Annotated in this window: 50 protein-coding genes and 1 riboswitch (2 of these 51 only partly in view); of the genes, 15 read left to right on the top strand and 35 right to left on the bottom strand. The window is 70.7% G+C overall.

The genetic code is table 11. The annotated features are described in order from the left end of the window. The 3 genes from K3769_RS30110 to K3769_RS30100 all read right to left on the bottom strand — a co-directional run. Positions 1 to 84 carry the 5' portion of a ribbon-helix-helix protein, CopG family gene (locus tag K3769_RS30110; RefSeq protein ID WP_267029398.1) on the bottom strand. 111 nt of this gene lie to the left of the window's left edge, so only the first 84 of its 195 coding nucleotides appear in the window; its start codon is at positions 82 to 84; its stop codon lies beyond the left edge, outside the window. A gap of 281 nt (positions 85 to 365) precedes the next feature. Continuing rightward, entirely contained in the window at positions 366 to 1706 is a 1341-nt protein-coding gene (locus K3769_RS30105) for a class I SAM-dependent RNA methyltransferase (protein WP_267029397.1), read from the bottom strand. 188 nt (positions 1707 to 1894) lie between these two features. Beyond that, a complete protein-coding gene (locus K3769_RS30100; RefSeq protein WP_267029396.1) occupies positions 1895 to 3991 on the bottom strand; it encodes an APC family permease in 2097 nt (698 codons plus the stop codon). A 500-nt stretch (positions 3992 to 4491) separates the two neighbouring features. On the opposite strand from K3769_RS30100, the gene K3769_RS30095 reads away from it, so the two are divergent. Further along, complete coding sequence (locus K3769_RS30095; protein WP_267029395.1) at positions 4492 to 5163, top strand: potassium channel family protein; 672 nt, start codon at positions 4492 to 4494, stop codon at positions 5161 to 5163. Beyond that, positions 5163 to 5840 (top strand): potassium channel family protein, encoded by a 678-nt coding sequence (locus K3769_RS30090; protein ID WP_267029394.1) that lies wholly within the window; start codon positions 5163 to 5165, stop codon positions 5838 to 5840. The genes K3769_RS30095 and K3769_RS30090 overlap by 1 nt, the downstream gene beginning before the upstream one ends. Positions 5841 to 5991: 151 nt before the next feature. Here K3769_RS30090 and K3769_RS30085 read toward each other — a convergent pair whose 3' ends face one another. The 10 genes from K3769_RS30085 to K3769_RS30040 form a co-directional block, all read right to left on the bottom strand. Next, on the bottom strand, positions 5992 to 6738 hold the full coding sequence (locus tag K3769_RS30085; RefSeq protein ID WP_267029393.1) for a DUF3159 domain-containing protein: 747 nt from the start codon (positions 6736 to 6738) through the stop codon (positions 5992 to 5994). Positions 6739 to 6741: 3 nt separating this feature from the next. Beyond that, a complete protein-coding gene (locus K3769_RS30080) occupies positions 6742 to 7140 on the bottom strand; it encodes an OB-fold nucleic acid binding domain-containing protein (RefSeq protein WP_107021532.1) in 399 nt (132 codons plus the stop codon). 46 nt (positions 7141 to 7186) lie between these two features. Further along, entirely contained in the window at positions 7187 to 7870 is a 684-nt protein-coding gene (locus tag K3769_RS30075) for a response regulator (RefSeq protein ID WP_107021531.1), read from the bottom strand. After that, a complete protein-coding gene (locus K3769_RS30070) occupies positions 7867 to 10521 on the bottom strand; it encodes a DUF4118 domain-containing protein (RefSeq protein ID WP_267029392.1) in 2655 nt (884 codons plus the stop codon). The genes K3769_RS30075 and K3769_RS30070 overlap by 4 nt, the downstream gene beginning before the upstream one ends. A gap of 203 nt (positions 10522 to 10724) precedes the next feature. Beyond that, complete coding sequence (locus tag K3769_RS30065) at positions 10725 to 11435, bottom strand: ABC transporter ATP-binding protein (protein ID WP_267029391.1); 711 nt, start codon at positions 11433 to 11435, stop codon at positions 10725 to 10727. 68 nt (positions 11436 to 11503) lie between these two features. Beyond that, positions 11504 to 12739 (bottom strand): alginate lyase family protein, encoded by a 1236-nt coding sequence (locus K3769_RS30060; protein ID WP_267029390.1) that lies wholly within the window; start codon positions 12737 to 12739, stop codon positions 11504 to 11506. 202 nt (positions 12740 to 12941) lie between these two features. Next, positions 12942 to 13832: a peptidoglycan-binding domain-containing protein gene (locus K3769_RS30055; protein WP_267029389.1), complete on the bottom strand. Its 891-nt coding sequence runs from the start codon at positions 13830 to 13832 to the stop codon at positions 12942 to 12944. A gap of 277 nt (positions 13833 to 14109) precedes the next feature. After that, positions 14110 to 14871 (bottom strand): DUF3710 domain-containing protein, encoded by a 762-nt coding sequence (locus tag K3769_RS30050; RefSeq protein ID WP_149515224.1) that lies wholly within the window; start codon positions 14869 to 14871, stop codon positions 14110 to 14112. 1 nt (position 14872) lies between these two features. Further along, a complete protein-coding gene (gene dut, locus K3769_RS30045) occupies positions 14873 to 15394 on the bottom strand; it encodes a dUTP diphosphatase (protein WP_267029388.1) in 522 nt (173 codons plus the stop codon). Further along, positions 15391 to 15975 carry a PaaI family thioesterase gene (locus K3769_RS30040; protein ID WP_267029387.1) on the bottom strand — a complete coding sequence of 195 codons (585 nt, stop codon included), beginning with the start codon at positions 15973 to 15975 and terminating at the stop codon, positions 15391 to 15393. Before K3769_RS30040 ends, dut begins: the two co-directional genes overlap by 4 nt. Positions 15976 to 16033: 58 nt before the next feature. Here K3769_RS30040 and K3769_RS30035 point away from each other — a divergent pair, with 58 nt between their 5' ends. Further along, positions 16034 to 16495 carry a DUF3093 domain-containing protein gene (locus K3769_RS30035; protein ID WP_267029386.1) on the top strand — a complete coding sequence of 154 codons (462 nt, stop codon included), beginning with the start codon at positions 16034 to 16036 and terminating at the stop codon, positions 16493 to 16495. A gap of 163 nt (positions 16496 to 16658) precedes the next feature. Here K3769_RS30035 and K3769_RS30030 read toward each other — a convergent pair whose 3' ends face one another. From K3769_RS30030 to K3769_RS30015, 4 genes are all read right to left on the bottom strand, one after another. Beyond that, the gene (locus K3769_RS30030) at positions 16659 to 17555 is read right to left on the bottom strand and encodes a hypothetical protein (RefSeq protein ID WP_267029385.1); all 897 of its coding nucleotides are present in this window, start codon (positions 17553 to 17555) and stop codon (positions 16659 to 16661) included. 13 nt (positions 17556 to 17568) lie between these two features. Further along, a complete protein-coding gene (locus K3769_RS30025; protein ID WP_005481602.1) occupies positions 17569 to 17865 on the bottom strand; it encodes a DUF4193 domain-containing protein in 297 nt (98 codons plus the stop codon). A 391-nt stretch (positions 17866 to 18256) separates the two neighbouring features. Then, positions 18257 to 19498 carry a sensor histidine kinase gene (locus K3769_RS30020; RefSeq protein WP_267029384.1) on the bottom strand — a complete coding sequence of 414 codons (1242 nt, stop codon included), beginning with the start codon at positions 19496 to 19498 and terminating at the stop codon, positions 18257 to 18259. 7 nt (positions 19499 to 19505) lie between these two features. Beyond that, on the bottom strand, positions 19506 to 20159 hold the full coding sequence (locus tag K3769_RS30015) for a response regulator transcription factor (RefSeq protein ID WP_006380516.1): 654 nt from the start codon (positions 20157 to 20159) through the stop codon (positions 19506 to 19508). A 428-nt stretch (positions 20160 to 20587) separates the two neighbouring features. Here K3769_RS30015 and K3769_RS30010 point away from each other — a divergent pair, with 428 nt between their 5' ends. Then, positions 20588 to 20761: a hypothetical protein gene (locus K3769_RS30010; protein ID WP_169801958.1), complete on the top strand. Its 174-nt coding sequence runs from the start codon at positions 20588 to 20590 to the stop codon at positions 20759 to 20761. Between the two features lie 79 nt (positions 20762 to 20840). Here the strand turns inward: K3769_RS30010 and K3769_RS30005 are convergent, their stop codons facing one another. Together K3769_RS30005 and K3769_RS30000 are read right to left on the bottom strand one after the other, a co-directional pair. Continuing rightward, the gene (locus tag K3769_RS30005) at positions 20841 to 21665 is read right to left on the bottom strand and encodes an inositol monophosphatase family protein (RefSeq protein WP_267029383.1); all 825 of its coding nucleotides are present in this window, start codon (positions 21663 to 21665) and stop codon (positions 20841 to 20843) included. Then, the gene (locus tag K3769_RS30000) at positions 21662 to 22789 is read right to left on the bottom strand and encodes a ferrochelatase (protein WP_267029382.1); all 1128 of its coding nucleotides are present in this window, start codon (positions 22787 to 22789) and stop codon (positions 21662 to 21664) included. Before K3769_RS30000 ends, K3769_RS30005 begins: the two co-directional genes overlap by 4 nt. 162 nt (positions 22790 to 22951) lie before the next feature. Here K3769_RS30000 and K3769_RS29995 point away from each other — a divergent pair, with 162 nt between their 5' ends. From K3769_RS29995 to sepH, 3 genes are all read left to right on the top strand, one after another. After that, positions 22952 to 24190: an MFS transporter gene (locus K3769_RS29995; RefSeq protein ID WP_267029381.1), complete on the top strand. Its 1239-nt coding sequence runs from the start codon at positions 22952 to 22954 to the stop codon at positions 24188 to 24190. Further along, positions 24150 to 25469: a D-arabinono-1,4-lactone oxidase gene (locus tag K3769_RS29990; protein WP_267029380.1), complete on the top strand. Its 1320-nt coding sequence runs from the start codon at positions 24150 to 24152 to the stop codon at positions 25467 to 25469. The genes K3769_RS29995 and K3769_RS29990 overlap by 41 nt, the downstream gene beginning before the upstream one ends. Before the next feature lie 471 nt (positions 25470 to 25940). Further along, a complete protein-coding gene (gene sepH, locus K3769_RS29985; RefSeq protein ID WP_267029379.1) occupies positions 25941 to 27026 on the top strand; it encodes a septation protein SepH in 1086 nt (361 codons plus the stop codon). Between the two features lie 109 nt (positions 27027 to 27135). On the opposite strand, the gene K3769_RS29980 is transcribed toward sepH, so the two are convergent. Continuing rightward, a complete protein-coding gene (locus tag K3769_RS29980) occupies positions 27136 to 27963 on the bottom strand; it encodes a sulfurtransferase (RefSeq protein WP_267029378.1) in 828 nt (275 codons plus the stop codon). Positions 27964 to 28275: 312 nt separating this feature from the next. On the opposite strand from K3769_RS29980, the gene K3769_RS29975 reads away from it, so the two are divergent. Further along, entirely contained in the window at positions 28276 to 29070 is a 795-nt protein-coding gene (locus tag K3769_RS29975) for a VOC family protein (RefSeq protein ID WP_267029377.1), read from the top strand. A gap of 9 nt (positions 29071 to 29079) precedes the next feature. On the opposite strand, the gene K3769_RS29970 is transcribed toward K3769_RS29975, so the two are convergent. From K3769_RS29970 to K3769_RS29955, 4 genes are all read right to left on the bottom strand, one after another. Then, positions 29080 to 29736 (bottom strand): thymidine kinase, encoded by a 657-nt coding sequence (locus tag K3769_RS29970; protein WP_267029376.1) that lies wholly within the window; start codon positions 29734 to 29736, stop codon positions 29080 to 29082. 80 nt (positions 29737 to 29816) lie between these two features. Further along, positions 29817 to 31004 (bottom strand): alkaline phosphatase family protein, encoded by a 1188-nt coding sequence (locus tag K3769_RS29965; protein ID WP_267029375.1) that lies wholly within the window; start codon positions 31002 to 31004, stop codon positions 29817 to 29819. After that, complete coding sequence (locus tag K3769_RS29960; RefSeq protein ID WP_267029374.1) at positions 31004 to 31591, bottom strand: DUF5998 family protein; 588 nt, start codon at positions 31589 to 31591, stop codon at positions 31004 to 31006. Before K3769_RS29960 ends, K3769_RS29965 begins: the two co-directional genes overlap by 1 nt. 41 nt (positions 31592 to 31632) lie before the next feature. After that, positions 31633 to 34599: a bifunctional acetate--CoA ligase family protein/GNAT family N-acetyltransferase gene (locus tag K3769_RS29955; protein WP_267029373.1), complete on the bottom strand. Its 2967-nt coding sequence runs from the start codon at positions 34597 to 34599 to the stop codon at positions 31633 to 31635. 173 nt (positions 34600 to 34772) lie between these two features. Here K3769_RS29955 and K3769_RS29950 point away from each other — a divergent pair, with 173 nt between their 5' ends. Continuing rightward, the gene (locus K3769_RS29950) at positions 34773 to 35054 is read left to right on the top strand and encodes an HPr family phosphocarrier protein (protein ID WP_107021509.1); all 282 of its coding nucleotides are present in this window, start codon (positions 34773 to 34775) and stop codon (positions 35052 to 35054) included. Between the two features lie 339 nt (positions 35055 to 35393). Here K3769_RS29950 and K3769_RS29945 read toward each other — a convergent pair whose 3' ends face one another. The 4 genes from K3769_RS29945 to K3769_RS29930 all read right to left on the bottom strand — a co-directional run bounded on the left by K3769_RS29945 (position 35394) and on the right by K3769_RS29930 (position 40354). Next, positions 35394 to 36086 (bottom strand): GntR family transcriptional regulator, encoded by a 693-nt coding sequence (locus K3769_RS29945; RefSeq protein WP_267029372.1) that lies wholly within the window; start codon positions 36084 to 36086, stop codon positions 35394 to 35396. Between the two features lie 254 nt (positions 36087 to 36340). Beyond that, positions 36341 to 37114 carry a M23 family metallopeptidase gene (locus K3769_RS29940; RefSeq protein WP_267029371.1) on the bottom strand — a complete coding sequence of 258 codons (774 nt, stop codon included), beginning with the start codon at positions 37112 to 37114 and terminating at the stop codon, positions 36341 to 36343. 13 nt (positions 37115 to 37127) lie between these two features. Further along, a riboswitch (cyclic di-AMP (ydaO/yuaA leader) is annotated at positions 37128 to 37282 on the bottom strand. A 298-nt stretch (positions 37283 to 37580) separates the two neighbouring features. Beyond that, positions 37581 to 38969 (bottom strand): M16 family metallopeptidase, encoded by a 1389-nt coding sequence (locus K3769_RS29935; RefSeq protein WP_267029370.1) that lies wholly within the window; start codon positions 38967 to 38969, stop codon positions 37581 to 37583. Continuing rightward, entirely contained in the window at positions 38966 to 40354 is a 1389-nt protein-coding gene (locus K3769_RS29930; protein ID WP_267029369.1) for a M16 family metallopeptidase, read from the bottom strand. Before K3769_RS29930 ends, K3769_RS29935 begins: the two co-directional genes overlap by 4 nt. A gap of 669 nt (positions 40355 to 41023) precedes the next feature. Between K3769_RS29930 and K3769_RS29925 the strand changes: the two genes are divergently transcribed. After that, positions 41024 to 43474 (top strand): DNA gyrase/topoisomerase IV subunit A, encoded by a 2451-nt coding sequence (locus tag K3769_RS29925; RefSeq protein WP_267029368.1) that lies wholly within the window; start codon positions 41024 to 41026, stop codon positions 43472 to 43474. Here the strand turns inward: K3769_RS29925 and K3769_RS29920 are convergent. Both K3769_RS29920 and K3769_RS29915 read right to left on the bottom strand, forming a co-directional pair. Then, the gene (locus tag K3769_RS29920; protein WP_267029367.1) at positions 43471 to 44637 is read right to left on the bottom strand and encodes a CobW family GTP-binding protein; all 1167 of its coding nucleotides are present in this window, start codon (positions 44635 to 44637) and stop codon (positions 43471 to 43473) included. The two genes, K3769_RS29925 and K3769_RS29920, sit on opposite strands and share 4 nt — an antisense overlap. A gap of 220 nt (positions 44638 to 44857) precedes the next feature. Beyond that, complete coding sequence (locus K3769_RS29915; RefSeq protein WP_267029366.1) at positions 44858 to 46039, bottom strand: citrate synthase; 1182 nt, start codon at positions 46037 to 46039, stop codon at positions 44858 to 44860. Between the two features lie 97 nt (positions 46040 to 46136). Between K3769_RS29915 and K3769_RS29910 the strand changes: the two genes are divergently transcribed. The 4 genes from K3769_RS29910 (at position 46137) to K3769_RS29895 (ending at position 50928) form a co-directional block, all read left to right on the top strand. Continuing rightward, positions 46137 to 47402, top strand: a complete 1266-nt coding sequence (locus K3769_RS29910) for a citrate synthase (RefSeq protein WP_267029365.1) — start codon at positions 46137 to 46139, stop codon at positions 47400 to 47402. Positions 47403 to 47454: 52 nt separating this feature from the next. Next, complete coding sequence (locus K3769_RS29905; protein ID WP_267029364.1) at positions 47455 to 48414, top strand: ferredoxin family protein; 960 nt, start codon at positions 47455 to 47457, stop codon at positions 48412 to 48414. Between the two features lie 151 nt (positions 48415 to 48565). Further along, positions 48566 to 50251 carry an ATP-binding protein gene (locus tag K3769_RS29900; RefSeq protein ID WP_267029363.1) on the top strand — a complete coding sequence of 562 codons (1686 nt, stop codon included), beginning with the start codon at positions 48566 to 48568 and terminating at the stop codon, positions 50249 to 50251. After that, on the top strand, positions 50248 to 50928 hold the full coding sequence (locus K3769_RS29895) for a response regulator (RefSeq protein WP_267029362.1): 681 nt from the start codon (positions 50248 to 50250) through the stop codon (positions 50926 to 50928). Before K3769_RS29900 ends, K3769_RS29895 begins: the two co-directional genes overlap by 4 nt. Positions 50929 to 50964: 36 nt before the next feature. Here K3769_RS29895 and K3769_RS29890 read toward each other — a convergent pair whose 3' ends face one another. From K3769_RS29890 to K3769_RS29880, 3 genes are all read right to left on the bottom strand, one after another. Further along, on the bottom strand, positions 50965 to 52557 hold the full coding sequence (locus K3769_RS29890; RefSeq protein ID WP_267029361.1) for a monocarboxylic acid transporter: 1593 nt from the start codon (positions 52555 to 52557) through the stop codon (positions 50965 to 50967). Beyond that, on the bottom strand, positions 52554 to 53042 hold the full coding sequence (locus K3769_RS29885; protein ID WP_267029360.1) for a DUF485 domain-containing protein: 489 nt from the start codon (positions 53040 to 53042) through the stop codon (positions 52554 to 52556). The genes K3769_RS29890 and K3769_RS29885 overlap by 4 nt, the downstream gene beginning before the upstream one ends. Positions 53043 to 53287: 245 nt before the next feature. Next, complete coding sequence (locus tag K3769_RS29880; protein WP_267029359.1) at positions 53288 to 55411, bottom strand: DNA gyrase/topoisomerase IV subunit B; 2124 nt, start codon at positions 55409 to 55411, stop codon at positions 53288 to 53290. A 441-nt stretch (positions 55412 to 55852) separates the two neighbouring features. Between K3769_RS29880 and K3769_RS29875 the strand changes: the two genes are divergently transcribed. Beyond that, positions 55853 to 56083, top strand: a complete 231-nt coding sequence (locus tag K3769_RS29875) for a DUF7455 domain-containing protein (protein WP_267029358.1) — start codon at positions 55853 to 55855, stop codon at positions 56081 to 56083. Positions 56084 to 56243: 160 nt separating this feature from the next. Here K3769_RS29875 and K3769_RS29870 read toward each other — a convergent pair whose 3' ends face one another. Both K3769_RS29870 and K3769_RS29865 read right to left on the bottom strand, forming a co-directional pair. Beyond that, complete coding sequence (locus K3769_RS29870) at positions 56244 to 57059, bottom strand: S1 family peptidase (protein WP_267029357.1); 816 nt, start codon at positions 57057 to 57059, stop codon at positions 56244 to 56246. Positions 57060 to 57193: 134 nt separating this feature from the next. Next, positions 57194 to 57671: the 3' portion of an RNA polymerase sigma factor gene (locus K3769_RS29865; RefSeq protein WP_267029356.1), read on the bottom strand. 1061 nt of this gene lie beyond the right edge of the window; 478 of the gene's 1539 nt are visible here — the last part of the coding sequence; the start codon falls outside the window, past its right edge; its stop codon occupies positions 57194 to 57196.

The following is a 57671-nucleotide window of genomic DNA, read 5'->3' as shown; positions in this document are numbered from 1 at the left end:
TTCCTGCTTACTGCGGCCCTCCCGGCGAGCTCGCTCGGTGAGCTTCGCGTCAAGGTCGTCGGGGAGTCGGAGTGTCATCGCCATACGACCATGATACCAGGGCGGTATCAATGGCGCTCTCGACTCCGCGAACGCGGAACCAAGCGGTCGCTGGCACCGCTCACGCGAAGGCTCGGTAGAGACGCCATTACGAGCGTCGTCCGAGCGTCAAGAATCCCCGAAGAGACATCTGAAGCGTCGCCCTGATGCAGCGCATTCCTCACGAACTCGCAGGTCAGATAGCTCTCAAGGGTCGACCCGCCCGATTGAACCGCTGCACGGAGGGAAACGGGTCGAGCAACCCACTAGAGCAACAAAACCGCAGGTCAGGCGCCCTTCGCCACCGGCTCCAGGATCGCCACGCACTCCACATGATGCGTCATCGGGAACAGGTCGAACGCCCGTAGCGTCCGTACCCGGTACCCGCCCTCCTTGAAGTACGCCAGGTCGCGGGCCAGCGCCGCCGGGTCGCAGGCGACGTAGGCGATCTTGCGGGCACCCAGGGACGTCAGGTGCTGGACCGTCTTCTTGCCGGCACCCGAGCGCGGCGGGTCCAGGACGATGAGGTTGACCTCGGTGATACCCGTGCGCGGCAGGACCGCCTCGACCTTGCCCTGTTCGATGCGGACGCGGTCGAACGCGGCGAGGTTGTGCCGGGCGTCCTCCACCGCGCGCTTGCCGGACTCGATGCCGAGCACCGCGCCCTTGTCGCCGATGCGGTCGGCGAGGGCGCCCGCGAAGAGGCCGACGCCGCAGTACAGGTCGAGCGCCATGTCGCCCTTGCGCGGCAGCAGGCCCTGCATGACGGCCTTGACCAGGGTGTCGGCCGCCTGCGGGTGGACCTGCCAGAAGCCGCCGCTGCCGACCCGGTGCGTACGGCCGTCGGCGCGCTCGCGGACGAAGGCGCGGCCGTGCACCCGGTGGATGCCTCCGTCGTGCTCGTCGACGCGCATGACGGATGCGGGCTTGTCGAGTTCGACGAGGGGCAGCCGGGCGCCGGGCTTCGGTTCGAGGATGACCATGCGGTCCTGCGAACCCGTCGCGGCGATCGCGTCGACGGACTCCATGCCGGACCAGTCGTGCTTCTCGATGCCCAGCTCGGAGACCCCGGGCGCGGCGATCATGCAGTGCTCGATCGGCTCGACCTCGTGCGAACGGTGGCGGCGCAGACCGGCGTTGCCGTCCTCGTCGACCGCGTACTGCACGCGCGTACGCCACGCGGGCACCTCGCCGACAGGCAGCTTGTCACCCTCGGCCGGCATGACGGTGCCGTCCCAGCCCGCCTCCTCCGGAGTGAGTCCCGCGAGCCGCTGGAGCTGCTCGGCGACGACCTCGCCCTTCAGCCGCCGCTGCGCACCCGGCTTGGCGTGCTGCCAGTCGCAGCCGCCGCAGCGCCCGGGACCGGCGTAGGGGCAGGGGGCTGCCACCCGGTCCTTGGAGGCCTCCCGGATCTCGACCGCGTCCGCGCGCAGGAACCGCGAGTCCTCCTCGCCGTCCGTCACCCGCGCGAGCACCCGCTCACCGGGCAGCGCGTGCCGTACGAAGAGGACCTGGCCGGCGTCGGTGCGGGCGACACAGTGCCCGCCGTGCGCGACGGGGCCGACCTCGACCTCGTACTCCTGCCCCACGAGCGACCCCGCCGGCGTTTTCTTCGGTTCTGCCTGCATGGCGGGGTGACTCCAGATGCGAATGGGGACGGACCGCCGGAACTGACGGCCGGAACTGACGGCCGGATCTGCCGGGGCAGCCGGACAACAGCCCACCAGTCTACGTGGACGCCACCCGACCGCTCACCACGGCCGCTCCCCATGAGCGCCCCCGCCCGCCGCCCGCGGCTCACCGCCGACAGGCGCCCTCAGCGTTTGGGCCCCGACGGCCCCGATGGCCCTGACGGCCCTGACGGCCGCGACGGTCCCGACGGCTCCTTCGGCCGCTGCTCGGCCGGCCCCCGCCGCACCGAACCCGGAGCGGTCCACTCCGAGCGCCTGCGGGCCCGCTTCTTGGCCACCTCGGAGGACTCCAGCTGATAGGGCACGGACGTCACCATCACACCCGGTGTGAACAGCAGCCGGCCCTTGAGCCGCAGCGCGCTCTGGTTGTGCAGCAGATGCTCGTACCAGTGGCCGACGACGTACTCCGGGATGATCACCGACACCACGTCGCGCGGGGACTCGCGGCGCAGCCCCTTCACGTACTCGATGACCGGCCGGGTGATCTCGCGGTACGGCGAGTCGAGGATCTTCAGCGGCACGGTGAAGCCGCGCCGTTCCCACTCGTCCCGCAGGGCCTTCGTCTCGGCCGGGTCGACGTTGACGCTCAGGGCCTCCAACGAGTCGGAGCGCATCAGTTTGGCGTAGGCGAGGGCGCGCAGCGTCGGCCGGTGGATCTTGGAGATGAGGACCACGGAGTGGACGCGGGAGGGGCGCACGCTGTCGTCGGACGGCCCCTCGGGCGCGGCGATCTCCTCGGCCACCCGGTCGTAGTGCTTCCGGATCGCGGACATCGTCGCGTAGAAGATGACCATGCCGAGCAGGGCGACCCAGGCGCCGTGCGTGAACTTGGTGCCGAGGACGACGACCAGGACCAGGCCGGTGAAGAAGGCGCCGAACGCGTTGATGGCCCGGGAGCGGACCATGTGGCGGCGCTTGGCCTGGTCCTTCTCGGTGGCCAGGTGGCGGTTCCAGTGCCGGACCATGCCCGTCTGGCTCAGCGTGAAGGACACGAACACACCGACGATGTACAGCTGGATGAGGCGGGTCGAGTCGGCGCCGTAGATCCAGATCAGCAGGATGGCCGCACCGGCCAGCAGCACGATGCCGTTCGAGAAGGCGAGCCGGTCGCCGCGGGTGTGCAGCTGGCGCGGCAGGTAGCGGTCCTGGGCGAGAATCGAGCCGAGCAGCGGGAAGCCGTTGTACGCGGTGTTCGCGGCCAGGAAGAGCACGAGCGCGGTGGCCGCGGCGAGCACGATGAACAGGAAGCTGCCGCTGCCGAACACCGCCTCGGCGACCTGGGAGATCACCGGGTTCTGCACGTAGTCGGAGCCGACCGCGACCCCGTTCTCCAGCAGGTCGTGCGCCGGGCGCTCGGCCATGCGGACGTTGGTCGCCATGGCGAGGGCGATGATGCCGCAGAACATGGTGACGGCCAGCAGTCCCATCGCGGCGAGGGTGCTTGCCGCGTTCTTGGACTTGGGCTTGCGGAACGCCGGGACGCCGTTGCTGATCGCCTCGACGCCGGTGAGCGCCGCGCAGCCGGAGGAGAAGGCGCGCAGCAGCAGGAAGACGAGGGCGAAGCCCGCGAGCCCCTGGTGCTCGGCCTTGATCGTGAAGTCGGCGGTCGGCGCCTTCATGGTGTCGCCGAGGACGATCCCGCGGAACGCCCCCCACGCGATCATCAGGAAGACCCCGGTCACGAACACGTACGTCGGGATCGCGAAGAGCTTCCCCGACTCCTTGACCCCGCGCAGGTTCATCAGGGTGAGCAGCACGATCACGGCGATGGCGCAGAAGACCTTGTGCTCGACGACGAACGGGATCGCCGAGCCGAGGTTCTCGATGCCGGAGGCGATCGACACGGCGACGGTGAGTACGTAGTCCACGAGCAGCGCGCTGGCGACGGTGAGGCCGGCCTTGGGCCCGAGGTTGGTGTTGGCCACCTCGTAGTCGCCGCCGCCGCTGGGGTAGGCGTGCACGTTCTGCCGGTAGGAGGCCACGACGGTGAACATCAGCACGACGACCGCGACGGCGATCCACGGGCTGAAGTGATAGGCCGACACGCCCGCGATGGACAGGACGAGCAGCACTTCTCCCGGCGCGTACGCCACGGAGGAGAGCGGGTCGGAAGCGAAAACGGGGAGTGCGATGCGCTTCGGCAGGAGGGTTTCCCCGAGCCTGTCACTGCGCAGTGCGCGCCCGATCAGGATCCGTTTGGGCACGTCGGTCAGTTTGGACACGGTGAGGATCGTAAGCGCTCGAACACGGCCTCGCCCACCCTCCCCCGCCCACCGGAACGCCGCATCGGCGGGATGTGTGACCGGGATCTGCTCTACGAGTGAAATCAGGTGTGCGCCCGCTTATGTAATCCCTGGCCAGGACAATCTCCGTGGCTATATGAAAAAAGCCAAAACTTTGCTCTCCTTTGCCAATTCATGGAGGTTCCATGTTCGCCACCGCGGAACTCACCAGCGCCTTCGCCGAGCTCATCGGCGCCGTGGCCGCTCTGCTCGGTCTGGGCGTCCTGGTCCTCGCCAGCGTGCGCAGCATCGGCCGCCGCTGACCCCGGGCGGCATCGGCCGCCGTGGCCCCCTGGCGACGCCGGCGGGCCGATGGTCATCACGGTGTGGGGCCAAAGTGCACAGGGGTGCCGCCGACGGACCGCGCGTGTGTAGCTTGGGCGTCGGTCTGAGACCCTGTTTCAGCCTGAGCAGTAACTTTTCACACCGGAAGGACGGTCGTGCACATCGTCATCATGGGCTGCGGCAGAGTGGGTTCCGCTCTCGCCCAGACCCTGGAGCAACAGGGGCACACGGTCGCCGTGATCGACCAGGACCCCACCGCCTTCCGACGACTGGGCTCCGGTTTCGGCGGCCGTCGCGTGACCGGCGTCGGTTTCGACCAGGACACCCTGCGCGAGGCGGGCATCGAGGAGGCGGGCGCCTTCGCCGCCGTCTCCAGCGGCGACAACTCGAACATCATCGCCGCCCGGGTGGCCCGCGAGATGTTCGGCATCGAGAACGTGGCGGCCCGTATCTACGACCCCCGCCGCGCCGAGGTGTACCAGCGCCTGGGCATCCCCACCGTCGCCACCGTCCGCTGGACGGCCGACCAGATGCTGCGCCGGCTGCTGCCCTCGGGCGCCGAGCCGCTGTGGCGCGACCCCACGGGCGGCGTACAGCTCGCCGAGGTGCACGCGTCGACGGCCTGGGTGGGCCAGCGGATCAGCCGTCTCCAGGAGGAGACCGGAGTGCGCGTGGCCTTCCTCACCCGGCTGGGCGAGGCGGTTCTGCCTTCCTCCCAGACGGTGCTGCAGGAGGGCGACCTGGTGCACGTGATGATGCGCACGAGCGACATCGAGAAGGTCGAGGCGTCGTTCGCCGAGGGCCCCGAAGAGGAGAGCGGTCACTGATGAGGGTCGCCATTGCCGGTGCCGGCGCCGTGGGCCGCTCGATCGCGGGCGAGCTCCTGGAGAACGGGCACGAGATCCTGCTGATCGACAAGGCGCCGACCGCCATCTCGGTCGAACGCGTCCCGATGGCGGAGTGGCTGCTCGCCGACGCCTGCGAGATCACGTCCCTGGACGAGGCGGCGCTCCAGCGCTGCAACGTGGTGATCGCGGCCACGGGTGACGACAAGGTCAACCTCGTCGTCTCCCTGCTCGCGAAGACCGAGTACGGGGTCCCGCGGGTCGTCGCCCGCGTCAACAACCCCAAGAACGAGTGGCTGTTCAACGAGTCGTGGGGCGTGGACGTCGCCGTCTCGACCCCCCGCCTGATGTCGGCCCTGGTCGAGGAGGCGGTGAGTGTCGGCGACCTGGTCCGCCTGCTCCGCTTCAGCCACGGCGACGCCAACCTCGTCGAGCTGACCCTGCCGCCGGAGTCCGCGCTGGCGGGTACGCAGGTCGGCGACGTGGAGTGGCCCGAGGACACCTCGCTGGTCACCATCATCCGCGGCACCCGGGTCCTCACCCCGACGCGTGAGGACTCCCTGGAGGCGGGCGACGAACTCCTCTTCGTGGCGGCCCAGGCCCGAGAGGAACAACTGGAGGACCTGCTGTCGGTACGCCGCGAGGGCACGACGGACTGATACCAAGAGTTACGCGAGTAGGGGGCGCCCGAAGAATTCCGGGCGCCCCCTACTCCTTCATCCCGTCCGGCGTTTGAGGACGAGGCCGTTCAGGCCGAACAGCCGGGGGCCCGGGCGGCAGCCCCCAGTGGTCCACACCGGCAGAAGGTCCTTACTCAGCGGACCGGCCCGCGGCCTGCCGCTCCTTCTCCGCCTTCTCCTCCGCTTCCATCTCCGCGAAGACATCGATCGGCGGCGGCGCCTTCGCGAGGAACACCCACGTCAGCCACACGGCGAGCAGGAAGGGCGGAATCTTCAGCGCGATCAGAACCCAGCCGAACTGGGTCGTGTCGGCCCACCAGTAGAGCGGGAAGAGGATCGCGCACTTGGCGAGCAGGATCAGCCCCCACGCGTAACTGGCCTTCGCGTACGCCTTCTTGCGGCCGGGGTTGCGCGTACGCCAGGAGAGGTTCTCCTTGAAGACCGGGCCGAGGATCAGGCCGATCAGCGGCACTCCGGCGAGCGTCGTCACGATGTACGCGAGGGCCAGCCCGAGCGTGTACAACATGCCCGGCAGGTAGAAGTCCTTCGCGTTGCCCGTCATCATCGCGAAGACGACACCGAAGGCGACACCGAAGACACCGCTGAACGCGTGCTTGACGGTGTCCTTCATGGCCAGACGGACCACGACGAGCAGGATCGAGACACCGAGGGCCGCGATGGCCGCCGAGTGCAGGTCCTTGTTGATCGTGAAGATCGTGACGAAGAGCAGGCCCGGCAGGACCGTCTCGATCATGCCCCGCAGACCGCCGAACGCGTCGAAGAGGGCGGCCTCGGTCACCGCCCGCGAGTCCTGCGCGTCCCGAGCGTCCTGCGTGTCCCGCTGGGCGTCTTCGGTCGGCTTGTCGAGCGACGTCACCGGCTACTCCCGTCCGAGGGGTCTGAGTTCGTACTTCGGATTGAACAGCACGCGCCGGCCCCGGCTCATCGAGATACGGCCGGATGCCATCAGCTTGCGCCCCGGTTCTATCCCGACGATGGAACGCCTGCCGAGCCACACCACGTCCAGGGCGGCCGAACCGTCGAACAGCTCGGCCTCCAGGGCCGGGACACCGGCCCTCGGGCGCAGGGTGACCGTGCGCAAGGTACCAGTAACCGTGACCACCTGCCGGTCGCGGCAGTCACCGATACGGGTGCAGCCCGCGGTCTCGGCGTCCTCGCGCAGCTCCTCCGACTCCAGGTCCTCCTGGGAGGAGGAGAGCCGGTCGATCATGCGCCGGAACCGGCCGGCCGGCTTTTCGGATCGAGGAACAGCACTCATACCTCAAAGCGTACCGGGGGGCGCTGACAGGAACGTACCCGTCGCACTAACGCTCGAACCGGTACCCCATCCCCGGTTCGGTGACGAAGTGCCGCGGATGCGAGGGGTCCACCTCCAGTTTGCGCCGGAGCTGGGCCATGTAGACGCGCAGATAGTTCGTCTCGGTGCCGTAGGAGGGGCCCCAGACCTCCTGGAGCAGCTGCTTCTGGCTGACCAGGCGGCCCGTGTTGCGCACGAGCACCTCCAGGAGGTGCCACTCGGTCGGGGTGAGGCGTACGTCGCGGCCGTCCCGGTGGACCTTCTTCGCCGCCAGGTCGACGGTGAAGTCCTCCGTCGTGACGATCACGTCGTCCTCGCCGCCACCGGTGGGTTCTGCCCGGCGGACGGCCGCCCGCAGCCGGGCGAGCAGTTCGTCCATGCCGAAGGGCTTGGTCACGTAGTCGTCGGCGCCCGCGTCCAGGGCCTCGACCTTCTCGTCGGAGGAGTGCCGCGCGGACAGAACGAGGATCGGTACGCGGGTCCAGCCGCGCAGTCCCCTGATCACCTCGACGCCGTCCATGTCGGGCAGACCCAGGTCGAGCACGACGACGTCGGGATGGCGGGCGGCGGCGAGCTGGAGGGCGGTGGCGCCGTCGGGGGCCGCGTCGACCTCGTACTTGCGTGCCTTGAGGTTGATCACCAGGGCTCGGGTGATCTGCGGCTCGTCGTCGACCACGAGGACCCGGGTCATGAAGCCTGCCTTTCCGGTTGTACGGCCTCTTCTTGCACGCGTTCTTCTCCCGCGTCCTCTTCTTGTACGCGTTCTCCCCGCACGGCCTCTTCCTGTACGCGTTCTTCTCCCGCGGCCTCCTCCTGGACGGGTTCCGCGGGGCGTTCCGGCCGGGAGGAGCCCACCCTGAGCGTGAGGACCATGGTGAGGCCCCCGCCAGGGGTGTCCTCGGCGTTGAGCGTGCCGCCCATCGCCTCGGCGAACCCCCGGGCGACCGCGAGGCCGAGGCCGACCCCGGCACCGCGCGGTGCGTCGCCGTACCGCTGGAAGGGAGCGAAGATACGGTCCTTCGCCTCGTCCGGGACGCCCCGGCCCCGGTCCACGACCCGCACCTCCACCCGGTCGCCGAGCGTGCTGGCGGCGACGAGGACGCGCTCGCCCCCGGGGCTGTACTTGACGGCGTTCTCGACGAGGTTGGCGACCGAGCGCTCCAGCAGGCCCGGGTCGACGGCGACCATGGGCAGGGTCTCGGGGATCTCCAGTTCGACGCTGTGTTCCGGTACGCCGCCCAGCGCCATCGGGACGACCTCGTCGAGGTCGATCGCGCGGATCAGCGGGGTGACCGTGCCCGTCTGGAGACGGGACATGTCGAGCAGGTTGCCCACCAGGTGGTCGAGCCGGTCGGCGCCCGCCTCGATGCCCTCCAGGAGTTCCGCCTCGTCCTCCTCGGACCAGGCCACGTCGTCCGACCTGAGGGAGGACACGGCGGCCTTGATCGCGGCCAGCGGCGTCCGCAGATCGTGGCTGACGGCGGCCAGCAGCGCCGTACGGATGCGGTTGCCCTCCGCGAGCGTGCGGGCCTGGTCGGCCTCCTGCTGGAGGCGCTTGCGGTCGAGGACGACGACGGCCTGGGCGGCGAAGGCGGCCAGCACCCGGCGGTCCTCGGCCGGCAGCACCCGCCCCGAGAGGGCGAGCGCGGTGCGGTCACCGACCGGCATGTCGACGTCGGCCGCCTCGGGGAGCGTCGGCGGGCGCGGTCCGACGCTGCCCGCGCACGTCCACGGCTCCACGTCGCTGCCGCGTTCCAGCAGGGCGACCGACTCCATGCCGAAGGTCTCGCGGACCCGTTCCAGCAGGGCGTCCAGGCTGGTCTCGCCCCGCAGGACGCTGCCCGCGAGGAAGGAGAGGATCTCGGACTCGGCGCGCAGCCGGGCCGCCTGGTGGGTGCGGCGGGCCGCCAGGTCCACCACCGAGGCCACCGAGATGGCCACTCCCACGAAGATGACGATGGCGACGATGTTCTTGGGGTCCGAGACGGTCAGCCGGTGCAGCGGCGGGGTGAAGAAGTAGTTCAGCAGCAGGGAGCCGAAGGCCGCCGAGGCGAGCGCCGGGAGCAGTCCGCCGAGCAGGGCCGCCGCCACGGTGAGGGTCAGGAACAGCAGCATGTCGTTGGCGAGCCCGAGGTCCGCGTCGGCGTTGATCAGCAGCAGCGCGAGGACCGCCGGGCCGACGACACCGGTCAGCCAGCCCGCGATGATCCGGGACCGGCCAAGCCGCGCGCCCCGAGCGACCGGCAGGCCGCGCCCCTTGCCCGCCTCGTCGTGCGTGACGATGTGCACGTCCAGGTCGGGCCCCGACTCGCGGGCGACCGTGGCACCGACGCCGGGCCCGAACACGTACTGCCAGGCCTTGCGCCGTGAGGAGCCCAGCACGATCTGGCTGGCGTTGACGCCGCGGGCGAACTCGAGCAGCGCGGACGGGATGTCGTCGCCCACCACGTGGTGGAAGGTGCCGCCGAGGTCCTCCGCGAGGGTCCGCTGGACGGCGAGTTCCTTGGGCGAGGCGGAGGTGAGGCCGTCGCTGCGGGCGATGTAGACGGCCAGTACCTCGCCGCCGGCGCCCTTCTCGGCCAGCCGGGCGGCGCGGCGGATCAGCGTACGGCCCTCGGGGCCGCCGGTGAGGCCGACGACGATGCGCTCGCGGGCCTGCCAGGTGGAGCGGATGCCGTGTTCGCCCCGGTACTGCTGGAGGTATTCGTCGACGCGGTCGGCGACCCAGAGGAGGGCCAGCTCGCGCAGCGCGGTGAGGTTGCCGGGGCGGAAGTAGTTGGACAGGGCCGCGTCGACCTTGTCCGGCTTGTAGATGTTGCCGTGTGCCATCCGGCGGCGCAGCGCCTGCGGCGACATGTCGACCAGCTCGATCTGGTCGGCCCGCCGCACCACCTCGTCCGGAAGGGTCTCGCGCTGGCGTACGCCCGTTATCGACTCCACGACGTCACCGAGCGATTCGAGGTGCTGGATGTTGACCGTCGAGACGACGTCGATGCCGGCGGCGAGCAGTTCCTCGACGTCCTGCCAGCGCTTGGCGTTGCGGGAACCGGGCACGTTGGTGTGCGCCAGTTCGTCCACCAGGGCGACGGCGGGGGCGCGTTCCAGGATCGCGTCGACGTCCATCTCGGTGAAGGCGGCGTCGCGGTGGGCGAGCTCCCTGCGGGGGATCTGCTCCAGGCCGTGCAGCATCACCTCCGTGCGCGGCCGGTCGTGGTGCTCCACGAAGGCCACCACGCAGTCCGCGCCCCGCTCGACACGGCGGTGCGCCTCGGACAGCATCGCGTACGTCTTGCCGACGCCGGGTGCCGCACCGAGGTAGATCCGAAGCTTGCCGCGTCCCATGGCCTCATTGTCTTCCCAAACGCACTACGTGGCTGGATAGACCATACGACCGACGATCCGGCCGAAAGGGACGGCAGCGACCGGGCGGAACGTCTTTGACGCAACCCTGACGCCCCTCTGGAGGGGCGCGGGGAACGGCGCAATCTTTTGCCTTCAGGCGCGCAGGCCGCGGGAAACGCTCTCCCCACCCCCGGCGCACCCCCTCAGCGCTCCACGATCTCCCCGTCGCCGAGCTCCAGCACCCGATCGGCCAGATCCAGAAGCGCCGCATCGTGCGTGGCGACCAGCGCGGTGACCCGCTCACTGCGCACCACCGCCCGCAACAGCTCCATCACCCCGATCCCGGTCTCCGCGTCGAGCTGCCCGGTGGGCTCGTCGGCGATGAGGAGCGCCGGATTGTTCGCGAGGGCGCGGGCGATGGCGACGCGCTGCTGCTGCCCGCCGGACAGCTCGCCGGGCCGCTGCGCGGCGTGATCGGCGAGCCCGACCAGCGAGAGCAGCAGCTCGACACGTTCCTCGCGCTCACGCGGATCGGCCCTGCGCAACCGCATGGGCACGCCCACGTTCTCGGCGGCGGTCAGGATCGGGATCAGCCCGAAGGACTGGAAGACGAAGCCGATACGGTCCCGGCGCAGCTCAAGAAGCCCGTTCTCGCCGAGCCCTGAGAGGTCGAGCCCGTCGACCGTGATCCGTCCCCCGTCCGGCTCGTCGAGCCCGCCGACGAGGTTCAGCAAGGTGGTCTTGCCCGACCCCGAACGCCCCTTGAGAGCGACGAGTTCGCCGCGCGGTATGTCGAACGACACCCCGCGCAGGGCGTGCACGGCGGTGGCACCGCTGCCGTACGAGCGGTGGACGTCCTCCACCCGGACCATCGTGTCCGTGGCGACCGCGTCCGTCATGACCTCAGTACTCATGCCTCTCCCCCGTGGACCCCGTGGTCCGGGCGCCAGTATCACCGTCCGGCGCCCGGACCTGCAACGGTTCAGCTCGGGTTGTCGCCGTGCGTGAGCGTCTCCCAGGCGACGAAGAGGTTGTTGCTGCCCGCCGGACGGTTCTGCCCCGTCAGCCGCTCGGTGTTGGTCATGGCGATGCCGAGACGGTTGTGCAGGGCGTTGTAACCGACCTCGGTGACCGGTCCGAGTCCGAGGTGCAGGGACCCGCCGCACAGCCAGCTCGGAGCCGCCTCGCCCAGTTCGTACTTGGCCTGGAAGCCGAGGGCGTGCCGCAGCCGCTCGCCGACGTCCGTGCCGTACAGGTCCTGGCCCTGAATGCGGCTGGTCTCGGCGATGTGCGCGATCGCGGAGATGCCGTAGCCGGTGTGGGTGAAGTCGCGACAGGTCTCCTGGGTGACGCCGTTGACGAAGGTGGACTGGCCCTGCCAGTAGTTGACGATCTTCTGGGTGGTGTCGAGGTTCTGGCTCGGCACGGTCTTCGGCAGGGCGCCGTCGGAGGACAGGTAGACGTAGGCGGCCGTACGGGTGCGGAACTTCGCCATGGCCTTGTCGTACGAGCTCTTGTCCTCCAGGAAGACGGAGATGCCGACGGCGGCCTCCATCATCGACAGCTCCCAGTTGCCGTTGGAGTTCGAGCCGTTGATGACCTTCGGCAGATAGACGTCACGCAGCATCGTCGAGAAGCGCCCGGAGTTCGCCCAGCCGCCGTCGTACGTGTACTTGATGATCTCGGCCGCCTTGGGCCAGGACGAGCCCGCCCAGCCGGTCTGCAGCGGTGCGTTGCTGTTGGTGTGGTCCTTGATGGTCGCGGACCAGGCGTCCATCAGCTCGATCGCCTTCTTCGCGTACCGGGCGTCGCGTGTGACGTACCAGGCCAGCGCCTGGGTGTACGCGGCGATCGCGTCCTCGCGCTCGTCGGTGCAGCCGTAGTTGGGGTTCGAGTACGAGCCGCACTCCACGACCGCGCGGGGTTTGGCGGTGCGCGTGAGCGAGCCGTACTTGCTCGCCATCATCTGGTCGTACGCGCCCTTCCAGGGCTGCGCACCCGCGTTGACCTGCTGTCGGGCGAAGTCCAACTGTCCGCGGGAGACGGTGACTCCGGGGTGCGCGAAGGTGGCGGGGGCCGCCTCCGCGCGCTCGGCGGCCGGCCAGGCGAGGGCGCCGGCCAGCAGGGCGGTGACGGTGGCTAGGAGCGCGAAGCGGGATGCCGTGCGGTGGCGCGTGGGGCGTGGGGGACGTGAGGGGGCCGGAGCGGTCGGCTTCATGGGGGGCCATCCGTTCTCGTATGTGAACACGGAATGCCTTTATGAACACAGGCGCTTGGCCGGTGACCATAGGTACAGACCATGTCCGCGTCAAGAGATGGCACACGAGAGACGTCCGACACCGGGCGCGGAGGCGGCCCGCGGGCCCGAAAGCCGTCAGGACCTACGGGCCGCGAACCGCGGGCGCCGAACCCCGGACCACTCAGGCCTTGACCGTGAACCCGTGCCGCCGGCCGAGCTTCTTGAGGGTGGTCTGCCCCGGAATGCCGTTCGCCGCCGCGCCGCTGAAGCCGTAGCGGCGCTGCAGGGCCGCGTACGCCTCTACGGTCCTGCTGCCGAAGGAGCCGTCGGCCCACTGGGCGGGCAGCAACCCCTCGGCCACCAGGGCCTTCTCGACGACCAGGACATCCGGTCCGTGGGTCGTCCCGCCCTGCGGCAGCCCCGGGTCGCGGCGCGCGGCGGCGATCAGATTGCTGAGGTCGACGACGGGCTCGGCGGGCACGCCACCGCCGTCGGGCTTGACGAGCGGAGCCGCTTCGAAGAGGGCGGACCTGTCGATGTCGCCGGGGTCCCAGTGGTCGTTGCCCGGGATGTTCGCATGCCCGTAATGACCGCCCTTGCTCATCCAGACCGAGCGGGGGCGGTTGGTGGCGTCGGCGGCCGAGGTCGCGAGGCGCCCGGCCGGGAAGGTGTCCGGGATCTTCCAGGAACGGATCGCGGCCATCAGGGCCTTGTAGTTCGGTCCCGGCTTCCAGGTCTTCGTGAACGGCTTGGCGGCCCGGCCCAGCACCTCGATCTGGATGCAGACCTTTCCGACGCGGTTGGTCCTCGTCGACCCGTCGTTGAGCAGTGCGCGGGCGCTGTGGTTCAGCGGGCCGAACTGTCCGAGCCGGTCGGTCGTCGGGTCGTAGAGCAGGTGCGGCTCGGCCGTCTTACGGATCAGGTCCGCCGCCACCGCCTTGAAGGCCTCGTCGCCCGTGCCGCTCTCCGTGGTGTGCCAGACGACACGGCCCGGAACCGACGGAAGATCCATCGCCCCTCCGATGCTCCCGTCACCCAGGCGCTGCGCCTTCTCGATCCAGTTCGTACCCACTTCGCTTCCCCCATGGATTCGCATGATCGGCAAGTCGGGCGCGGATCGCAGGAGTTGAGATCCCCACCCTCCTTCGTCATGCCCAGGGTTACGCAGCGTAGTCACATCGCGGTGGCGACTCAGGGTCTTATTCACTCATTCGGCCCATAGGCGGCCTATCGAAAGGCGCACCCCTCACTCCCTGCAGTGGCTGCACCGACCGCACACGACGACGGGCCGCACCCCCCGAAGGGAGTGCGGCCCGACGCACACGTACGCGTGAGCGGCGTCGAAGCGCCTAGCGGACCTCGGTGATCTCCGGTCCGCGCTGCAGCTGCCCCATGCCGCCGGAGAAGCGGGAGCCGGCCTGCTCCTCCTGCTGGACACCCTCGGCGACCATCTGCGCGTCGTCCGGCAGCTTCAGGACGATCGGGTCGCGCGGGGCCATCGGGCCCTCACCGCGGACCACCACGGTGTCCCGGAAGATCTGCTCCAGCAGACCGGCGGCCTGCGGCTGCACCGCGCCCTGCCCGGAGATCACTCCGCGCAGGAACCAGCGGGGACCGTCCACACCGATGAACCGGACGACCTGGAAGCCGCCCGTGCCGTCCGGCAGCTGCACCGGTACCTGAGCACGCAGCTCCCAGCCCAGCGGCCCCTCGACCTCGTCGATGACACCGCCCTGCTGGGTGATGCCGGTGGCGATCTCCTCGCGCACCTCGCCCCAGATGCCCTCGCGCTTGGGGGCGGCGAAGGCCTGCAGCTGGACGGCGCTGTCCTTGAGCACCACGGTGGCCGCGACGATCGCGTCGCCCGCGACCTCCACCCGGAGCTCCATGCCGTCGACCCCGGGCACGAAAAGACCGCCCAGGTCGACCCGGCCGTCGGCCGGATCGCGCACCTCGGTGCTGTCCCAGGGACCGTCGGGGCGCGGCTCCGGTTCGAGCCTCACGCGCTCGCGCTCCGCCCCGTCCGCCTCAGTGTCGACTCCGTCGACGACCTGCTCGGCCTCGCCCGCCGCGTCCTCGGCGGCACTGCCCTTCTTGCGACGTCCGAACACGTCACTGTCCTTCCCGGTCGGATACGACCGAAGCGTATCGATTCCCACCCGCTGTGCCGCCCACCGAGGAATGCCCACCGGTGGACCCGAAGCCCCCTGCGGCCCGCGCCGAGTCGGGGAGTTCCGCGACTTCCCGGAAGCTCACCTTCTCGACCTGCTGGACGACCAGTTGGGCAATCCGGTCGAAGCGCTCGAACCGCACGGACTCGCGCGGGTCGAGATTCACCACGATCACCTTGATCTCCCCACGGTACCCGGCATCAACCGTCCCCGGGGCATTCACGAGGGCGACACCGCAGCGCGCGGCCAGCCCCGAACGCGGGTGCACGAAGGCCGCGTACCCCTCGGGAAGCGCGATGCACACCCCGGTGGGGAGGACGGCACGTTCGCCGGGCTCCAGCACGCGGCTCTCGGTGGTCCTCAGGTCCGCGCCGGCGTCGCCGGGATGCGCGTACTGCGGAAGCGGTACGTCCGGGTCGACGCGCTTGATCAGCACGCCCACCGGGGCCTGGGCGGGGGTCACGGGTTCACCTCGAAAGCACGGGCACGGCGGACCTGGTCGGGGTCGTCCATGGCCGCCCGGATGTCCTCCGGCCGGCCGTTGTCGACGAAGTGGTCGACCTTCACCTCGATGAAGAGAGCGTCCGCGCGGACGGCGACGGGCCCTTCGGGGCCGCCGATCCGGCCCGTGGCGGACGAGTAGATCTTGCGTCCGGCGACCGCCGTGACCTCGGCCTCCAGATACAGCACGGTGCCCACGGGCACGGGCCGTACGAAGTCGGTCTCCAGGCGGCCGGTCACGGCGATGGTGCGCAGCAGCCAGTTCAGCGAGCCGAGGGTCTCGTCCAGCGCGCTCGCGAGGACGCCGCCGTGCGCGAGGCCGGGAGCCCCCTGGTGCGCGCCCCGCACGGTGAACTCGGCGGTGATGCGCACGCCGTCGCCCGCGCGGGCCTCCAGGTGCAGTCCGTGCGGCTGTCCGCCACCGCAGCCGAAGCACCGGTCGTAGTGCGCGCCGAGGAGCTCGCCCGGGGCGGGCGCGTCGGGATGGCGCACCGGCGCCACGGCGTCGGCCGGGGGCCGCAGGGCCGAAGATGTACCACTCACAGGCGCAGACCTTACCTCCGCGTCAGCGGCCCGCACGCACCGTGGCAGGCTTGCCGGTATGCAGCCCTCCGCCTCACCGTACGAAGAACGTCTGACCGCGCCCCGATCCTGGTGGTTCGTCTGCCTGCTGGTGGGCCTGTCGATGGCGCTGATCCTGCTCCCCTTCGGGACGCTGCCCCTGCTGGGCGGCCTGGTCGGCGGCACGGCGGTGTCGGCGGTGGTCGCCAGTTCGTACGGCTCCGCGCGGATCCGTGTGGTGGGCGGCGCCCTGATCGCGGGGGACGCCAGGATCCCGGTCTCCGCGCTGGGCGAGGCGCACGTCCTCGACCCGGAGGAGGCCCGCGCCTGGCGGTCGTTCAAGGCCGACGCGCGCGCCCACATGCTGCTGCGCGCGTACGTTCCCACGGCTCTGCGCGTGGACATCACCGACCCGGCGGACCCGACTCCCTACGTCTATCTGTCGACCCGCGACCCGGAGCGCCTGGCGGCGGCCCTGGAGGCCGCGCGCACGAGCGCTTAGACGGGCGGCGGCCGGTCGGAACCCGGGGCAAGGACCCGCGTTCGAACCCAGACCCGAACAACTTTCCGTACGTGTATTCGTACGGAAACTTTTCCTTTACGGGGTCAGAACTTTGCCGGCGGGTGGAGGGCGGGGGCGGGGGCGGCCGGTGGTCCCTCCGGGATCAGCGGCCCAGCTCTCCGCGGAGGTCGCCCATGCTCAGCGGGTCGGCCGGCTCCTCCAGGGGCGGCAGCGCCGGAAGGGCGTCCCAGGGGACCTGCACCTTGCGGAGGTCCTTGCGGACCCGGTCCGCGAGCTTTCTCGTGTCACGGCGGTTCATGAGCGCCCCGACGGCCGCGCCCACCATGAAGGGCATGAGGTTCGGCAGGTTGCGGACCGTGCGCTTCATGATCTGCTGGCGCAGCTCGCGCTTCATCTGGCCCCCGAGGGCCGCATTGAGCGTCGACGGCTTGGTCACGTCGATGCCGCGCTCCTCGGACCACGAGTTCAGATACGTGGTGGAGCGCTCTTTCAGGTTGCCGGGCGGTCGCAGGCCGTAGACCTCGTACAGCTCGGCGATCAGCTTCAGTTCGATCGCGGCGACGCCGGTGACCTCGGCGGCCAGTTCCGTGGGCATCGCCAGAGGCACGGGCATCATCGCGGCGGCGCCGACGCCCGCGCCCACGGTGGACGTGGCGTTGCACGCGCCCGCGACGAGCTTGTCCGCGAGCTGTTCGGGCCCGAGGCCCGGAAACTGCCTCCGGAGTGCGGCGAGGTCCCGTACGGGGATCCGCGGGGCGATCTCGATGATGCGGTCGGTGACGTACGCCAGGGCCGCTCTGGCCCGGCTGCCGCCTCTGCGGACGCCTTCCGCGACCCCGTGGCCGACGGCCGCCGCCCGGCGTCTGGTGACAGGCGCCTTGGTCATCAGCACCTCCAGGGCGCCGGAGGCGCCTGTCGTGTCCACTGCTTCGAGCGAGGCCGGGTGGCCCCGCTCGTCGTCGTGCAAGCCGTCCTGGGACGGACCGGCCGCTCCCCGGTCACGGAAGCGGCGCTTCCAGGGCGGGGTCGAGCCTGTCACGGCCGACCCTGCCTCAGTCGCAGTCGCGGCAGATCGGCTGACCGTTCTTCTCGCGGGCCAGCTGACTGCGGTGGTGGACCAGGAAGCAGCTCATGCAGGTGAACTCGTCCTGCTGCTTCGGCAGGACCCGGACGGCCAATTCCTCGTTCGAAAGGTCCGCTCCGGGCAGTTCCAGGCCTTCGGCCGCCTCGAACTCGTCCACGTCGACCGCTGAAGTCGACTTGTCGTTCCGGCGAGCCTTGAGTTCTTCAAGGCTGTCCGAGTCGACGTCGTCGTCGGTCTTGCGTGGGGTGTCGTAATCCGTTGCCATGTCGCTCTCCCCCTCTGGGTGTCTGCGGTGTCTCAGCGCAGGTAACGCGTGAGAGGCCGGACTTGTGCCCGACCTGAGGCGGAGATTTTGCCTCACATCAAGGTCTGTTACTCAATCGACACCCAACCGGACTCCTGAGGAGTGATCGGCTTGGATGGCGAAGCGGACCGTACACGGTCCGAATGCCGCACTTCAAAGGCGTCTCACCGTGTACTTCCCGTGATCTCGACCCCCGAAAACCCGGATTTTCCCGGCTTTACGACAGCCTTGTCGATCACGGAGGGTAGATGACCGGAAAGAGGCCCTGTGATCGATCACACACGAGCGTGCCTTTACTCCGCTCGGGAAATTCCGCGCAAAGCGAACACCCTCGCGTGTCGGCGACATGGTCTCAGATAGGTAGGGCGACGCGCATCACCAGGCCACCCCCCTCGCGTGGTTCCGCGAAGATGTGGCCGCCGTGGGCGCGGGCCACCGACCTGGCGATCGACAGCCCCAGACCCACACCCTTGTCACTTCCCGTCCGCTCGGTGCGCAGTCGCCGGAACGGCTCGAAAAGATTGTCGACCTCGTACGCGGGGACCACGGGTCCGGTGTTGGACACAGTGAGGACCGCCTGCCCGTGCTGTACGCGCGTGACGACCTCGACCCAGCCGTCCTCCGCCACGTTGTAGCGCACGGCGTTCTGGACGAGGTTCAGGGCGATCCGCTCCAGGAGGACGCCGTTGCCCTGGACGACCGCGGCGGCCCGCTCCCCGCGGACCTCCACACCCTTCGCCTCCGCCTCGCCGCGTACCTGGTCTATGGCCTGCGAGGCGACCTCGGCGAGGTCGACCGGCTTGCGCTCGACGATCTGGTTGTCGCTGCGGGCGAGCAGCAGCAGCCCCTCGACGAGCTGCTCGCTGCGCTCGTTGGTGGCCAGCAGCGTCTTGCCCAGCTGCTGCAGTTCCATGGGGGCGCCCGGATCGGACAGGTGCACCTCCAGGAGCGTGCGGTTGATCGCCAGGGGCGTCCGCAGCTCGTGCGAGGCGTTGCCGACGAACCGCTGCTGGGCCGTGAAGGCCCGCTGCAGCCGCTCCAGCATGTCGTCGAAGGTGTCCGCCAGCTCCTTGAGCTCGTCGTCCGGGCCGTCCAGCTCGATCCGCCGGGACAGGTCCGAGCCCGCCACCGCGCGCGCGGTGCGGGTGATGCGGCCCAGCGGGGAGAGCACCCGCCCGGCCATCGCGTACCCGAAGGCGAAGGCGATCACGGCGAGACCGAGGAGAGCCATCAGGGAGCGGCTGAGCAGTCCGTCCAGGGCGTGCTGCCGCTGGACGGCGGTGCACTCCTTGAGCATGGAGTTCAGCTCTTGGTTGTTGCCCGCCCCGCTCAGCTGCGGGCAGGTGGCACTGGTGAGTTCGAGGTTGCTGCCGGTCACCTGGAAGTCGACCCCGCTGCCCTCGTGGAGGGCCTGGGCGGCCAGCAGGTAGATGATCGACAGCAGCAGGATCCCGGCGATCAGGAACATCCCGCCGTACAGCAGCGTGAGCCGTATGCGGATGGTCGGGCGCAGCCAGGGGAACGGGGGTTCCGGCTTCCTCGGGTCCCAGGTGGGCTTCGGGGGCGCTTTGGGAGGCGCGGGGGTGGTGGTCATCGGGGGGTCAGATCCGGTAGCCGGAGCCGGGCACGGTGACGATGACCGGCGGCTCGCCGAGCTTGCGGCGCAGGGTCATCACCGTGACCCGCACGACGTTGGTGAACGGGTCGGTGTTCTCGTCCCAGGCCTTCTCCAGGAGCTGCTCGGCGGAGACGACCGCGCCCTCGCTGCGCAGCAGGACCTCCAGCACGGCGAACTCCTTGGGCGCGAGCTGGACCTCCTTGCCGTCGCGGAAGACCTCGCGCCGGTTCGGGTCGAGCTTGATACCGGCGCGCTCCAGGACGGGCGGCAGCGGCAGGCTCGTACGCCGGCCGAGCGCACGCACGCGTGCCGTCAGCTCGCTGAACGCGAAGGGCTTGGGGAGGTAGTCGTCGGCGCCGATCTCCAGGCCCTCCACCCGGTCGCTGACGTCTCCGGAGGCCGTGAGCATCAGCACGCGGGTCGGCATGCCGAGCTCGACGATCTTCCGGCAGACGTCGTCGCCGTGCACCAGCGGAAGGTCACGGTCGAGGACGACCACGTCGTAGTCGTTGACGCCGATGCGCTCCAGGGCGGCCGCGCCGTCGTACACGACGTCGACGGCCATGGCCTCCCGGCGCAGTCCGGTGGCCACCGCATCGGCGAGCAGCTGCTCGTCCTCGACGACGAGTACGCGCACGTCGCTTGTCCTTCCTGATGTCCGTCCGCGCGGCGATTTCTGGGCGCGCACGGGCGGGGTCCGATGGGGTCCTCCCGTTCGAACGCAGCCGAGAGCGGGGAGGGTGGGACTCCATCCTGCCCTTTTCGGCCATAAGTCGGCTGTAAGACGGGTTCGGAGGGTGGGGAATGCCAGATTTTCTCGGGAGGTTGAGGTTTCCGTCGAAGGGAGCAGGGGGAGGACGGCTTTACACCCCGCGATCACGCTCTGCTTGTGCCGCACCACCCGGCGGTACGTCATGGTCCGCTTCCGCAGGGCGGGCGTGGGTGTCCGGCACTGACGCCGCCCGGCTGGGCAGCGCCGGGCATCCCTGGAGACGTGATCGCCCCTTCCGACCGGCACACCCCCGTGCCACCACCGACCCACGACCCAGGACGAGGGGGCGCAGCATGGACGCATTCACCGCAGGACTTCTGCAGCGCATAAGGGCGACCGAGTCCGACCTGACGATGGCTCGCGAGACCGGCGACGACTTCCTCGCGGAGGTCGAGCAGGCGGAGCTCGACGACCTGCACCGCCTTGCCGCGGAGCACGGTGTGCAGGTCGGCGTGTCACACGTCTGACCCAGTTCGTGACAGGAGCGGGGCCCCGGCAGATCCAGCCCGGGGCCCCGCTCAGTCGTCCGTCACGCGGAATCGGGTGTCAGTCGTGCCAGGCGCCCAGTTCGTCGAGCCGGGACTGGAGGGTCTCGAAGAGGCCGGGCGGGGCCGCGACGGTCAGCTCGGGCGACAGGGGCTCTCCGGGGCGTCCGCCGGTCAGCGCGCCCGCCTCCCGGGCGATCAGATCGCCCGCCGCGTAGTCCCAGGGGTTGAGTCCCCTCTCGTAGTACGCGTCCAGGCGGCCCGTCGCCACGTCGCACAGGTCGATCGCCGCCGAACCGCCGCGGCGGATGTCGCGGACCTGGGCGATCAGCCGGCCGACCACCTCGGCCTGCCGGGTCCTGCGGTCGGCGAGATAGCCGAAGCCGGTGCCGACGAGGGCCAGCCCGAGGTCGGGAGCGGGCCGCACGCGCGCGGGGCGGTCGCCGACGAAGGCGCCGCCGCCCAGGACGGCCCGGTAGGTCTCCGCGCGCATCGGGGCGTGCACGACCCCCACGAGCGTCTCGCCGTCCTTGCGGGCCGCGATGGACACGGCCCAACTGGGCAGCCCGTACAGATAGTTGACCGTCCCGTCGATCGGGTCGATCACCCACTGGACGCCGCTGCTGCCCTTGATGTCGGCGCCCTCCTCCCCCAGTACGCCGTCGTCCGGCCGGGCCTCCGCGAGCAGACCGGTGATCAGCTTCTCGGAGGCGATGTCCATCTCGGTGACGACGTCGACGGCGCTGGACTTGGTCGCCGCCACGCCGAGGTCCTCGGGGCGGCCGTCCCGCAGGAAGGCGCCCGCGCGGTGGGCCGCGTCGAGCGCGATCTCCAGCAGTTCGGCCTTCAGCTCGTCGTTCGCTGTGGCGGTCACGGGGCTCCTCATACGTACGGGCTGTCGGCGCCCGCGGCGGCGGGCTTGGGGACGCGGGCCGGACAGCAGCCCGCGGGGCAGAGGTCGTGGCTGGGGCCGAGGGCGCCGAGCGCGCAGGGCGAAACGTCTCTGCCGTTCTCTGTGGCGGCCCGTTCCACGACGAGGTCGCGGATCGCGGCGGTGAACCGCGGGTCGGCGCCCACGGTGGCCGAGCGGCGCACCGGCAGCCCCAGTTCGGCGGCCTTGGCCGTGGCCTCCGTGTCGAGGTCGTACAGGACCTCCATGTGGTCCGAGACGAATCCGATCGGCGCCATGACGACCGCGGGGACGCCGGCGGTGTGCAGCTCCTCCAGGTGGTCGCAGATGTCCGGTTCGAGCCAGGGGATGTGCGGGGCTCCCGAGCGCGACTGGTAGACGAGCTGCCAGGGGTGCTCGGTGCCGGTCCGCTCGCGCACCGCGTCGGCGACGAGCCGGGCGACGTCCAGGTGCTGCCGTACGTACGCGCCGCCGTCGCCGTGGCCCTCCACCGGTCCCGAGGTGTTCGCCGCGGAGGTCGGGATGGAGTGCGTCGTGAAGGCGATGTGCGCGCTCGCGCGGACCTCCTCGGGAAGCTCGGCGAGGGACTTCAGGACGCCCTCGGCCATCGGCTCGACGAAGCCCGGGTGGTTGAAGTAGTGGCGGAGCTTGTCGATCCGCGGCAGCTCCAGACCCTCCCCCGCCAGGGTCGCCAGGGCCCCGGCCAGATCCTCGCGGTACTGCCGGCAGCCGGAGTACGAGGCGTACGCGCTCGTTGCCAGCACCAGGATGCGGCGGCGGCCGTCGGCGACCATCTCGCGCAGCGTGTCGGTCAGGTACGGGCCCCAGTTGCGGTTGCCCCAGTAGACGGGCAGGTCCAGGGCGTGCTCCGCGAAGTCCTTGCGCAGGGCGTCCAGCAGGGCGCGGTTCTGGTCGTTGATCGGACTGACCCCGCCGAACAGGAAGTAGTGCTGCCCCACTTCCTTGAGGCGTTCCTTGGGGATGCCCCGGCCCCGGGTCACGTTCTCCAGGAACGGGACCACCTCGTCGGGGCCCTCGGGGCCGCCGAAGGAGAGCAGGAGCAGGGCGTCGTAGGGAGTGGCATCGAGCGCGTCTCGCATACCTCGATCCTGCCATCCGCCTCCGACAACCGGGCATCGGCGGTGGGCCGAACGGCAGGTGGCCACTCCGCCCGGAGAATCCCCCTAGGGGCGGGGGTCAGCTGACTCGTAAGCTGTATCCGTCGGATTCACGCCTTACCGGACCCTCAGCGGAGACCTCCCGTGCTCAGCCCCTACCGCGCCCTGTTCGCCGCTCCCGGCTCCAGGGGTTTCACCCTGGCGGGCCTCCTCGGCCGGATGCCGCTGTCGATGATGGGCATCGGCGTGGTCACGATGATCTCCCAGGTCACCGGACGGTACGGGCTCGCGGGCGCCCTCTCCGCGACGATCGCGCTGTCCGCGGCGGTGCTCGGGCCCCAGATCTCCCGCCTGGTGGACCGGTACGGACAGCGGCGGGTGCTGCGGCCCGCCACGCTGTCCGCGCTCGCCGCGTCCGCCGGGCTCCTGCTGACCACCCGCTTCGACGGGCCGGACTGGGTGCTGTTCCTCTGCTCGGCCGGCATCGGCTGCGTACCGAGCGTCGGCGCGATGACCAGGGCGCGCTGGGCGCTCATCTACCGGGACAGGCCCGAACTCCACACGGCGTACGCCTTCGAGTCCGTCGTCGACGAGATCTGCTTCATCTTCGGGCCGATCATCTCCATCGGGCTGTCCACCGCGTTGTTCCCGGAGGCCGGGCCGCTGCTCGCGTCCTGCTTCCTGGCGGCCGGTGTCTTCTGGCTGACGTCCCAGCGCGCCACCGAGCCCCCGGCGCATCCCGGTGCGCACCACACGGGTGGCTCGGCGCTGCGCTCGGCCGGGCTGCAGGTCCTGGTGGTCACCTTCGTGGCGACCGGTGCGATCTTCGGGGCGGTCGACGTGGTCACCGTGGCCTTCGCCGACGAGGAGGGCCACAAGGGTGCCGCGAGCCTCGTCCTGTCCGTCTACGCGGCGGGCTCCTGCCTGGCCGGGGCCGTCTTCGGGCTGCTGCGCTTCTCCGGGGCGCCCGCCCGCAGGTGGGTACTGGGCATCTGTGCCACGGCCGTGAGTATGATCCCTCTGCTACTGGTCGGAAACTTGCCGTTCCTGGCTGTGGCGCTGTTCGTTGCGGGCCTGTCCATCGCACCGACGATGATCACGACGATGGCTCTCGTCGAACTGCACGTACCACGCGCGAAACTGACCGAGGGCATGACGTGGGTGAGCACGGGGCTCCTGGTCGGGGTGGCGCTCGGTTCCTCCCTGTCCGGCTGGGTGATCGACGCAGCCGGGGCACGGGCCGGGTACGGGGTCCCGGTCGCGGCCGGGGCTGTCGCGGTCGCGGTGGGTTTCCTCGGGTATCGCCGGCTCAGCAGGCCGGTTCCGCAGCGGGGAGGAACCCATGTACAGCACAGTGAGCGGCAAGAGCGGCACCTGGCGTAACTGGGCAGGGAACGTCACCGCCCGGCCGGCCCGGGAGGTCACGCCCGCCTCCGTCGAGGAACTCTCCGCCGCCGTGCGCCGGGCCGCCGAGGACGGACTGAGAGTCAAGGCCGTCGGCACAGGCCACTCCTTCACCGCGGCGGCGGCGACCGACGGCGTATTGATCCGCCCTCAACTGTTGACCGGGATCCGCAGGATCGACCGTGACAACGGCACCGTCACGGTGGAGGCCGGCACACCGCTCAAGCGCCTCAACCTCGCCCTGGCCCGGGAGGGTCTGTCGCTCACGAACATGGGCGACATCATGGAGCAGACGGTGTCGGGCGCGACCAGCACCGGCACGCACGGCACCGGCCGCGACTCCGCCTCGATCGCCGCCCAGATCGTGGGACTTGAACTGGTGAGCGCCGACGGCTCGGTCCTCGCCTGTTCCGAGAAGGAGAACCCCGAGATCTTCGCGGCGGCCCGGATCGGGATAGGCGCCCTGGGGGTCATCACCGCGATCACCTTCTCCGTGGAGCCCCTTTTCCTCCTCTCGGCCCGCGAGGAGCCGATGAGCTTCGACGAGGTGACAGGCTCCTTCGACGAACTGTTCACGGAGAACGAGCACTTCGAGTTCTACTGGTTCCCCCACACCGGCAACTGCAACACCAAGCGCAACAACCGCAGCGTGGGCCCGGAGAAGCCGGTCGGTACCGTCCGGGGCCTGTACGAGGACGAGTTCCTCTCCAACGGCGTCTTCCAGGCGGCCAACTACGTGGGCCGTGCCGTCCCCGCCACGATCCCCTCCATCGCCCGGATCTCCAGCCGCGCCCTGTCCGCCCGCACCTACACCGACATTCCCTACAAGGTCTTCACTTCTCCCCGCCGGGTGCGTTTCACGGAGATGGAATACGCGGTTCCGCGAGCCGCCCTGGTCGAGACCTTGCGCGAACTCAAGGCCATGGTCGACCGTTCGCCTCTGCGCATCAGCTTCCCGGTGGAGGTGCGCACGGCCCCCGCGGACGACATCACCCTCTCCACCGCGTCCGGCCGGGACAGCGCGTACATCGCGGTCCACATGTTCAGGGGGACGCCCTACCAGGCGTACTTCAGCGCCGCGGAGCGGATCTTCACCGCGCACGAAGGCCGGCCCCACTGGGGCAAGGTGCACACCCGTGACGCGGAGTACTTCGCCGAGGTCTATCCGCGCTTCGGCGAGTTCACCGCGCTGCGGGACCGGCTCGACCCGGAGCGGCGCTTCGGCAACGACTACCTGCGGCGGATCCTGGGCGACTGACGGCTCCGGCCGACCACGAGCGGCGGTCGCGTCGACCGGTTGCCCGAGCACAGGACGTACGGTCGAAGCAGCTCACCCGACTTCCGGCGATCATGTGAAGAACGAGTCTCATCATGATCACGAAAATGTCACCCCCGGCGTCCAACTCCCGCCTCCGGACAGAAGTTCGGTGGCGTGCCGATCCACGCAAGTGGCCCGAATGGAGTACTGTTGCGAGCCCTGGGACCGGACGCGCGCCAGGGTGTCCGGAGCCGTACAGGACCGCCGAGAGGGGGCCCGTTGCACAGGGTGATGAGGATTGTCACTTAGCGTTGCGAATAGGTAACCGTGCCATAACGGCGAGTTCGGGCCACCGTCCGACACGCCGGGCAACTCGGCAAGGTTGTGGCAGGCTGCACCCGGGCAGGCCACACTCGACTAGCGGAAGCAGCGACGCACGTGACGTCGGCAGGCACCACCCGGGAGGTCCCCATGCCCGAACTGCGTGTCGTGGCCGTCTCCAACGACGGCACACGGCTGGTGCTGAAGGCTGCGGACAGCACGGAGTACACGCTTCCGATTGACGAGCGTCTACGCGCCGCCGTACGCGGCGACCGTCCCCGCCTCGGCCAGATCGAGATCGAGGTGGAGAGCCATCTCCGCCCCCGAGACATCCAGGCACGTATACGCGCGGGAGCGTCCGCCGAAGAAGTCGCCCAGCTCGCCGGTATCCCGGTCGACCGGGTGCGCCGCTTCGAGGGACCCGTCCTCGCCGAGCGCGCCTTCATGGCGGAGCGGGCCCGCAAGACGCCCGTCCGCCGCCCCGGTGAGACGACAGGACCCCAGCTCGGCGAGGCCGTGCAGGAGCGCCTGCTGCACCGCGGCGCCGACAAGGAGACCGTCCAGTGGGACTCCTGGCGCCGCGACGACGGCACCTGGGAGGTGCTGCTCGTCTACCGCGTGGCGAGCGAACCGCACTCCGCGAGCTGGACGTACGACCCGCCCCGGCGGCTCGTCCAGGCCGTCGACGACGAGGCGCGCTCGCTGATCGGCGAGTCCGACGACCTCGGCACCGCCGAGCCCAGCTTCCCGTTCGTCCCGCGTATCGCGCGGCTGCCCCGCGACCGTCCGCTGGACCGCTCCCTGGACCGGCAGATCGAGCGGCCGAGCCTGCCGCCGTCCTCCGAGCCGGACATCGAGGAGGGTGTCAGCGAGCGTGAGCGCGACTCGCTGACCAGCCTCCTGGAAGCGGTGCCCAGCTTCCGCGGCGACATGGTCGTGCCCGAGCGGCCCTCGGCAGGACCCGCGGCCTCGACGGCCTCGACCACCGAACTCCCCGCGACGGACGAACCGCCCGTCACCGAGCCCGAGGTGGAGGAGCCGCCGGCTCCCGCGGCCTCGGCCGGTTCCGCCTACGCGGACGTGCTGATGCCGCGCTCGGTGGCCAGCCACCGCGACCGGCTCGTCGGCGCCACCGACCGGCAGGCCGAGGCGGACGGTGTCCGTCCGGGACGCAGAGCGGCCGTACCGAGCTGGGACGAGATCGTCTTCGGGACGCGACGCAAGAAGCAGGACTAGGACGCGAGAAGCAGGACCAGGAAGTGGCGGAGGGCTCGCACCATGCCGGTGCGAGCCCTCGGTTCTTTTGTCCGCCCTTCCTTACCTGCCCGCCGACCCGCCTCTGGCGCTACTGCGGATCGGGGCCGGTCGCGACCGGCCGGCCGGCGTCCCGCGACCACTCCGACCAGGACCCCACGTACAGCGCGGCCGGGATACCCGCGACCGCCAGCGCAAGCACCTCGTGCGCGCCGGAGACGCCCGACCCGCAGTAGACACCGACCTCCGAAGACCCGTCGGCGCCCAACGACGCGAAGCGGTCGGCGAGTTCGGCGGCCGGCAGGAAGCAACCGGATTCGGCCACATTCCCGGTGGTCGGTGCCGAGACCGCGCCGGGGATGTGGCCGCCGACCGGGTCGATCGGCTCGACGTCTCCGCGATAGCGCTCGGCGGCCCGGGCGTCGAGCAGCAGACCGGCACGGGCCAGCGCCGCGGCGCCGTCGGCATCGAGCAGGGACGCCTTCCCCGGAGCGGGTACGAAGGTTCCGGCGGCCGGAGCCGCGGGGCCGCTCTCGACCGGACCGCTCCACGCGGCGAGGCCGCCGTCAAGCACACGCACCGACGGATGACCCGTCCAGCGCAACAGCCACCAGGCCCGCGCGGCGGCCCAGCCGAGCCCTCCGTCGTACACGACGACGTCACGGTTCTCGCTGACCCCGGCCGCGCGCATGGCCTCGGCGAAGACCTCCGGGTCGGGCAGCGGGTGGCGGCCCGCCGCGCCGGCGGGGCCGGCGAGCTCGGTGTCCAGGTCCACGTAAACGGCACCCGGAATGTGTGCCTCCTCGTAGGCGTGGCGCAGGTTCGGGCCGCCCAGCTGCCAGCGGACGTCCAGCACGACCGGCGGGTTCGGTCCCGTCAGGTCGCTCGCGAGTCGGGATGCGGAGATGATGGCGTTCATGGCCACCATCCTCGCGCACGGGGTGGCCACTTCGTCCAGGTCCGGCTACTGTGCTCGGCCGGGCCGCCCCGGCCACACGGAGTGCCGGAACGGGCACGCGCTGTACGGCCGGTGGACATGCGCGGGCAATCGCGGGGAAACGGATGGGCAACAGGAATGCGCGCATCCTCCCGCCGAGGGCCGTTCGGCCCTGGCGCGGCCGACCGCCGGTGGTGCGACCATCGGCACCGGAGCCGTGGTCCACGAAGGCGGTACGTGCGGTTCGACAGCGGAAGTGAAGCGGCCCCGCGAGGCGCCGAGGAGAGGGTGACGATGACCGAGGCACGGGAGTCGGCCGGCCTGGACGGTGCCGCGTACACGCCCGGCGCGCCCTGCTGGGTGAGTCTGATGGTGCACGGGATGGCGGCGACCCAGGAGTTCTACGGGGAACTGTTCGGCTGGGAGTTCCAGCCCGGTCCGCAGCAGCTGGGAGCCTATGTGCGGGCGCGGTTGGACGGGCACGAGGTGGCGGGCATCGGCCTGCTGCCGGCGGACCGCCATCTGCCGGTGGCGTGGACGCCCTACCTCGCCTCGGACGACGTGGACCTGACGGCGGAGACAGTCCGGCACTGCGGTGGCACGGTCGGCGTGGGTCCGCTGGTCGCCGACACCGCCGGCCGTCTGGCGATCGCCTCGGACCCCTCGGGCGCCGTGTTCGGCATCTGGCAGGCCGCGGCCCATCTCGGTGCGGGCATCGCCGGGGTTCCCGGGACCCCCGCGTGGAACGAACTCGTCACCCGGGAGTCCGCGGGGGTCGCCAAGTTCTACGAGACGGTCTTCGGCTACGAGGAGGAGCCCGTCGTCTCCGCCGACTCCGACTACGTCACCCTGCACCTCAAGGGCCGCCCGGTGGCCGGGATCCATGGCGTCGGCAACGCCCTGCCCAGGGACCGGGGCGCCCACTGGATGACGTACTTCGAGGTCGTCGACGTGGACGCGGCGGCGGCCCTGGTCGGCGAACTCGGCGGCCACGTCCTCAAGCGGGCCCACGACAGCCCGTACGGCCGGATCGCCGAGGTGGCGGACCTGGAGGGAGCGGTGTTCTCCCTGGTGCGGACCAGCCGCTGAAGCGGGCTTTCAGCGTCGGGCCGCGGTGTCCAGCGGGAGTACGTCCGGGGACAGGGCGCCCGCCCGCGCGGTCGCCGCGGTCATCCGCCGGCTGTGGTGCCGGCGGCACAGCACCTCGTAGCCGATGTCCTGTGACTGGTCGACGTCTCCGACGACGACCTGGGCACCCTCCACGACCATCCGGCCGCCTATCGTGCGGGCGTTGTGGGTGGCGCGGGCGCCGCACCAGCAGAGGGCCTCGACCTGGAGCACCTCGACGCGGTCGGCGAGTTCGACGAGCCGCTGCGAGCCCGGGAAGAGCTTGGAGCGGAAGTCGGTGGTGATGCCGAAGGCGAAGACGTCGATGTCCAGGTCGTCGACCACGCGCGCGAGTTGGTCGATCTGTTCGGGGGCGAGGAACTGTGCCTCGTCCGCGATGACGTAGTCCGCCCGGCCGCCCCGTGAGAGGTGCTCGACGAGGTACGCGTACATGTCCTGGTCGTCCTCGACCTCCACCGCGTCCGTGACCAGACCGAGCCGGGAGGACAGTTTGCCCTCGCCCGCGCGGTCGTCCCGGGTGAAGATCATCCCCTGCAGACCGCGGGCCGAGCGGTTGTGCTCGATCTGCAGAGCCAGCGTCGACTTCCCGCAGTCCATGGTTCCGGAGAAGAACACCAGCTCGGGCATGGGGAGTCGAGCACCTTTCAGCGGGGGTGGAGCAGCGGTCGGGGGCGGCTGGGCGGGGACGATGCGCGGCGGGCGGAGGGTCAGGAACGCACTTCCAGCAGCGGAACGTGCTGTTCCGCCGGGGTCATCGAGCCGTGGTTGCCGACCATCAGCGACTCCTTCGGCTCCCGCTCGGACGCGGTGATCAGCACGTCGTCCCGGGCGGCGGCGACCACGTCGCCGATGCGCGCGTACACCCGCTCGTCGACGTGCGGGCCGAACCAGCCCGCCGCGATCGCCTCGTCGCGCGAGGCCACCCAGAACTGTTCGCCGAGCACCTCGCGCCAGCAGGTCAGCACGTCCGACTCGGCGCCCTGGACCGCGTACACGTGCCGGGCGCGGCCCTCGCCGCCGAGGAGGACCACGCCCGCGCGCAGCTCCCAGTCCTCGTCGAAGTCGATCCGGTGGCGCTCGTCGAAGGGGATGTCGATCATGCCGTGGTCGGCCGTGACGTACAGGGCCGCGCGTGGCGGCAGTTGCTCGGCCAGGCGCTGGACCAGCCGGTCCACGTACATGAGCTGTCCGCGCCAGGCGTCGGAGTCGATGCCGAAGCGGTGTCCCTTGCCGTCCACCTCGGCGTAGTACGTGTAGACCAGCGAGCGGTCCCCCGCTGCCAGTTGCTCGGCCGCCATGTCCATGCGGTCCTCGCCGGTCAGCCGTCCGTGGAACGTGCCGCCGCTGAGCGCGATCTTGGTCAGGGGGGTGTTCTGGAAGTGCGGGGCCGACACCTGGGCCGTGTGCACACCCGCCGCGTCGGCCAGCTGGAAGACCGTGGGGTACGGCTGCCACGTGGCCGGCTTGGTCCAGGGGATCCAGCGGAGCTGGTTCATCAGCTCGCCGGTCTCCGGGTCGCGCACGGTGTAGCCGGGCAGGCCGTGCGCTCCCGGGGGCAGGCCGGTGCCGACCGAGGCGAGCGAGGTGGCGGTGGTCGCGGGATAGCCCGCCGTGATCGGCCGGCCCGTCCCGCCGCGCGAGCTGCCCAGCAGGGAGCTCATGAACGGGGCCTCGTCCGGGTGCGCCCTGAGCTGCTCCCAGCCGAGGCCGTCGATCAGGAAGACGCAGTTCCGGTCGGCCGGGCTCAGTTCACCGAGAGAAGCGGTCATGTCCGGTACGTCCATGCCCGCGGCCAGGGTGGGCAGGAGGTCCGCGAGCGAACCCGTCCCGTATTCGGGTACGGGGGCCGATTCGACGGTGAGCGGTTCCGGGTCGTCCCAGACTTGCTGGGACATCAGCGGGTGACGTCCGCGGTCGCCTCGGAGAGCGACTGCGCGAAGGCGAGCGTCTGGCGCACGGCGTCCGGCCCGTCACCGGCCTCGCTGACGCGCAGGCTCAGGTCGTCCGCCGTCGAGCTGCCGGTGTAGCCGTGGTCCGCCTCGCAGTTGGAGTCGCCGCAGGCCGCGGGCTCCAGGTCGATCCGGGCGACCGCGCCCCAGCCGATGGTGAGGACGACCTCGCGCGGCAGGGTCCCCACGACGTACTTCTCGGGGTTCGCCACGACGCGGCTGAGCACGACGGACGAGATCCGGCCGATCTTCACGGACTCCGTGGACGTCGTCGCGTACGGCGTGGGCGACGTGCTGTCCGCGGCCTGCTCGTCGGTGTGGCTCACGATGAAACGGTTACCCGTGAGAACGAGCACCGTGACGTGCCGGCGCACCTCGTTCGCGTCGAACGTCGTCTCCTGGTGGACCAGATACGACCGGATGGGCTCGCCCCCTACAGCGGCCTCCACAGCCTCGGCCACAAGGGCCGGGTAGTAGCCGCTGCGCTCGATCGCCGCTCGCAGCCCCTGGGTCGTCGTACTGGTCTTGGCCATGATGTCCATTCTACGGGGGTGTACTGACTGCGAGGCACCGCTCAGTACACGGGGAGCGTGCGTGGGCCGAGGTCGTCGCGGGCGGGCGGCGGCGCGAGCCGTACGGAGGCGCCGAGCACGCTCAGGCCGCGCGGGGCGACGACGACCGGTTCCAGGGACACGGAGACGACCTCGGGGTGGTCGTCGACAAGCCGTGACAGGCGCAGCAGCAGCTCTTCCAGGGCCGCGACGTCCGCGGGGGCCGAACCGCGCCAGCCGAAGAGGAGGGGGGCGGTCCGGATGGAGCGGACCAGGGAGGCGGCGTCGCGGTCGGTGACCGGAATCAGTCGGTGTGCGGTGTCTCCGAGCAGCTCCGAGGCCGCTCCGGCGAGCCCGAAGGAGAGCACCGCTCCGGCGGCCGGGTCGATGACCGCCCGTACGACCGTGTCGACGCCGCGCGGTGCCATGGCCTGTACCACCGGGCGCAGTTCGCCGGGCTCCCCGAAGAGGCTGGTCAATTCGGCGTACGCGCGCCGCAGTTGCTCCTCGTCCGCCAGGTCGAGGCGGACGCCGCCCAGGTCGGCGCGGTGCCGCAGGTGCGGGGCGGTGGTCTTCAGGGCAACGGGGTAGCCGAGGTTCTTCGCCGCGGCGGCGGCCTCTCCGGGGGTGGGGGCGGGCAGGGCGCGGCGGACGTCGATGCCGTACCGGGCGAGGAGTGCGCAGGTGTCGTCGGGGCCGAGGGTGAGCGCGTCCGCGACCGGGCCCGGGTCCGTCGTAGGCACGGCCGCTCCCGGCTGCGTCTGTCCCGTATCCGCGGTGGTGCCGCCCTCCCCGTCGACGAGAAGGCGGCCGATCTGTTCGGCCGCGCCCTTCTCGTCGATGTCCTCGTACTCGGGCACCCGCCCCGGATCGGCGGCCTCCTGCCGCCACTGGCCGTACTTCACCGCTTCCGCGAGCGCGCGCACGGCCCGCTCGGCGGCGGGGTAGGCGGGGATGAGGCGGGAGTCCACCTCGGCGCTTCCTGGCTCTGCGCTTCCTGCCTCTGCGTTCTCCACCTCGGGGAGGACGGCAGCGGAGCGCTGGGCGGGGCCGGCTGCCGACGCGATGCCGTCCGGCGTGGTGCCGGTCCGGGTGGTGCCGTCCGGTGTCGTGCCTCCGGCCGGGGCGGTGCTGGCCGCCGCGGACAGGGCCTCCGCGAGTCCGCCCAGCTCCACGTGCACCACGAGGACCGGTTTGGCGGGTGCCGCCGCCGAGGCCGAGCGGAGGGCCTCCGCCAGGGCGGCGTCCGCCGCGGACCGCTCGCCCACCGCCGGAATCGCCGTGACCACGACGGCGTCGCAGGCGTCGTCGGCGAGGGCGTGCGCAAGGGCGGCACGGAAGTCCTCGGCGGAGGCGCCCGTCGTCAGGTCGCGGGGCGGCAGCGGTCGCAGCCCCTGGGCGAGACACGCGTCGTACGTCAGCAGCCCGAGCGACTCGGAGTTCCCGAGGATCGCCACCCTGGGGCCCGCGGGCAGGGGCTGGCGGGCCAGCAGCAGCCCCGCGTCGACCAGCTCCGTGATCGTGTCCACCCGGATGACCCCGGCCTGCCGCAGCAGGGCGGACACCGTGGCGTGGGGCAGCCGGGTGGCCCGTACCGCGTGCCCCTGGGGCGCCGCCCCGCCGTGCCGCGCGCCCTGGACGACGACCAGCGGTTTGGCCGCGGCCGTCCGGCGGGCGAGGCGGGTGAACTTCCGCGGGTTGCCGATCGATTCGAGGTACATGAGGGCGACATCGGTGTCCGGGTCGTCGTACCAGTACTGAAGGACGTCGTTGCCGGACACGTCCGCGCGGTTGCCGGAGGAGACGAACGTCGACACGCCCGTCACCCCCGTGACACCGCCGCCGCGCCGGTGCAGCCGGGACAGCAGCGCGATCCCGATGGCCCCGGACTGGGCGAACAGGCCGATGCGTCCGGTGCGCGGCATCTGGGGCGCGAGCGAGGCGTTGAGCCGGGTCCGCGGGGAGGTGTTGATGACTCCGAAGGCGTTCGGCCCGATCAGCCGCATTCCGTACGTACGCGCCTGGCGTACGAGCTCGCGCTGGCGCTCCCGGCCCTCGGGGCCGCTCTCGGCGTACCCCGCGGAGACCACGACGAGCCCCTGCACCCCGTGCTCGCCGCACTCCGCGACCGCTTCCGGGACCCGTCCGGCCGGGACGGCGATCACCGCGAGGTCGACGGGCTCGCCGATGTCGCGCATGGAGCGGTGGGCCGGGACCCCGGCCAACTCCTTCTCCAGAAGTGCTCCGTTCACCGCGTACAGACGTCCGGTGAAGCCCGCGTCGCGCAGGTTCTCCAGGATGCTGCGGCCCACTCCCCCGGGTGCGCGGCCCGCTCCGACGACGGCGACCGAACCGGGTGCCAGGAGCCGGGCCACGGAACGCGCCTCCGCCCGCTGCTCCCGCGCGCGCTGCACGGCAAGCGAGCGGTCGGTGGGCTCCAGGTCGAACTCCAGGCGTACGACGCCGTCCTCGAAGCTGCGCTTCTGCTGGTACCCGGCGTCCGTGAACACCTTGATCATCTTGGTGTTGGCGGGCAGCACCTCGGCGGCGAAGCGGCGGATGCCGCGCTCACGGGCGACGGCCGCGACATGTTCGAGCAGGGCGGAGGCCACGCCCCGGCCCTGATGGGCGTCCTGGACGAGGAAGGCGACCTCCGCCTCGTCCGCGGGGGCGGAGGCGGGCCGGCCGTCCGCGGCGATGCGGTCGTACCGTACGGTGGCGATGAATTCACCGCCGACGGTCGCCGCGAGTCCGACCCGGTCCACGAAGTCGTGGTGGGTGAAGCGGTGCACGTCCTTGGCGGACAGCCGCGGGTACGGCGCGAAGAAGCGGTAGTACTTCGACTCGGCGGACACCTGCTCGTAGAAGCTGACGAGGCGGTCGGCGTCGTCGGCCGCGATGGGCCGGATGCGCGCGGTGCCGCCGTCGCGCAGCACGACGTCGGCCTCCCAGTGAGCGGGGTACTCGTGCCGGTCCGGCGGGGTCTGCATGGGGCCCAGACTACGACTCGGGTCCGACAACGGCGGGTTCGCGTCCGGCGGAGACCCGGGGCAGTCTTGGGGTCCCGGGCCGGTCGGGGTCCGTACCTGCGCGAGGCACGCCTCACCGTTCACCGTATGGAAGACTGGTCTAGACAACCTTGACACCTGAAGGGCAGCATCACATGGCTGAGCGCCGCGTCAACGTCGGCTGGGCCGAGGGCCTGCACGCCCGTCCCGCCTCCATCTTCGTCCGGGCGGCCACGGCCACCGGCGTCCCTGTGACGATCGCCAAGGCCGACGGCAACCCCGTCAACGCCGCGTCCATGCTCGCGGTCCTCGGCCTGGGCGCCCAGGGCGGCGAGGAGATCGTCCTGGCCTCCGACGCCGAGGGCGCGGACGCCGCGCTCGACCGTCTGGCGAAGCTGGTCGCCGAAGGGCTCGACGAGCTCCCCGAGACGGTCTGACCTTCGGGCCCCTCGGGCCCCTCGACCCTCTTCGGGTCTCCCGGATCCCGTAGGACCCCATCGGTCCCGTCGGATCCCGATACGGCGGAGCCGCGTCACCCACACCCCGGGCGACGCGGCTCCGCCGTTCGTGCGGACCGGAACGTACGTACCCGTGCGGACCGGAACGTGCGGGACCGGGGGCCGTTCTTTTCCGGTGCGTGACGCTCGGCGTATCGATTTCCGCACCCGTTTGTGCGCGACCGGAAACGGCGCGCTCGACAATTCCGGGCACGCGGAAGAAAAGGGCACCTGAAATAGGACCCCGCCGAATATCCCTCTTTGTATACGGTGCTTCTGTTAATGCCGCAGGCCCGCCGTGTTTACGGGATGTTGCGAAGTCCTCACACGCTCGACGCGGTCCCCGCCGGGAAACCGCAGCCGGTGCGCGGACGTCGCCCGCTCCGCGTGCAGCGCCGTGATCGCCCTGGCCCGGTCGCTGTCACCGCGGGCCACGGCGTCCACGATGGCTCCGTGCTCGGTCCAGGACTCGGCGGGGTGCGTGGGCGCCTCGACCGAGTACATCCAGGCGATCTTGTGCCGCAGCTGGCCGAGGGTCGAGGTCAGCGCGGGGCTCCCCGAGGACTGCGCGAGCGTCTCGTGGAACCAGGCGCCGAGCGAGCGCAGATCCTCGCTGTTGCCCCGCCTGGCCCGCTCCTGGCCGAGCCTGACCAGGCCGCGCAGCACCTTGAGGTGCGCCTCGGTGCGTCGCTGGGCGGCCCGGGCGGCGCCCAGCGGCTCCAGCAGCACGCGCATCTCCAGGAGGTCGGCGGCCTCCTGCTCCGTGGGTTCCGCGACGCACGCGCCCGCGTGCCGGCGGGTGACCACGAAGCCCTCCGCCTCCAGGGTGCGCAGCGCCTCGCGGACGGGGACCCGCGAGACGCCGTAGCGGCGCGCGAGCAGTTCTTCGGTGAGCCGGCTGCCGCGCTCGTAGACACCCGCGACGATGTCGTCCCGGATCGCCGTGCATACCGAGCGCGCGGGAATACGCATGACCGGACCTCCGCCTTAATCCCCGCGAAACGCGGTCGATTGACGCTTGTTCGGTGACTCTATTGCAGAGAACGGGAAATTCCGAAGGCAGGCGGGAATCCATGGATATTTTTTGGACACACCATGCTTCTGAACAGGCAGTCGTCCGGTGCGGAAGTGACCGAAAGCGGCACGGACGCACGAAGGCCCCGGCTCGGTGAGCCGGGGCCTTCGACGGAGGTGCGCCGCGGAGGCGTACGGGGGGCGCCGTGCGGTCAGACGTTCACGCCGTGCCCGCGCAGGTACGCGATCGGGTCCATGTCGGATCCGTACTCGGCGGTCGTCCGCGCCTCGAAGTGCAGGTGCGCCCCCGTGACGTTGCCGGTCGCCCCGGAGAGGGCTATCTGCTGCCCCGGAGTGACCGTCTGGCCGACCGAGACACCGATGGACGAGAGGTGCCCGTACTGGGTGTACGTGCCGTCAACCATCTTGATGACGACTTGATTGCCGTAGGAGCCGCCCCAGCCGGCCTCCACGACGGTGCCGGAGCCCACCGCGTGCACGGCGGTGCCGCTGGCGGCGTGGAAGTCGATCCCGGTATGGCTGCCGGAGGACCAGATGCCGCCACCGGCCTGGTAGGACGTGGAGACGTACGAGCCGGTGATCGGCGCGGTGTAGGCGTTGAGGCGCTTGCGCTCGGCCTCGCGGGCCGCACGGGCCTTGGCCTCGCGCTCCTTCTCGGCCTTCTCACGGGCCTCCTCCGCGCGCTTCTCCGCGGCGGCCTCGGCCTTCTCGCGGGCGGCGGCCTGCTCGGCGGCCTGACGCTGGGCCATGGCCTGGGCGTCGACCTCGTGGGCGACCGTGTCGCCCATGGTGACTGCCTTCAGGGGGCCCGTCTGCTCGATCTCGCTCTCCGCGGCGAACGCCGGGGCGGCCAGCGTGCCCACGACGCCGGTGGTGGCCAGGGCGGCGACGCCGACGGTCCTGCGGGTGGTGCGCGTCATGCGGCTGGGAAGACGGTGCTTCCCCGTGGCGCGGGTGAACGCCATGAAGTGGCTGGTCCTTTCCTTCCTTCTCGCCTACCGGGTTAGCTGACGGGTTCGGAGCAGGAAGGTCTCCTACGGACCCCCTTCGGGAAGGGCGTCCGATTCACCCCAGGGACCTGGGTCCCCGGCTCCCCTGGCTCGCGCCATGCGGGGACTCGGCGATGACTGTCCGGTGCCGCGGACGCGGCGCAGTGCCTGACGGACAGCCGGACCGACGCTAAGCGGCGCCTCTTTCATTCGACAAACGGATCACCATTTTTGTAGCGCACGCCACAGGGCAGACGGGCAACTTCCCTGCAATACGGACAAACCATGGACATAACCATGGACATAGGAGTAGGGGGACAGGAAAGGGCCCGGGCGACGCGTTCCGTCACCCGGGCCCCGGCCGGTGCGGGTCCTGCCCGATCGCGGGCTCTGCCCGATCGCAGGTCCTGTCCCGTCGCAGGCCCCGCCCCGTCGCAGATCCCTATTCGGCTGTCACGACGCTGACTTCACCGATACCGAGGGCCCTGACGGGCTCCTCGATCTGCCCGGCGTCCCCGACGAGGACGGTCACCAGCCGGTCCACCGGGAACGCGTTCACGACGGCCGCGGTGGCCTCCACGGTGCCGGTGGCGGCGAGCTGCTTGTACAGCGTCGCCTGGAAGTCGTCCGGCAGGTGCTGCTCGACCTGGTCGGCGAGTGTGCCCGCGACGGCTCCCGCGGTCTCGTACTTCAGGGGCGCCACACCCACCAGGTTCTGTACGGCCACGTCGCGCTCGGCGTCCGTCAGGCCCTCGGCGGCCAGGGTGCGCAGCACCTTCCACAGGTCGTCGAGCGCCGGGCCGGTGTTCGGGGTGTCCACGGAGCCGCTGATGGCGAGCATCGAGATGCCCGTCCCGTCCGGAGCGGAGCGCAGCACCTGGCCGAACGCCCGCACTCCGTAGGTGTATCCCTTCTCCTCCCGCAGGACCCGGTCCAGACGGGAGGTGAGGGTGCCACCGAGGCAGTACGTGCCGAGCACCTGTGCGGGCCACACACGGTCGTGCCGGTCCGCGCCGACCCGGCCGATGAGCAACTGCGTCTGGACGGCGCCGGGCCGGTCGACGATGATCACGCGGCCGGCGTCGTCGGCGGTCACCGAGGGCACGGGTCGCGCCTGGGCCTGGGATCCGGTCCAGGCACCGAGCGTGTCCGCCAGCAGCGCGTCGAGGTCGACGTCCGTGAGGTCGCCGACGACGACGGCGGTGGCCGTGGCGGGGCGTACGTGCTTCTCGTAGAAGGCGCGCACGGCCGCGGAGTCGATCGCGGTGACCGTCTCCTCGGTGCCCTGGCGCGGGCGCGACATCCGGGAGTCCGCCGGGAAGAGCTGCCGGGACAGCTCCTTGGCGGCCCGCCGGGCCGGGTTCGCGCTCTCGTGCGGGATCTCGTCGAGCCGGTTGCGCACCAGCCGCTCGATCTCGCCGTCCTCGAACGCGGGCGCCCTGAGGGCGTCGGCGAGCAGGCCGAGCGCCTTGGGCAGCCGGGAGACGGGCACTTCGAGGCTGAGCCGTACGCCGGGGTGGTCCGCGTGGGCGTCGAGCGTGGCGCCGCAGCGCTCCAGCTCGGCGGCGAACTCCTCGGCGGAGTGCTTGTCGGTGCCCTCCGAGAAGGCCCGCGCCATGATCGTGGCGATGCCGTCGAGGCCCTTGGGCTCGGCCTCCAGCGGGGCGTCCAGGAGGACTTCCACGGCGACGACCTGCTGGCCGGGGCGGTGGCAGCGCAACAGCGTCAGGCCGTTGCCGAGGGTGCCGCGCTCGGGCGCGGGGAAGGCCCAGGGCCTGGCCGCGCCGGCCTGGGGCCGCGGGTGGAACTCCATCGTGGCGAGCTCGGTCACTTGGCCGCCTCCTCGTCGGTGTGGGCGGCGGCGCCGGTGGCCCCGGCGGCGTCGGTCTCTTCGGGCGCGTCGGTCTCGGACGGGGCGAGGGGTTCGTAGACCAGCACCGCGCGGTTGTCGGGGCGCAGGCGGGCCTTGGCGACCTCCTGGACCTCCTCCGCTGTGATGTCCAGGACGCGCTGCACGGCGGTCAGGGCGAGCTGGGGGTCGCCGAACAGGACCGCGTAGCGGCACAGTTCGTCGGCGCGGCCCGCGACCGTGCCGAGGCGGTCCAGCCACTCACGCTCCAACTGGGCCTGGGCGCGCTCCATCTCCTCGGCCGTGGGGCCCTCCGCGGCGAACCGGGCGAGCTCCTCGTCGACGGCGGCCTCGATCACCGGGACCTCGACATCGCCGGACGTCTTCACGTCGAGCCACCCCAGGGAGGGCGCTCCGGCGAGGCGCAGCAGCCCGAACCCGGCCGCGACGGCGGTGCGGTCACGGCGTACGAGCCGGTTGTAGAGCCGGGACGACTCGCCGCCGCCGAGCACGGTCAGGGCGAGGTCGGCCGCGTCCGACGCGCGCGTGCCGTCCTCCGGGAGCCGGTAGGCGGCCATCAGCGCGCGCGCCGGGACCTCCTCCTCGACGACCTCGCGCAACTGCCCGCCCATGGTCTCCGGGAGCGAGCCGTCGCGCGGGGCCGGCTTGCCGTCGTGTCCCGCGATGGAGCCGAAGTACTTCTCGACCCAGGCGAGCGTCTGCTCCGGGTCGATGTCCCCGACGATCGACAGCACGGCGTTGTTGGGCGCGTAGTAGGTGCGGAAGAAGGCGCGCGCGTCCTCGAGGGTGGCCGCGTCCAGGTCGGCCATCGACCCGATCGGGGTGTGGTGGTAGGGGTGGCCCTCCGGGTAGGCGAGGGCGGTCAGCTTCTCGAAGGCGGTGCCGTAGGGGACGTTGTCGTAGCGCTGCCTGCGCTCGTTCTTGACGACGTCCCGCTGGTTTTCCATCGACTCCTCGTCGAGGGCGGCGAGCAGCGAGCCCATGCGGTCGGCCTCCAGCCAGAGGGCGAGCTCCAGCTGGTGCGTCGGCATGGTCTCGAAGTAGTTGGTGCGCTCGAAACTCGTCGTGCCGTTGAGCGAACCGCCCGCTCCCTGGACCAGTTCGAAGTGGCCGTTGCCCTTGACCTGGCCGGAGCCCTGGAACATCAGGTGCTCGAAGAGGTGGGCGAGCCCGGTGCGGCCCGCGACCTCATGACGTGAGCCGACGTCGTACCAGAGGCACACCGCGGCGACCGGGGTCAGGTGGTCCTCGGAGAGCACCACGCGCAGGCCGTTGGCCAGGCGGTGCTCGGTCGCTGTCAGGCCGCCGGAACCGGCCTCGGCTGTGGCCGTGTGACCCATGGGCATGTACGTCCCTTCGATCGCGGGAAACTGCTTGATTCCTGCTAGTCGTGCCACTGTATGCAAGCGCGCGGACGGCTGGCGAAGTTCCCGCGTCGGGTACGCCGAGAGCGAGCACGCAACCGTCCCCGGCCCCGGCCGCCAGACGCACGGAGTCTGGTACATCCACGCGAGCACGCATGCCGCTCCGCACTAGAGGCGCCCCCCGTCGGGGGCGCCCCGGTGGCAGCGCGGGGGCCTGCGCGACCGGTCGGCGGCGCGACCCTGAAGGGGCGCGGGGAACGGCGCGATCTTTCAGACACGCGGGGACCTTCGCGCGTCGTCAGGGGCGCGGGGAACTGCGCGGCCGGCCTCAGTCGGCCCGCACCCGTCAAGCCCCCTGCCCAGTGCCCCTAAAAGGGAGCCGCCACCCCGCGGAGCGGCCCGCGCGCCCCTCCGCCCCCGGCGACGCGGTAGCGTCCTCAAACCTCCGCAGGCACCCGGAGGCCGCGCCCACGAAGCCCCCCGGGGCCCCCGGAACCGCGGCCCGCCGGGCCTGTTGGGACGACCGCGCACCAGCTCCGTACAGCCCGTACGGACGGGTCGTGGTCCGCGTTGTCAGTACTGCGGTCCACAATGGACCGCGTCAGAACCCGCTCATGCCCCGGCAGAGACTGTGAAGGAGTCGCAGCAGCGATGGCCCGCCGCAGCACGAAGACCCCGCCTTCCGACGACTTCGAGGAGCGCATCCTCGACATCGACGTCGTCGACGAGATGCAGGGCTCTTTTCTTGAGTACGCGTACTCGGTCATCTACTCCCGAGCCCTGCCGGACGCCCGCGACGGCCTCAAGCCCGTGCACCGCCGCATCGTCTACCAGATGAACGAGATGGGGCTCCGCCCCGACCGCGGCTACGTGAAGTGCGCCCGCGTCGTCGGCGAGGTCATGGGTAAGCTCCACCCCCACGGCGACGCGTCGATCTACGACGCCCTGGTCCGCCTGGCCCAGCCCTTCTCCATGCGGCTGCCCCTGGTCGACGGCCACGGCAACTTCGGTTCGCTGGGCAACGACGACCCGCCGGCCGCCATGCGGTACACGGAGGCGAGGATGGCCGACGCCACCTCCCTCATGACGGAGTCGATCGAAGAGAACACCGTCGACTTCGCCCCGAACTACGACGGCCAGGAGCAGGAGCCGTCGGTCCTCCCGGCCGCGTATCCGAACCTCCTGGTCAACGGCGCGTCGGGCATCGCGGTCGGCATGGCGACGAACATGGCGCCGCACAACCTCGGCGAGGTCATCGCCGCCGCCCGCCACCTGATCCGCCACCCCGGGGCCGATCTCGAAACGCTCATGAAGTACGTCCCGGGCCCCGACCTGCCCACCGGCGGCCGGATCGTCGGTCTGACCGGGATCAGGGACGCGTACGAATCGGGCCGCGGCACCTTCAAGATCCGCGCGACGGTGTCCGTGGAGAACGTGACGGCGCGCCGCAAGGGCCTCGTCGTCACCGAACTGCCCTTCACCGTCGGCCCGGAGAAGGTGATCGCCAAGATCAAGGACCTGGTCGGCTCGAAGAAGCTGCAGGGCATCGCCGACGTCAAGGACCTCACGGACCGCTCGCACGGCCTGCGCCTGGTCATCGAGATCAAGAACGGCTTCGTACCGGAAGCGGTCCTGGAGCAGCTCTACAAGCTGACGCCGATGGAGGAGTCCTTCGGCATCAACAACGTGGCGCTGGTGGACGGCCAGCCGCTCACCCTGGGCCTCAAGGAACTGCTGGAGGTGTACCTCGACCACCGTTTCGAGGTCGTGCGCCGCCGCAGCGAGTTCCGCCGCACCAAGAAGCGCGACCGGCTGCATCTGGTCGAGGGCCTGCTCGTCGCGCTGCTGGACATCGACGAGGTCATCCGCCTCATCCGCTCCAGCGAGAACTCCGCCCAGGCCAAGCAGCGCCTGATCGAGCACTTCTCACTGAGTGAGATCCAGACGCAGTACATCCTGGACACGCCGCTGCGCCGGCTGACCAAGTTCGACCGCATCGAGCTGGAGACCGAGCGCGACCGGCTCAACGGCGAGATCGACGAGCTGACCGGCATCCTGGAGTCGGACGCCGAGCTGCGCAAGCTGGTGTCGACCGAACTGGCCGCGGTGGCCAAGAAGTTCGGCACCGACCGGCGTACGGTGCTGCTGGCGTCCTCCGGTTCCACTGCCACGGCCGTTCCGCTGCAGGTGGCGGACGACCCGTGCCGGGTGCTCCTGTCCTCCACGGCACTGCTCGCGCGTACGGCAAACGGTGACCCCTTCGGGGAGAGCGAGGGCAGGCGCGTCAAGCACGATCTGATCGTCTCCGCCGTCCCGGCGACGGCACAGGGCGAGATCGGCGCGGTCACGTCCAGCGGACGGCTCCTGCGGATCAACGTCATCGACCTTCCGCAGCTGCCCGAGACCGCCTCGGCGCCCAATCTCTCCGGGGGCGCGCCGATCTCGGAGTTCCTGGCGCTGGAGGGCGACGAGCAGGTGGTCTGCCTGATGACGCTCGACGAGTCGTCGCCGGGCCTGGCGATCGGCACCCAGCAGGGTGTGGTCAAGCGCGTGGTCCCGGACTATCCGTCGAACAAGGAGGAGCTGGAGGTCATCACCCTCAAGGACGGTGACCGGATCGTCGGCGGCGCCGAGTTGCGCACCGGCGAGGAGGACCTCATCTTCATCACCGACGACGCGCAGCTGCTGCGCTACCAGGCGTCCCAGGTCCGCCCGCAGGGGCGGCCCGCGGGCGGCATGACGGGTGTGAAGCTGACGGACGGGGCCAAGGTCATCTCGTTCACGGCCGTGGACCCGGCCGCGGACGCGGTGGTCTTCACCGTGGCGGGCTCTCGGGGCACGCTGGACGACTCGGTCCAGACCACGGCCAAGCTGACCCCGTTCGACCAGTACCCGCGCAAGGGCCGCGCCACGGGCGGCGTGCGCTGCCAGCGGTTCCTGAAGGGCGAGGACTGCCTGAGCCTGGCCTGGGCCGGCCCCGCTCCCGCACGGGCCGCGCAGAAGGACGGGACACCGGCGGAACTGCCGGAGATGGACCCGCGCCGCGACGGCTCGGGGGTCTCCCTGGCGAAGACGGTCTCGGTGGTGGCGGGCCCGGTCTAGCCACCGCCGCCCGGCAGGTCGGCCCGCCCACCCCGACCTGCCACATCCACATCTCCGTCCACCTCCGGCTCCGGCTCCTGCTCCTGCTCCTGCTCCTGCTCCTGCTCCTGCTCCTGTACGTAACGCAGGACGCCCCACATGCTGCGTTCGTCGGCGTGGGGGGCATCGTCCTTGCATGCCTCCAGCTCCTTGCCGAGCGCGACGGCGTCGATGCCGGACCCGATGAGCACGAGCTGGGTCAGCCGCTCGTCCGCGGCCCAGGGTTCCGGGTAGAAGCGCAGGAACCGGCCCACCGCATGCACGGCATACCGGTTACGTTGATCGGCGGCACCGAAGTCAACATAACCCTTGATTCGATACAGACCCTCAGGCCTGCTGTCGAGGAAGTCCATCAACCGCCGGGGTGCAAGGGGCACTTCGGAGGTGAAGGAGACGGACTCGTAGGCGGAGTGCAGATGCCCGAGGTGCTCGTCTGCGTCACCGGCACACCCACTGTCGCCGTCACCGTCCTCCTGCCGGTGCAGGTCGTCGAAGGACAACTGGCCGATACGTTCCTCCGTCGGCCTGCAGTCGAAGAGGAACTCGGGGTCGATCCGTCCGTACGAGGCGGGTACGACAGCGGCACCGTCGGCGAGCGTACGCACCAGCCGGATCACGCGGTCGGGGTCCGGCGTCCGGTCCGCCTTGTTGACGACGACCAGGTCGGCGAGGGCGAGATGCCGGTCGATCTCGGGATGCCTGACCCGGGTGGCGTCGAATTCGGCGGCGTCGACGACCTCCACCAGTCCGCCGTAGACGATGTGCGGGTTCTCGCTGGCGAGGAGCATCTTCACCAGTTCCTGGGGCTCGGCGAGACCGCTCGCCTCGATGACGATCACGTCGATCCGGGACGAGGGCCTGGCGAGCCGGTCCAGGTACAGATCGAGTTCACTGGCGTCGACGGCGCAGCACAGGCACCCGTTGCCCAGCGAGACGGTGGAGTCGCCGAGCGCGCCGGCCACGGCCATGGCGTCGATCTCGATGGCGCCGAAGTCGTTCACGATGGCACCGATACGGCTGCCGCCGCTTCGGTGCAGAAGGTGGTTGAGAAGGGTGGTCTTCCCGGAACCGAGAAAACCGGCGAGGACGAGGACCGGGATCTGTTGGGGACTCGCCTGACTCAACACGCGACCTCTCTCATACCGATTGCGTGCTCCGGCTCACGAACCGGCTCGCACGACGGGGGACGAATGCCCGTCAAGGATATGAGCCGCCCCGGGAAGCGACGAAGGGCGTCCGTGCAGCCTCTTCGCCCGTGTCGTCGGTGACCTGCACCGCGAAGCGAACCCGCCGACACCCACTCCGAACGGGGCCCGCCCCCTTCCCGGCGCCCGCCCTCTCCGTTCAGGCGACCGCCGGTACCGCCACCGGCGCCCCCGGCCCCACATACCGCGCCGCCGGGCGAATGATCTTCGAGTCCTCCGCCTGCTCCAGGATGTTCGCGCTCCAGCCGACCACGCGGGCCGCCGCGAACGTCGGCGTGAACATCTCGCGCGGCAGACCGCACAGTTCCATGACGACCCCCGCGTAGAACTCCACGTTGGTGTGCAGCTCACGCCCCGGCTTGAGCTCCGCCAGAATGGCCTCCACCTGGCGCTCGACCTCGACGGCGAAGTCGACCAGAGGGCCGCCGAAGCCCTGGGCGATCTCCCGGAGCATGCGCGAGCGTGGATCCTCGGTGCGGTAGACGGGATGGCCGAAGCCCATGATGCGGTCGCCCGCCAGAACCCGTTCACGGATCCAGGAGTCGATGCGGTCGGGCGTTCCGATCGCGTCCAGCGTGTCCAGGGCCCGGCTGGGCGCGCCGCCGTGCAGCGGGCCGGACAGGGCTCCCACCGCCCCGCCGAGGCAGGCCGCCACGTCAGCCCCCGTCGACGCGATCACCCGAGCCGTGAAGGTTGACGCATTGAATCCGTGATCAATGGTTGAGATCAGATACTGCTCCACGGCCCGCGCCAGGGCGGGTTGCGGTTCTGAACCCGTGATCATGTAGAGGTAGTTGGCGGCGTACGGCAGATCGTCGCGCGGCTCGACGGGAGCAAGGCCCCGCCCGAGCCGGTGGAGCGCCGTCAGCAGCGTCGGTACGGCCGCCGACGCCGCCAGCGCGTCCGCCAGGCGCTCCTCCCTGCCGAGGTCGTACACCGGCCGGAACCCACGGGCCGCGCCGAACAGGGACAACGCCGTCCGCATCCCCGCGAGCGCTCCGGCCCGGCCACTGGCCGCGGCGATCGCGGGCAGTGCCGCCCGCACCTCCGCGGGCAGCCGCCGCAGTTCCGCCGTTCGCGCGGCGAATGCGGAACTCTGCGCCGCGTCCGGCAGTTCACCGTGCGTCAGCAGATGCCATACGTCCTCGAAGCCGCGGCTCCTCGCGAGTTCCACGGCCGAGTACTGGCGGTAGTGGTAGAACCCCTCGCCCCCTCTGACGTCACCCAGCGCGGTATCGGTGACGACGACGCCCGCGAGTCCTCGCGGGACGTCGACAAAAGCGTCTGCGTCCCGGCCGTTCGCGGCCCGGTTGATCGACATGCTTGCCTCCTCGAACTTGATTTGACTGTCCATGCTTGACTTACTCACTGTCAATATTGATTGAATCAATACACAACCCCTGGATACGGTGATGTTCATGACGGATCAAGAAGCGGCCCCGCCCTACGACGGCGGCGGGCGCCGGATCAGCACCCGGGAAGCGGCCGAGCTCCTCGGCGTGAAGCCCGAGACGGTGTACGCCTACGTGAGCCGTGGCCGGCTCGGCAGCCGGAACAACCCGGGCGGTCGGGGCAGCACCTTCGACCGCAAGGAGGTGGAGGCTCTCGCGCGCCGCAACAGGCGGGAACCGGCGATGGGTTCACCGGCCTCGGGCGCGCTCTCCGTCCGCACCCGGATCACCTTGATCGACAAGGGCCGCTACTACTTCCGGGGCGTGGACGCGACCGAGCTCGCCGCGCGCCACTCCTACGAGGAGGTCGCGGAGTGGCTCTGGACGGGCGTTCTGCGCGCCGGCGCCACCTTCACGGCGCCCGAGGCATCCGTCGCGGTGGCGCGCCGCGCCGTCGACTCGCTGCCCGAGCACACGGGCCCCACCGACCGCCTCCGGGTGGCCGCCATCGCAGCCGCGACCGCCGATCCCCTGCGTTTCGACCTCTCCGAACAGTCCGTGCTCGGCACGGCCCGCACCCTGATCCCCACGCTCGTCGCCGCCCTCCCGCCCAAGAGGCACGACCAGCGGGACGACGGCCCGCTGGCTCACCGCCTGTGGACCCGGCTCAGCGGACGCGACGCCTCACCGGCGGCCCTGCGAGCCCTGGACACGGCCCTCGCGCTGCTCGTCGACCACGACCTGGCCGCCTCGACACTGGCGGTCCGGGTCGCGGCCTCGGCCCGCGCCCATCCGTACGCAGCCGTCTCGGCGGGCCTCGGCGTCCTCGAAGGCCCCCTGCACGGGGCGGCCAGTCGCCTGGCGCACCGGATGCTCCTGGATGTCCTCGACCACGGCACAGCGGCCCCGGTGATCGCCGACGAGCTGCGCGCGGGACGCCGCGTTCCCGGCCTCGGCCACCGCCTCTACACGGGCGAGGACCCACGCGCGCGAGCACTGTTCGCGCTCCTGGAGGACATCCCCCACGCCGCGCCGGCGTTGGCCGCGGCTCACGACGTCGTGGCCACGACCGCTCGTCACGTGCCGCTGCACGCCAACGTGGACCTCGCTCTCGCCGTCCTCACCGCCTCGTCCGGCATGTCCGCCTCGGCGGGCGAGACGATCTTCGCCGTGGCCCGGACAGCCGGCTGGATCGCCCACGCGCTGGAGGAGTACGGCGAGGCACCACTGCGCATGCGCCCGAGCGGCCACTACGTGGGAGATCCGCCACCTCAGCCCCTACCGGAGCAGTGACACCACCGGCCCCACAGGCCACTGGGAGGCAAGTCAGGTTAGGCTCACCTCTGTGAGTACGTGCGCGAAGGTCTCACGAGACCTGGAGGAGCCCCTCGCGGGGACCGCCGCCACGGCGAGGACGTGGCTGCTGGTCGAACAGCCCGGCCCCTGGGGCGCCGCAGCGCTGACATCGAGTCACCTGGATCCCGTGCTGGGCCGCGCCCTGGAGCGGGCCGCCGAGGGCACCGGCGTACGCGTCGCGCTGATCCGCCGCCCGGGACGCCACGCGGACTGCCGCAAGGTCGCCGAGCGTCAGGTGTACGCGGCCCACACCGCGCCGGGAAACGTCTGGCTGCACAGCGCCACCACGTCGGACCCGGGGCGGCTGCTCACCCTTGACTTCGCCGCGCTGGGCAGGGGTCTGTCCGGCTCTTTCGACACCGCGCTGGACGGCCGCCCCCACGCCGATGACCCGCTCGCCCTCGTGTGCACCAACGGCAAGCGCGACCGGTGCTGTGCCCTGCTCGGCCGCCCCCTCGCCGCTGAACTCGCCGCCTCCGGAGTGTCGGGAGCCTGGGAGGTCACGCACCTGGGAGGCCACCGCTTCTCACCCACCCTCCTCGTCCTGCCGTTCGGTTACGCGTACGGGCGCGCCGGGGCCCACGCCGTGAAGGAGGTCCTCCACGGCGTGCGCGAAGGGCGGGTCGTCACCGAGCGGTGCCGTGGCAGCTCCGCCTGGGAACGCCCCGGCCAGGCCGCGGAGCTGGCGGTGCGTACGGCGGTCGGCGAGGACGCGGCGGGCGCGCTGAGCGTGGTCCGTACCGAGGGCCAGGCCCCGCACTGGGAGGTGACGGTCGCCCACACCGATGGCCGCCACTGGCTCGTCTCGGTCGGCCAGGGCGCCTCCCAGCCACCCCGTGCGGAGAGCTGCGGCTCGGCTCTGGGCTCCCCGGCCCGTATGGACGTGACGGCGGTGCGTGAGCTGTCACGTACAGGCGCACAAGGCACCACGGGCCCCGCGACACGTTGACTCTTGCCCCGTTGACCCGTTGACCCGTTGACCTGTGGACGCACCGGCCCGCCGCCCCGCCGGCCTCTTGACCCGCTGACCACGGCGTCCGTACGAGATCCACGCCACTTCGGCTACGGACGTGCCCGCCGTTCCCCGTACCGTCATGGGTATGAGCTCCACTCCCCCTGCTCGACGACTCCGCCTCGGTATGCCCAGGCGGATGTTCTCGCAGGTCCTGCTGATGCAGGTGGCGATCGCCGCCGGAGTCGCCGTACTCGCGACGGGTCTGTTCCTCGCCCCTCTCAGTGATCAGCTGGACGACCAGGCGATGCGTCGCGCGCTCGCGATCGCGCAGACCACGGCGGCTCAGCCGCAGCTCGCCGACGAGCTGACGTCGACGCGCCCCTCGACGGACGGGCCCGTCCAGGCCGAGGCGGAGCGGATCCGCAGGGCGAGCGGCGCCGAGTATGTCGTGGTGATGGACATGCACGGCGTGCGCTGGTCGCACACCAACCCCGCCGAGATCGGGGGACGCGTCTCCACCGACCCGCAGCAGGCGCTGGCGGGCCGGGAGGTCATGCAGATCGACGACGGCACGCTGGGCCGCTCGGCACGCGGCAAGGTGCCGCTGCGCGACGCCGAAGGCGACATCGTCGGCGCGGTCTCGGTCGGTATCGAGTACGACAGTGTGCGGGCCCGCCTGGTCCATGCCATCCCCGGGCTCTTCGCGTACGCGGGCGGGGCGATGGCCGTCGGCGCGCTGGCCGCCTATCTGATCTCACGGCGGGTCCAGCGGCAGACCCGCGACCTGGCCTTCTCGGACATCGCGGGACTCCTGGCGGAACGTGAGGCCATGCTGCACGGCATCAGGGAGGGCGTCGTCGCGCTGGACCGCGAGGGCAGGATCCGGCTCCTCAACGACGAGGCCCGGCGGCTGCTGGGCCTCGGCGACGAAGCCGTGGGACAGCCGCTGGGCACGGCGCTCGGCGAGGGACGTACGGCCGATGTGCTGGCCGGGACCGTCGGCGGAACGGACCTGCTCACCGTACGCGGACAGCGGGTCCTGGTCGCCAACCGCATGCCCACCGACGACGGCGGCGCCGTCGCCACGCTGCGGGACCGCACGGAACTGGAGCAGCTGGGCCGCGAGCTCGACTCCACCCGCGGTCTGATCGACGCCCTGCGCGCCCAGGACCACGAACACGCCAACCGGATGCACACCCTGCTCGGTCTGCTGGAACTGGAGATGTTCGACGACGCGGTGGAGTTCGTCGGCGAGGTGGTCGGCGACCACAGGGCCACCGCGGAACAGATCACCGAGAAGATCCACGACCCGTTGCTCGCCGCCCTCCTGGTGGGCAAGGCCACCGTCGCGGCGGAGCGCGCCGTGGCCCTGACGGTCTCCGACGGGACGCTGCTTCCCGACCGGCTGGTGGATGCTCGGGGGCTCGTCACGATCGTCGGGAACCTCGTCGACAACGCGCTCGACGCCGTCGCCGGCACCCTCCACGCGCGCGTGGAGGTCGAATTGCGCGCGGAGGGGCGTACCGCCGTGCTCCGGGTGCGGGACACCGGGCCGGGGATCCCCGCCGGGCAACACGAGTTGATCTTCACGGACGGCTGGTCGACCAAGGAACCGCCCGCCCACCGGGGGCGCGGGATCGGTCTGCCGCTGGTGCGCCGGCTCGCTGAACGGCAGGGTGGCAGCGCACAGGTCGCGCAGGCGGAGGGCGGAGGCGCGGAATTCACGATCGTGCTGCCGGAAGCCCTCGCGGAACCGGCGCCCGCGTCCCGGCCGCGGTCCGGCCCCGCGCCGCAGGAATCCGCCACGACCACCAAGGAGGAGCAGCGATGATCGAGGTACTGGTCGTGGACGACGACGTCCGGGTCGCTCGGGTCAACGCCGCCTACGTGGAGAAGGTCGCGGGTTTCCATGTCGCGGCCGAGGCACACTCAGCGGCGGAGGCCCTGCGGCAGCTGGAGGCGCTGCCGCGGCTGGATCTGGTGCTGCTCGACCACTATCTGCCCGACGAGACGGGTCTGGCGGTCGTCCAGGAGATGCGGCGGCGGGGCCTGCAGGCCGACGTCATCATGGTGACCGCGGCCCGTGACATCAGCACGGTTCAGGCGGCGATGCGGCACGGTGCTCTGCAGTACCTGGTGAAACCTTTCGCCTTCGCCGGGCTGCGCGCGAAACTTGAGGCGTACGCCGAACTGCGCCGCACCCTCGACGGCGGCGGCGAGGCGGAGCAGGCCGAGGTCGACCGGATCTTCGGCGCCCTCTCCACGAGCACGGAACCGGACCTGCCCAAAGGACACTCCCCCACCACCGCGGAGGCGGTGCGCCAGGCTCTGGTGAACGCGGAGAGCCCTCTGTCCGCCCAGGAGCTCGCCGAGCGGACCGGCCTCAGCAGGCAGACCGCCCAGCGCTATCTGAAGCTGCTGGAGCGCACCGGCCGGGCCACCCTGAGCCTGAAGTACGGCGACGCGGGCCGCCCCGAACACCGCTATGTCTGGGCGACCCGCCTCTGACGGGCCCGCCGGTGGCAGAGGGCCCCCGGGCGGGCCTCAGACCGCCCCCGCTCCTGTGAGCGCCCGTACCTCCGTCTCGGCGTGTCTGGCCTCGTCCGGCGCCTCCGTCGAAGTGACCGTGCCGAGCCACCCCGCGACGAAGCCCGCCGGAATGGACACCAGGCCCGGATTGTCCAGCGGGAAGTACTGCAGGTCGACGCCCGGGAACAGCGAACCGGGGCTGCCCGACACCACGGGCGACAGCACCACGAGCACCAGGGCGGGCACCAGGCCCCCGTACACGGACCACACCGCGCCGCGTGTCGTGAAGTTCCGCCAGAACAGTGAGTACAGCAGGACGGGCAGGTTCGCCGACGCGGCGACCGCGAAGGCCAGTCCCACCAGGAACGCCACATTGAGATCGCGTGCGAGCAGGCCGAGCGCGATGGCCACGACGCCGACCCCGACCGCGGCGGCCCGTGCCACGGCCACCTCACTGCGCGGCTTGGCACGCCGTCGCCGCAGCGACGCGTAGAGGTCGTGGGCGACGGAAGCCGAGGAGGCGAGGGTGATGCCGGCGACCACCGCGAGGATCGTGGCGAAGGCGATCGCGGCGACGACCGCGAAAAGAACCGTTCCTCCGGTGGACGAGGCCCCGCCCCCAAGATCGAGCGCCAGCAGCGGAACAGCCGTGTTCCCTGCCGCGTTCGATCCGCGTACGGCGTCGGGGCCGACGATCGCCGCCGCTCCGAACCCCAGCACGATCGTCATCAGGTAGAACCCGCCGATCAGCCCGATCGACCAGACGACCGAGCGACGGGCGGCACGGGCCGTCGGCACGGTGTAGAAGCGCGACAGGATGTGCGGCAGGCCCGCCGTGCCGAGCACCAGAGCCAGTCCCAGGCTGATGAAGTCGAGGCGCGCCGTCCAGTCCCCGCCGTACTTCAGACCGGGCGCCAGGAACGACTTCCCGTGCCCGCTCCGCTCCGCGGCCGTGCGCAGCAACTGGTCGAAGTCCCCGTGGAACCGCACCAGTACGAGCACGGTCAACGCGATCGCCCCGCCCATGAGCAGGACAGCCTTGACGATCTGGATCCATGTGGTGGCCCGCATCCCGCCGAACGACACGTACACCACCATGAGGGCGCCGACGCCGATGACCGTCCAGGTCTGTGCCGCCTCGCTCGTGCCTCCCAGCAGCAGCGCGACCAGGCTGCCCGCTCCGACCATCTGGGCGACCAGGTAGAGGACCGACACCGTCACCGAGGACGTGCCCGCCGCGATGCGCACCGGCCGCTCGCTCATCCGGGCGGCGACGACGTCGGCGAGCGTGAACCGTCCGCAGTTGCGGACCAGTTCGGCGACCAGGAAGAGGACGACCAGCCACGCGACGAGGAACCCCACCGAGTACAGCAGGCCGTCGTAGCCGAAGAGCGCGATCAGCCCAGAGATGCCCAGGAAGGAGGCGGCGGACATGTAGTCGCCCGCGATGGCAAAACCATTCTCCATCGGCGAGAAGAGCCGGCCGCCCGCGTAGAACTCCTCCGCCGAGCCGTGCCGGTGACGGCTCACCCAGGTCGTGATCCCCAGAGTGATCGCGACGAACACGCCGAAGAGCAGCAGGGCCAGCGTCTGATGGTTGCCCGTCACCTCCCACCACCCGTGACGCCGCGCGTCAGCTCCTGGGTGTCCCAGCGCAGATCGAGCGCGGCCCGGTCCCTGCGCAGCCGTGCGTGCCGCGCGTAGGCCCAGGTGAAGAGGAACGTCGTGAGGAACTGCCCGAGGCCCGCGACCATCGCCACGTTGACCGCGCCTGCCACGGGCCGTGCCATGAGGTCCGGCGCCGTGGTCGCGGTCACGACGTACGCCACGTACCAGGTGAAGAACACCGCGACGGCCGGAATCACGAACCTCCGATACCGGCTGCGCACCTCCTGGAAGGCGGCGCTGCGCTGCACTTCCAGATAGATGTCGGCGGTACGAGCGCTCAGGTCCTCCCGCTCCCCGCGCGCGGGTGGCACAGCGGGAGCGGGCGCACCCGTACCGTCCAACTCGCCCCACCCGGAGGCGAGCGCGTCGTACCAGGGGTCGTCGATCCGGACCTGTCCTGGGTCGGGACCGTCGTGCTTCTCCACCGAACTCTCCTTGTCCGCCGCCCGTTTCGGCCGCGTGCCCAAGGATGGACAGAACGGGAAGATCCCTGACTCTTCTCTCCCCGCACTTCACCCCATCAGGTGATTCACCCCCCTGGTGGCCGCACAAGTCCCTTCCCGAAGGCGTAACGGACGGCCTGAGCAGGGCCCGTGAGGCCAACAAGCCGAAGGGGCCGACCGGAGGTCCGGCCGGCCCCTTGGGACCGTGTACGCGTCGGTGTGGCCGCCTACGCGTCGATGCGCGAGCGGTCCAGGGTCGCCGCGGAGCTGGAGATGAACTCCTTGCGCGGAGCGACGTCGTTACCCATCAGCAGGTCGAACACCTGCTCGGAGGCTTCGAGGTCCGTGATGTTGATCCGGCGCAGTGTGCGGTGGCGCGGGTCCATGGTCGTCTCGGCCAACTGGTCCGCGTCCATCTCTCCAAGGCCCTTGTAACGCTGGATCGAGTCCTTGTAGCGCACGTTCTTCCGCTGCAGTTCGAGCAGGGTCTCCCGAAGCTCCCGGTCCGAGTACGTGTAGATGTACTTGTCCTGGCCCTTCTTGGGCTGGCTCAGCTCGATCCGGTGCAGCGGCGGCACCGCCGCGAACACCCGGCCGGCCTCGACCATGGGCCGCATGTAGCGCTGGAAGAGCGTCAGGAGCAGACAGCGGATGTGCGCCCCGTCGACATCGGCGTCGACGAGCAGGATGATCTTTCCGTAGCGGGCCGCGTCGAGATCGAAGGTGCGCCCCGAACCCGCTCCTATGACCTGGATGATCGCGCCGCACTCGACGTTCTTCAGCATGTCGGACACGGATGACTTCTGAACGTTGAGGATCTTTCCGCGGATCGGCAGGAGCGCCTGGAACTCGGAGTTCCGGGCGAGCTTGGCGGTGCCGAGTGCCGAGTCGCCCTCGACGATGAAGAGCTCGCTGCGCTCCACGTCGTCGCTGCGGCAGTCGGCGAGCTTGGCGGGGAGCGAGGAGGACTCCAGGGCCGTCTTGCGCCGCTGGGCGTCCTTGTGCTGGCGGGCCGCGATCCTCGTACGGGCGGCGGCCACCGCCTTCTCCAGGACGACCCGGGCCTGTGCCGCCGCGTCCCGCTTGGTGGAGGTCAGGAACGCTTTGAGCTCCTTGGAGACCACGTTCGTCACGATGCGGCGGGCCGCGGAGGTGCCGAGCACCTCCTTCGTCTGCCCCTCGAACTGGGGCTCCGCGAGACGCACGGTGACGACGGCGGTGAGGCCCTCCAGGGCGTCGTCCTTGACGACGTCGTCCTCGGCGACGCGCAGCAGCTTCTTGCTGCGCAGCACTTCGTTGACGGTCTTGGCGACAGCCTGCTCGTAGCCCGCGACGTGGGTGCCGCCCTTGGGCGTGGCGATGATGTTCACGAACGACTTGAGCGTCGTGTCGTAGCCCGTGCCCCAGCGCATCGCGACGTCCACACCCAGCTCACGGGTGACTTCGGTCGGAGTCATCTGGCCGTGGTCGTCGAGGACCGGGACCGTCTCCTTGAAGCTGCCCTGGCCGGAGAAGCGGAGCACGTCGCAGATGGGCTTGTCGGTGGCCAGGTACTCGCAGAACTCGCTGATGCCGCCGTCGAAGCGGAAGGACTCCTCGCCCTTGCTGCCGCCTTCGCCCAGTCCGTACTCGTCGCGGACGACGATGGTCAGGCCGGGCACCAGGAAGGCGGTCTGCCGGGCGCGCTGGTGGAGGTTCTCCAGGGAGAGCTTGGCGTCCTTGAGGAAGATCTGGCGGTCGGCCCAGTAGCGCACGCGCGTGCCGGTGCGCGTCTTGGGGACCCTCTTGAGCTTGCGCAGCCCGGAGGACGCGTCGAACGTGGCGTCGGCGCCGTCGCCCTTGAAGGCGCCGGGCGTGCCGCGCCGGAAGCTCACCGCGTGGGTGTTGCCTCCTCGGTCCACCTCGACGTCCAGGCGGGCCGAGAGCGCGTTCACCACGGAGGCGCCCACGCCGTGCAGGCCGCCGGAGGCCGCGTACGAGCCGCCGCCGAACTTTCCTCCGGCGTGCAGCTTGGTCATCACGACTTCGATGCCCGAAAGGCCGGTTTTGGGCTCGACATCGACCGGAATGCCCCGGCCGTTGTCCCGCACCTCGACGGAACCGTCGTCGTGCAGGGTCACGTCGATGTGGTCGCAGTACCCCCCGAGGGCTTCGTCCACGGAGTTGTCGATGATCTCCCAGAGGCAGTGCATCAGACCGCGGCTGTCGGTCGATCCGATGTACATGCCGGGGCGCTTCCGCACGGCCTCTAGACCTTCGAGGACGAGCAGGTGCCGCGCGGTGTAGTTGGAACCGTCCCGGTCTGCTCCGGTCAGCAGGGCTGTGGACGGCACGGACGTGTCGGCGGTCACGCGGTTCGCTCCTCGCTGAATTTCAGTTGGGGCCCTTTTGGGTAAGGGTCCGGCTTCGGTCACCGGTCCGAGGGTACCGAGGCCTGGTAGAGCCGTTGTAACGCCACCCTCGCCCCAAACGCAGACTAGTCCAGAGTCGCATGCCTGTTCGATCCCTCGTTGGAGTGAAGTACATATCACGTTCCCTTCCAGGCATGAACCATTTAGGCTCCGGGCACGTCCTCAAGAACAACCGGCAAGCCAGCCGGTGAGGACTGAACCTGACAGAGCGCGAACCCGTAAGACACGAAGACACGCAATACGGCTCATTCGCCGCCAACCGGCAGCAGACAGCCGACTCGGAAAGATTTTTTTCGAGGAAGAGCCACGAGCGGGAACGTTTTCGGCCTGGTTGGATGTTGACCCTGGTACGACAGCTCGTCGAGCTAGAGAAGAGGCGACGTGACTACTGTTCTGACCCCCGCGAGCCCACTGACGGCCGCTGACCGCTGCGACCGTTGCGGCGCCCAGGCATATCTGCGCGTCGTCCTCCTCAACGGTGGTGAACTGCTCTTCTGCGCCCACCACGGGCGCAAGTTCGAGCCGGAACTCAAGAAGATCGCCGCTGAGATACAGGACGAGACGGAGCGGTTGACTGCCGCTCCGGCAAGCTCCAGTGACGAAGAGCACTGACACTTCGCGCAGACGACGAGCCATCTCCGGCACAGGCCGGTGACCGAACGGCCGCCCCTGACACCAGGGGCGGCCGTTCGCGTCATGGCCGCGCAGACGCGCGCTCGCCGACGGAGACAGGACGCATGCGTCCTTGTGGACGGAAGCCGTCAGTTGGCGCTCAGCGGCCCGTTCCGAGCGCTGTGGCGACCTCTGAGGCCCTCATGTAGACCCCGGGGCTGTCGACCCGTCCGCAGCCGCTTCCCCACGACACAAGGCCGACCAGCCGCCCCTGAGCGACCAGGGGCCCACCGCTGTCCCCCTGACAGGCGTCCCGGCCCCCTCGCGTCTCGCCCGCGCACAGCATGGATCCGGCGAGATACGTTCCGTCCGCACTGCCCGGATAGGCCTTCTCGCAGACCGCGTCGGACAGCACGCGGACATGCGAGGCCCGCAGGGAACTCGCGTAGTCCCCGCCCCCCGTCGTGTCGCCCCAGCCGTACACCACCGCTTCCGTTCCGGGCTCGTAGGCGGCGTCGCCGGCGCCCGCCACGCGGATGACCGAACCGGCGGCGAGCCGCTCCGCGAGGGTGAGCACGGCGAAGTCCCCGGCATTCGTGTAGCTGTCGTGCCGCGGATTGATCCAGATGTCGCGCACGGCGATCTCCTTGCCCCCCTGGGCCCGCAGATCCCCGCGACCCGCGACGATCCTCAGGTCCCGGACCTGCCCGGGGGGCGCGCCCAGCACCTCCTCACCCAGGCAGTGGGCGGCCGTCAGCACCGTGTCGCGCCCGATCACCACTCCCCCGCAGAACTGTCCCGCGCGTGTTCCCCCGAACCGGTCACGGCTGGCCAGGGCCACCATCCAGGGAGCCTCCGCGATGTCCACGGGGTGGCCGCCGATGACGACGCCGGCCGTCGCGGGAACCGGGGATGCCAGCGGTATCACCGCGACCGCAGCCACGAGGGCCAGTACACGGGCGAAGGTACGACGCATGCGCGCTCCTCACTCTGGGGTTGTCACGAGACACCCAGAGTGATCCAGTCGGCGGCGCTCCGCACTCCGCACGCACCGAGGGCCCGGCTCCCCTGACGGGAGCCGGGCCCTCGGTGGCGTACCGCGGCCGGGGCCTAGTCCAGGTAGTCGCGCAGCACCTGGGAGCGGGACGGGTGACGCAGCTTCGACATCGTCTTGGACTCGATCTGGCGGATGCGCTCACGCGTCACGCCGTAGACCTTGCCGATCTCGTCGAGGGTCTTGGGCTGACCGTCGGTGAGGCCGAAGCGCATCGAGACGACGCCCGCCTCACGCTCGGACAGGGTGTCCAGGACGGAGTGCAACTGCTCCTGGAGGAGCGTGAAGCTCACCGCGTCGGCCGGGACGACCGCTTCGGAGTCCTCGATGAGGTCACCGAACTCGCTGTCGCCGTCCTCACCCAGGGGGGTGTGCAGGGAGATCGGCTCACGGCCGTACTTCTGGACCTCGATGACCTTCTCGGGGGTCATGTCGAGTTCCTTGGCCAGCTCCTCCGGAGTGGGCTCGCGGCCCAGGTCCTGGAGCATCTGGCGCTGCACGCGCGCGAGCTTGTTGATGACCTCGACCATGTGC

The organism is Streptomyces ortus (genome assembly GCF_026341275.1).
Taxonomy (GTDB): domain Bacteria; phylum Actinomycetota; class Actinomycetes; order Streptomycetales; family Streptomycetaceae; genus Streptomyces; species Streptomyces ortus.
Note: the sequence above shows the minus strand (reverse complement) of the source record. Positions and strands in the feature narration are given on the sequence as shown.

Bases quoted from the DNA above. Each gene is read 5' to 3' on its own strand.
- K3769_RS30105 (WP_267029397.1), bottom strand. From the start codon at position 1,706: ATGCAGGCAGAACCGAAGAAAACGCCGGCGGGGTCGCTCGTGGGGCAG.
- K3769_RS30090 (WP_267029394.1), top strand. From the start codon at position 5,163: ATGAGGGTCGCCATTGCCGGTGCCGGCGCCGTGGGCCGCTCGATCGCG.
- K3769_RS30080 (WP_107021532.1), bottom strand. From the start codon at position 7,140: ATGAGTGCTGTTCCTCGATCCGAAAAGCCGGCCGGCCGGTTCCGGCGC.
- K3769_RS30075 (WP_107021531.1), bottom strand. From the start codon at position 7,870: ATGACCCGGGTCCTCGTGGTCGACGACGAGCCGCAGATCACCCGAGCC.
- K3769_RS30070 (WP_267029392.1), bottom strand. From the start codon at position 10,521: ATGGGACGCGGCAAGCTTCGGATCTACCTCGGTGCGGCACCCGGCGTC.
- K3769_RS30065 (WP_267029391.1), bottom strand. From the start codon at position 11,435: ATGAGTACTGAGGTCATGACGGACGCGGTCGCCACGGACACGATGGTC.
- K3769_RS30060 (WP_267029390.1), bottom strand. From the start codon at position 12,739: ATGAAGCCGACCGCTCCGGCCCCCTCACGTCCCCCACGCCCCACGCGC.
- K3769_RS30035 (WP_267029386.1), top strand. From the start codon at position 16,034: ATGCAGCCCTCCGCCTCACCGTACGAAGAACGTCTGACCGCGCCCCGA.
- K3769_RS30025 (WP_005481602.1), bottom strand. From the start codon at position 17,865: ATGGCAACGGATTACGACACCCCACGCAAGACCGACGACGACGTCGAC.
- K3769_RS30020 (WP_267029384.1), bottom strand. From the start codon at position 19,498: ATGACCACCACCCCCGCGCCTCCCAAAGCGCCCCCGAAGCCCACCTGG.
- K3769_RS30010 (WP_169801958.1), top strand. From the start codon at position 20,588: ATGGACGCATTCACCGCAGGACTTCTGCAGCGCATAAGGGCGACCGAG.
- K3769_RS30005 (WP_267029383.1), bottom strand. From the start codon at position 21,665: ATGAGGAGCCCCGTGACCGCCACAGCGAACGACGAGCTGAAGGCCGAA.
- K3769_RS30000 (WP_267029382.1), bottom strand. From the start codon at position 22,789: ATGCGAGACGCGCTCGATGCCACTCCCTACGACGCCCTGCTCCTGCTC.
- K3769_RS29990 (WP_267029380.1), top strand. From the start codon at position 24,150: ATGTACAGCACAGTGAGCGGCAAGAGCGGCACCTGGCGTAACTGGGCA.
- sepH (WP_267029379.1), top strand. From the start codon at position 25,941: ATGCCCGAACTGCGTGTCGTGGCCGTCTCCAACGACGGCACACGGCTG.
- K3769_RS29980 (WP_267029378.1), bottom strand. From the start codon at position 27,963: ATGAACGCCATCATCTCCGCATCCCGACTCGCGAGCGACCTGACGGGA.
- K3769_RS29975 (WP_267029377.1), top strand. From the start codon at position 28,276: ATGACCGAGGCACGGGAGTCGGCCGGCCTGGACGGTGCCGCGTACACG.
- K3769_RS29970 (WP_267029376.1), bottom strand. From the start codon at position 29,736: ATGCCCGAGCTGGTGTTCTTCTCCGGAACCATGGACTGCGGGAAGTCG.
- K3769_RS29965 (WP_267029375.1), bottom strand. From the start codon at position 31,004: ATGTCCCAGCAAGTCTGGGACGACCCGGAACCGCTCACCGTCGAATCG.
- K3769_RS29960 (WP_267029374.1), bottom strand. From the start codon at position 31,591: ATGGCCAAGACCAGTACGACGACCCAGGGGCTGCGAGCGGCGATCGAG.
- K3769_RS29955 (WP_267029373.1), bottom strand. From the start codon at position 34,599: ATGCAGACCCCGCCGGACCGGCACGAGTACCCCGCTCACTGGGAGGCC.
- K3769_RS29950 (WP_107021509.1), top strand. From the start codon at position 34,773: ATGGCTGAGCGCCGCGTCAACGTCGGCTGGGCCGAGGGCCTGCACGCC.
- K3769_RS29945 (WP_267029372.1), bottom strand. From the start codon at position 36,086: ATGCGTATTCCCGCGCGCTCGGTATGCACGGCGATCCGGGACGACATC.
- K3769_RS29940 (WP_267029371.1), bottom strand. From the start codon at position 37,114: ATGGCGTTCACCCGCGCCACGGGGAAGCACCGTCTTCCCAGCCGCATG.
- K3769_RS29930 (WP_267029369.1), bottom strand. From the start codon at position 40,354: ATGCCCATGGGTCACACGGCCACAGCCGAGGCCGGTTCCGGCGGCCTG.
- K3769_RS29925 (WP_267029368.1), top strand. From the start codon at position 41,024: ATGGCCCGCCGCAGCACGAAGACCCCGCCTTCCGACGACTTCGAGGAG.
- K3769_RS29915 (WP_267029366.1), bottom strand. From the start codon at position 46,039: ATGTCGATCAACCGGGCCGCGAACGGCCGGGACGCAGACGCTTTTGTC.
- K3769_RS29910 (WP_267029365.1), top strand. From the start codon at position 46,137: ATGACGGATCAAGAAGCGGCCCCGCCCTACGACGGCGGCGGGCGCCGG.
- K3769_RS29900 (WP_267029363.1), top strand. From the start codon at position 48,566: ATGAGCTCCACTCCCCCTGCTCGACGACTCCGCCTCGGTATGCCCAGG.
- K3769_RS29895 (WP_267029362.1), top strand. From the start codon at position 50,248: ATGATCGAGGTACTGGTCGTGGACGACGACGTCCGGGTCGCTCGGGTC.
- K3769_RS29870 (WP_267029357.1), bottom strand. From the start codon at position 57,059: ATGCGTCGTACCTTCGCCCGTGTACTGGCCCTCGTGGCTGCGGTCGCG.